This window comes from Streptomyces sp. NPDC089915 (genome assembly GCF_040684675.1).
Taxonomy (GTDB): domain Bacteria; phylum Actinomycetota; class Actinomycetes; order Streptomycetales; family Streptomycetaceae; genus Streptomyces.
On record NZ_JBFBGN010000009.1, the window covers coordinates 57,672 to 99,023 of the forward strand.

General features: G+C 73.1%; 32 protein-coding genes, 1 tRNA gene and 1 riboswitch (1 of these 34 cut by a window edge). Of the genes, 12 read left to right on the forward strand and 21 right to left on the reverse strand.

Annotation, left to right across the window (positions count from 1 at the left end; translation table 11 throughout):
• Positions 1-79, forward strand: the end of a protein-coding gene (locus AB0O29_RS04945) for a diaminopimelate decarboxylase (RefSeq protein ID WP_365146190.1). Its footprint begins 1,259 nt before the window's first position; the window shows 79 of its 1,338 coding nt (coding positions 1,260-1,338); its start codon lies off the left edge, out of view; its stop codon occupies positions 77-79.
• Between the two features lie 16 nt (positions 80-95).
• Here AB0O29_RS04945 and AB0O29_RS04950 read toward each other — a convergent pair whose 3' ends face one another.
• A complete protein-coding gene (locus AB0O29_RS04950; RefSeq protein WP_365146193.1) occupies positions 96-938 on the reverse strand; it encodes a MurR/RpiR family transcriptional regulator in 843 nt (280 codons plus the stop codon).
• A gap of 447 nt (positions 939-1,385) precedes the next feature.
• The gene (locus AB0O29_RS04955) at positions 1,386-2,768 is read right to left on the reverse strand and encodes a cystathionine beta-synthase (protein WP_365146280.1); all 1,383 of its coding nucleotides are present in this window, start codon (positions 2,766-2,768) and stop codon (positions 1,386-1,388) included.
• A 125-nt stretch (positions 2,769-2,893) separates the two neighbouring features.
• Here AB0O29_RS04955 and AB0O29_RS04960 point away from each other — a divergent pair, with 125 nt between their 5' ends.
• The 3 genes from AB0O29_RS04960 to AB0O29_RS04970 all read left to right on the forward strand — a co-directional run bounded on the left by AB0O29_RS04960 (position 2,894) and on the right by AB0O29_RS04970 (position 6,411).
• A complete protein-coding gene (locus AB0O29_RS04960) occupies positions 2,894-3,907 on the forward strand; it encodes an SGNH/GDSL hydrolase family protein (protein ID WP_365146196.1) in 1,014 nt (337 codons plus the stop codon).
• A 142-nt stretch (positions 3,908-4,049) separates the two neighbouring features.
• Positions 4,050-5,270, forward strand: a complete 1,221-nt coding sequence (locus tag AB0O29_RS04965) for an acetyl-CoA C-acetyltransferase (protein ID WP_365146199.1) — start codon at positions 4,050-4,052, stop codon at positions 5,268-5,270.
• 328 nt (positions 5,271-5,598) lie between these two features.
• Positions 5,599-6,411 carry a hypothetical protein gene (locus AB0O29_RS04970; protein WP_365146283.1) on the forward strand — a complete coding sequence of 271 codons (813 nt, stop codon included), beginning with the start codon at positions 5,599-5,601 and terminating at the stop codon, positions 6,409-6,411.
• Here the strand turns inward: AB0O29_RS04970 and AB0O29_RS04975 are convergent.
• Positions 6,395-6,745 carry a hypothetical protein gene (locus AB0O29_RS04975; RefSeq protein ID WP_365146202.1) on the reverse strand — a complete coding sequence of 117 codons (351 nt, stop codon included), beginning with the start codon at positions 6,743-6,745 and terminating at the stop codon, positions 6,395-6,397. The two genes, AB0O29_RS04970 and AB0O29_RS04975, sit on opposite strands and share 17 nt — an antisense overlap.
• A 112-nt stretch (positions 6,746-6,857) precedes the next feature.
• Between AB0O29_RS04975 and AB0O29_RS04980 the strand changes: the two genes are divergently transcribed.
• Positions 6,858-7,088 (forward strand): DUF4287 domain-containing protein, encoded by a 231-nt coding sequence (locus AB0O29_RS04980; protein ID WP_365146204.1) that lies wholly within the window; start codon positions 6,858-6,860, stop codon positions 7,086-7,088.
• Between the two features lie 100 nt (positions 7,089-7,188).
• Here the strand turns inward: AB0O29_RS04980 and AB0O29_RS04985 are convergent, their stop codons facing one another.
• Both AB0O29_RS04985 and AB0O29_RS04990 read right to left on the reverse strand, forming a co-directional pair.
• On the reverse strand, positions 7,189-8,043 hold the full coding sequence (locus AB0O29_RS04985; protein WP_365146207.1) for a Bax inhibitor-1/YccA family protein: 855 nt from the start codon (positions 8,041-8,043) through the stop codon (positions 7,189-7,191).
• 170 nt (positions 8,044-8,213) lie between these two features.
• Positions 8,214-8,295, reverse strand: a tRNA-Leu gene (locus tag AB0O29_RS04990).
• A gap of 442 nt (positions 8,296-8,737) precedes the next feature.
• On the opposite strand from AB0O29_RS04990, the gene AB0O29_RS04995 reads away from it, so the two are divergent.
• Positions 8,738-9,505, forward strand: a complete 768-nt coding sequence (locus AB0O29_RS04995; protein WP_079431756.1) for an ABC transporter ATP-binding protein — start codon at positions 8,738-8,740, stop codon at positions 9,503-9,505.
• Between the two features lie 56 nt (positions 9,506-9,561).
• Positions 9,562-12,111 (forward strand): FtsX-like permease family protein, encoded by a 2,550-nt coding sequence (locus AB0O29_RS05000; protein ID WP_365146210.1) that lies wholly within the window; start codon positions 9,562-9,564, stop codon positions 12,109-12,111.
• Positions 12,112-12,198: 87 nt separating this feature from the next.
• On the opposite strand, the gene AB0O29_RS05005 is transcribed toward AB0O29_RS05000, so the two are convergent.
• The 9 genes from AB0O29_RS05005 to AB0O29_RS05045 form a co-directional block, all read right to left on the reverse strand.
• Positions 12,199-13,581 (reverse strand): cyclopropane-fatty-acyl-phospholipid synthase family protein, encoded by a 1,383-nt coding sequence (locus tag AB0O29_RS05005; RefSeq protein ID WP_365146213.1) that lies wholly within the window; start codon positions 13,579-13,581, stop codon positions 12,199-12,201.
• A 187-nt stretch (positions 13,582-13,768) separates the two neighbouring features.
• Positions 13,769-15,154: an NAD(P)/FAD-dependent oxidoreductase gene (locus AB0O29_RS05010; protein ID WP_365146216.1), complete on the reverse strand. Its 1,386-nt coding sequence runs from the start codon at positions 15,152-15,154 to the stop codon at positions 13,769-13,771.
• 569 nt (positions 15,155-15,723) lie between these two features.
• A complete protein-coding gene (locus AB0O29_RS05015) occupies positions 15,724-16,665 on the reverse strand; it encodes a Ppx/GppA phosphatase family protein (RefSeq protein ID WP_365146219.1) in 942 nt (313 codons plus the stop codon).
• Positions 16,662-17,207, reverse strand: a complete 546-nt coding sequence (locus tag AB0O29_RS05020; RefSeq protein ID WP_365146222.1) for a DUF501 domain-containing protein — start codon at positions 17,205-17,207, stop codon at positions 16,662-16,664. Before AB0O29_RS05020 ends, AB0O29_RS05015 begins: the two co-directional genes overlap by 4 nt.
• 61 nt (positions 17,208-17,268) lie before the next feature.
• Complete coding sequence (locus tag AB0O29_RS05025) at positions 17,269-17,757, reverse strand: septum formation initiator family protein (protein ID WP_344168591.1); 489 nt, start codon at positions 17,755-17,757, stop codon at positions 17,269-17,271.
• A 90-nt stretch (positions 17,758-17,847) separates the two neighbouring features.
• Positions 17,848-19,134 (reverse strand): phosphopyruvate hydratase, encoded by a 1,287-nt coding sequence (eno, locus tag AB0O29_RS05030; RefSeq protein WP_365146224.1) that lies wholly within the window; start codon positions 19,132-19,134, stop codon positions 17,848-17,850.
• 284 nt (positions 19,135-19,418) lie between these two features.
• Positions 19,419-20,156: a transglycosylase family protein gene (locus AB0O29_RS05035; protein ID WP_365146227.1), complete on the reverse strand. Its 738-nt coding sequence runs from the start codon at positions 20,154-20,156 to the stop codon at positions 19,419-19,421.
• A gap of 2 nt (positions 20,157-20,158) precedes the next feature.
• A riboswitch (cyclic di-AMP (ydaO/yuaA leader) is annotated at positions 20,159-20,327 on the reverse strand.
• Between the two features lie 274 nt (positions 20,328-20,601).
• Positions 20,602-21,690: a transglycosylase family protein gene (locus tag AB0O29_RS05040; RefSeq protein WP_365146230.1), complete on the reverse strand. Its 1,089-nt coding sequence runs from the start codon at positions 21,688-21,690 to the stop codon at positions 20,602-20,604.
• Positions 21,691-21,818: 128 nt separating this feature from the next.
• Complete coding sequence (locus tag AB0O29_RS05045) at positions 21,819-23,120, reverse strand: cytochrome P450 (protein WP_365146233.1); 1,302 nt, start codon at positions 23,118-23,120, stop codon at positions 21,819-21,821.
• 121 nt (positions 23,121-23,241) lie between these two features.
• Here AB0O29_RS05045 and AB0O29_RS05050 point away from each other — a divergent pair, with 121 nt between their 5' ends.
• Positions 23,242-24,444 carry a globin domain-containing protein gene (locus AB0O29_RS05050; RefSeq protein WP_365146236.1) on the forward strand — a complete coding sequence of 401 codons (1,203 nt, stop codon included), beginning with the start codon at positions 23,242-23,244 and terminating at the stop codon, positions 24,442-24,444.
• Between the two features lie 299 nt (positions 24,445-24,743).
• Here the strand turns inward: AB0O29_RS05050 and AB0O29_RS05055 are convergent, their stop codons facing one another.
• Both AB0O29_RS05055 and AB0O29_RS05060 read right to left on the reverse strand, forming a co-directional pair.
• The gene (locus AB0O29_RS05055; RefSeq protein WP_365146239.1) at positions 24,744-25,814 is read right to left on the reverse strand and encodes a nucleoside triphosphate pyrophosphohydrolase; all 1,071 of its coding nucleotides are present in this window, start codon (positions 25,812-25,814) and stop codon (positions 24,744-24,746) included.
• Positions 25,815-25,842: 28 nt separating this feature from the next.
• A complete protein-coding gene (locus tag AB0O29_RS05060; RefSeq protein WP_365146242.1) occupies positions 25,843-26,469 on the reverse strand; it encodes a SurA N-terminal domain-containing protein in 627 nt (208 codons plus the stop codon).
• A 176-nt stretch (positions 26,470-26,645) separates the two neighbouring features.
• Here AB0O29_RS05060 and AB0O29_RS05065 point away from each other — a divergent pair, with 176 nt between their 5' ends.
• A complete protein-coding gene (locus AB0O29_RS05065) occupies positions 26,646-29,072 on the forward strand; it encodes a YfhO family protein (RefSeq protein ID WP_365146245.1) in 2,427 nt (808 codons plus the stop codon).
• 69 nt (positions 29,073-29,141) lie between these two features.
• On the opposite strand, the gene AB0O29_RS05070 is transcribed toward AB0O29_RS05065, so the two are convergent.
• The 3 genes from AB0O29_RS05070 to AB0O29_RS05080 all read right to left on the reverse strand — a co-directional run bounded on the left by AB0O29_RS05070 (position 29,142) and on the right by AB0O29_RS05080 (position 33,511).
• On the reverse strand, positions 29,142-30,659 hold the full coding sequence (locus tag AB0O29_RS05070; protein ID WP_365146248.1) for a serine/threonine-protein kinase: 1,518 nt from the start codon (positions 30,657-30,659) through the stop codon (positions 29,142-29,144).
• On the reverse strand, positions 30,656-31,336 hold the full coding sequence (locus tag AB0O29_RS05075) for a hypothetical protein (protein WP_365146251.1): 681 nt from the start codon (positions 31,334-31,336) through the stop codon (positions 30,656-30,658). Before AB0O29_RS05075 ends, AB0O29_RS05070 begins: the two co-directional genes overlap by 4 nt.
• Before the next feature lie 129 nt (positions 31,337-31,465).
• The gene (locus tag AB0O29_RS05080) at positions 31,466-33,511 is read right to left on the reverse strand and encodes an N-6 DNA methylase (RefSeq protein ID WP_365146254.1); all 2,046 of its coding nucleotides are present in this window, start codon (positions 33,509-33,511) and stop codon (positions 31,466-31,468) included.
• A 175-nt stretch (positions 33,512-33,686) separates the two neighbouring features.
• Here AB0O29_RS05080 and AB0O29_RS05085 point away from each other — a divergent pair, with 175 nt between their 5' ends.
• Together AB0O29_RS05085 and AB0O29_RS05090 are read left to right on the forward strand one after the other, a co-directional pair.
• A complete protein-coding gene (locus AB0O29_RS05085; protein WP_365146257.1) occupies positions 33,687-34,388 on the forward strand; it encodes a hypothetical protein in 702 nt (233 codons plus the stop codon).
• A gap of 106 nt (positions 34,389-34,494) precedes the next feature.
• The gene (locus AB0O29_RS05090) at positions 34,495-35,196 is read left to right on the forward strand and encodes a hypothetical protein (RefSeq protein WP_365146260.1); all 702 of its coding nucleotides are present in this window, start codon (positions 34,495-34,497) and stop codon (positions 35,194-35,196) included.
• A gap of 33 nt (positions 35,197-35,229) precedes the next feature.
• On the opposite strand, the gene AB0O29_RS05095 is transcribed toward AB0O29_RS05090, so the two are convergent.
• Together AB0O29_RS05095 and mfd are read right to left on the reverse strand one after the other, a co-directional pair.
• Complete coding sequence (locus tag AB0O29_RS05095) at positions 35,230-35,799, reverse strand: GNAT family N-acetyltransferase (RefSeq protein ID WP_365146262.1); 570 nt, start codon at positions 35,797-35,799, stop codon at positions 35,230-35,232.
• A gap of 83 nt (positions 35,800-35,882) precedes the next feature.
• Positions 35,883-39,428 carry a transcription-repair coupling factor gene (gene mfd / locus AB0O29_RS05100; RefSeq protein ID WP_365146265.1) on the reverse strand — a complete coding sequence of 1,182 codons (3,546 nt, stop codon included), beginning with the start codon at positions 39,426-39,428 and terminating at the stop codon, positions 35,883-35,885.
• Between the two features lie 254 nt (positions 39,429-39,682).
• On the opposite strand from mfd, the gene AB0O29_RS05105 reads away from it, so the two are divergent.
• Positions 39,683-41,230: a DUF2079 domain-containing protein gene (locus tag AB0O29_RS05105; protein WP_365146268.1), complete on the forward strand. Its 1,548-nt coding sequence runs from the start codon at positions 39,683-39,685 to the stop codon at positions 41,228-41,230.
• Positions 41,231-41,352: the final 122 nt, after the last annotated feature.

Consider the following 41,352-nt stretch of genomic DNA (forward strand, 5'->3'; position numbering starts at 1 on the left):
CACCCCGGTCCGCCCGGCCCAGACGACGGAGGAACTGGTCGCGGAGGCGGGCGGCGCTTTCCGGGACGCCCTCCTCTAGCCACCGGCCCCTGGGGTCACTCGACGAACAGCCCGCGCGCCGCGGCCCGGGCGTCGAAGGACTCCAGGCGGGCCTGCGCGTCCGGCAGCGCGTCCGCCATGGCCTCCAGCAGGACCCGGCCCAGCAGCATCGGCGCGCAGGCCGTGTCGAAGGCCAGCCCGGTGCCGACCGGGGCCGGGATCAGCAGGTCCGAGTACCGGGCGACGGGCGCGAACGCCGAGTCGGCCACCGTCACCGTCGTCAGCCCGGCGCCCCGCGCGTGCTCCAGGGCCTCCACCACCTCGCGCGGGTGCCGGGGCAGGGCGAAGCACAGCAGCGCCGACGCCCCGGCGGCGGCCGCCGCGTCGATCCGGTCGGCGAGCATCGAGCCGCCCTCGTCGAGGAGGCGTACGTCCGGGTGGACCTTGGCGGCGAAGTACGCGAACCCGCGCGCCTGCGAGGACGCCGCCCGCAGCCCGAGCACGGGCAGCGGGGACGACCCGGCGAGCAGCCGGCCCGCCTCCTCCACCGGCGCGGGGTCCGCGAGCATCACCGCCAGCCGCCGCAGGTTCTCGATCTCGCCCTCGACGGCCTGCTGGTACTCGTTGTACGACTCCTCGCGCGCGGCCCGCGGCCGCTCGGCCGGGGCCACCTCGCGCAGGTGGCGGCGGAGCGCGGGGTAGCCGTCGAAGCCGAGGGCCACCGCGAACCGGGTCACCGAGGGCTGGCTCACCCCGGCCAGTTCGGCGAGTTCCACGCTCGACAGGAAGGGCACCTCCGCGGCGCCCCGCACCATGCAGTGCGCGATCCGCCGCTGGGTCGGGGTCAGCCGGTGCCCCTCGAAGAGCTTCTGCAGCCGCGCGGCCGGGCTGTCGCTCATCGCCCTGCCCTCCGTCCGAGTGAGATATTCAGTCAGACTGCACTCTGCATGTGGTTATGCAGCACGGCAAGCCGGTGCCCGCGATGCGGGAGGGGGGCCGCGCCCGGGCGGGGCGCGCGCCGCCGCGCGGCAAGAGAAGCGGCGGGACCGCCGGCCCCCCGGGCGGGCCCGGGGGACGGGACGTCGGCGGCCCCGCCGGGGACACGGGCCGGGTCAGGGCCGTCCGCGTCCTGGGGCGCCGGCACGCTCCGGGAGCCGCTCCGGAGCAGCGCTGACGCCGCACATGGCGCCGGCCCCCGGACCCGGTCCCCCGGGCCGTCCGGCCGACAGGACAACTGTGCCGGTGCCGTGTTAAGCGGGTGCTGCCGCCACATGTCGGGACCGTACCGTTTGCGCCAAGGGCCGGGAACAGACCCCGCCGCCCCGGCCCCGCCCCGCGCGACGGACCTACTTCGAGGTCTTCGCCAGGAAGGCCAGCAGGTCCTGACGGCTCACCACACCGGTCGGCTTGCCCTCGACCAGCACGATGGCCGCGTCCGCCTCACCGAGCACGGACATCAGTTCGGAGACCGGCTCGCCGGAGCCGACCTGCGGCAGCGGCGCACTCATGTGCTTCTCCAGCGGGTCGCTCAGCGAGGCGCGCTGCGCGAACAGCGCCGCGAGGAGCTCCTTCTCCACGACCGAGCCGATGACCTCGGCGGCCATCACGTCGGGGTGGCCGGCGCCCGGCTTGACGATCGGCATCTGCGAGACGCCGTACTCCCGCAGCACCTCGATGGCCTGACCGACCGTCTCCTCCGGGTGCATGTGGACGAGCGACGGGATGCCGCCCTCCTTGTCCGCGAGGACGGCGCCGATGCGCGCGGCCGGACCGGCCTCCTCGAGGAAGCCGTGGCCGGCCATCCACTCGTCCGAGAAGATCTTGCTCAGGTAGCCGCGGCCGCTGTCCGGCAGCAGCACGACGACCACGTCGTCCGGCCCCAGCCCCTCGGCGGCGCGCAGCGCGGCGACGACCGCCATGCCGCAGGAGCCGCCGACCAGCAGGCCCTCCTCCTTCGCGAGGCGGCGGGTCATCTGGAAGGAGTCCTTGTCGGACACCGCGATGATCTCGTCGGTCACGTCCGGGTCGTAGGCGGTCGGCCAGAAGTCCTCGCCGACGCCCTCGACGAGGTACGGGCGGCCGCTGCCGCCGGAGTAGACGGAGCCCTCCGGGTCGGCGCCGATGACCTTGACCTTCCCACCGGACACCTCCTTGAGGTAGTTGCCGGTACCGGAGATGGTGCCGCCGGTGCCGACGCCCGCCACGAAGTGGGTGATCTTCCCCTCCGTCTGCTCCCACAGCTCGGGACCGGTGGTCTCGTAGTGCGAACGGGGGTTGTTCGGGTTGCTGTACTGGTCCGGCTTCCAGGCGCCCGGCTCGCGCGCGAGGCGGTCGGACACGTTGTAGTACGAGTCCGGGTGCTCCGGGTCGACGGCGGTCGGGCAGACCACGACCTCCGCGCCGTACGCGCGCATCACGTTGATCTTGTCCATGGACACCTTGTCAGGGCAGACGAAGATGCACTTGTAGCCCTTCTGCTGGGCCACGATGGCGAGTCCGACGCCCGTGTTGCCGCTGGTCGGCTCCACGATGGTGCCACCCGGCTTGAGGGCACCGCTCTGCTCGGCGGCCTCGATCATCCGAACGGCGATCCGGTCCTTGACGGAACCGCCGGGGTTGAAGTACTCGACCTTGGCAAGCACGGTGGCCTGCAGGCCTTCGGTCACGCGGTTGAGCTTCACCAGCGGGGTGTTGCCGACGAGGCTGATCATCGAGTCGTGGAATTGCACCATGTTCTCCAAGAAGGGGACTCCACGGGTTCTCCGGGAGGTCCGGCCAGAGTATGCGGAAAGGGATTGGCCGACCGGCAGTACGGGGCAGGAAGGTCAACACGACCGAGGAGGTGGCCTGAGAGGTGTCCAGAGCGAGAACGGCCCGCCGGATCGCGGCGGGGGCGGCCTACGGCGGGGGCGGACTCGGGCTGGTCGGAGTGGCCGCGGTGGGGCTGGTGCTGGCGGAGGTCCAGTTCGCCAAGCGGACGGTGGGGACGGGCCTGTCGGACCCCCCGCGCGCGGACGGTCTGTACGGCGGGGAGTTCGGCGGGCCGGAGCTGAGCCCGGGGCCGCTGCGGATGGCGATGCTGGGCGACTCGACGGCGGCCGGCCTGGGCGTGCGCCGGGCCCGCCAGACGCCGGGGGCGCTGCTGGCGTCGGGGCTGGCGGCGGTCGCGGAGCGGCCGGTGGAGCTGCGCAACGTGGCGCTGTCGGGTGCCATGTCGGACGACCTGGACCGCCAGGTGTCGCTGCTGCTGGACGGGGACGGGCCGCCGCCGGACGTGTCCGTGGTCATCATCGGGGCGAACGACGTGACCCGCCGGATGCCGCTGACCCAGTCGGTCCGGCTGCTGACGGCCGCCGTGCGGCGGCTGCGGCTGGCGGGGTCGGAGGTGGTGGTCGGCACCTGTCCCGACCTGGGCACGATCGAGCCGGTGTACCAGCCGCTGCGGTGGATGGCCCGGCGGGTCTCCCGGCAGCTGGCGGCGGCGCAGACCATCGGGGTGGTCGCGCTGGGAGCGCGGACGGTCTCGATGGGGGACATGCTGGGCCCCGAGTTCGCGGCGAACCCCCGGGAGATGTTCGGCCCGGACTCGTACCACCCGTCGGCCGAGGGCTACGCGACGGCGGCGATGGCCGTCCTGCCGACGCTGTGCGCGGCGCTGGGCGTGTGGCCCGAGTCGGACCGGCTGGACGTCTCCCGCAACGAGGACATGCTCCCGGTGGCCAAGGCCGCCTCGGCGGCGGCGGACGAGCCGGGCACGGAGGTCACGGCGGGCCGCGGCCCGTGGGCCCTGCTGAAACACCGCCGGCGCAGGCGCCTCCCGGCGGAGCCGGCGCGCGAGGCGGCGGAGCCGTCGGCGACGGCGTCGTGAGGCGGGCCCGCCGTCGCCCCCGCGGAGGGGCGGCGGCCCGGCCGGAGCGACGGGCATCACACGTCCGCCCGGGTGACCTCGACCGTACGGGGCGGTAACTTCGCTTGCGGTCCCGCAACGACGCACACCCCTTGGAGTCCCGATGCCCGAAGCCGTCATCGTTTCCACCGCCCGCTCCCCCATCGGGCGCGCCGGCAAGGGGTCCCTCAAGGACGTGCGGCCGGACGACCTGACCGCCACGATCATCCAGGCCGCCCTCGCGAAGGTCCCCGAGCTGGACCCGCGCCAGATCGACGACCTGATGCTCGGCTGCGGCCTGCCCGGCGGGGAGCAGGGCCACAACCTGGCCCGCATCGTCGCGGTGCAGATGGGCATGGACTACCTGCCCGGCACCACGATCACCCGTTACTGCTCCTCCTCCCTCCAGACCTCCCGCATGGCGCTGCACGCCATCAAGGCGGGCGAGGGCGACGTCTTCATCTCCGCCGGCGTCGAGACGGTGTCGCGGTTCGTCAACGGCTCCTCCGACGGGCTGCCCGGCACCCACAACCCGCTCTTCGCCGACGCCGAGGGCCGTACGGCCGCCGTCGCGCAGAGCGAGGGCAGCGACTGGCACGACCCGCGCCAGGACGGCCTCGTCCCCGACGCCTACATCGCGATGGGGCAGACCGCCGAGAACCTGGCCCGTCTCAAGGGCGTGACCCGCCGGGACATGGACGAGTTCGGCGTGCGCTCGCAGAACCTCGCGGAGGAGGCCATCAAGAACGGCTTCTGGGCCCGCGAGATCACCCCCGTCACCACCCCGGACGGCACGGTCGTCAGCAAGGACGACGGCCCGCGCGCCGGCGTCACCCTGGAGGGCGTGGAGGGCCTCAAGCCCGTCTTCCGCCCCGACGGCCTGGTCACGGCCGCCAACTGCTGCCCGCTGAACGACGGCGCCGCCGCCCTCGTCATCATGAGCGACACCAAGGCGCGGGAGCTGGGCCTGACCCCGCTGGCCCGGATCGTGTCCACCGGTGTGACCGCCCTGTCCCCCGAGATCATGGGCCTGGGCCCGGTCGAGGCCTCGAAGCAGGCGCTGAAGCGGGCCGGGCTGACGGTCGGCGACATCGACCTGTTCGAGATCAACGAGGCGTTCGCCGCCCAGGTCATCCCGTCCTACCGGGATCTGGAGATCCCCCTCGACAAGCTGAACGTCAACGGCGGGGCCATCGCCGTCGGTCACCCGTTCGGGATGACCGGTGCCCGGATCACCGGCACGCTGATCAACAGCCTCCAGTTCCACGACAAGCAGTTCGGTCTGGAGACCATGTGCGTCGGCGGCGGCCAGGGCATGGCCATGGTCATCGAGCGGCTCAGCTGAGACCCGGAACACAGCGCGCAGAGTGAGGGGTTCGGTACCGCTCCAGCCGGGCCCCCAGCCGCCGCAAGGGATCCTCTAGATCCATACGGTGTACTGACATCAGGTCTAATCCCGTCGCGGCCGACCTGTGACCGAATCTCCCCCAGGATGTGACCTTTGTCCTGGGGGATCGGCATTTGCCCAGGTCAGACGTCATCCCCCGGAGGCCTCGGGGACGAAAGACCTGTCCAATTCATGACGTAATGCACTGCACGCCATTCCCAGCACAGGACAAGCTGATGTAGGAAGTCGGGGGATCGAATCAATCAGGAGTTAGTCAGTGAGCGCCATGTCTCTTGCCCTGCTGCTGACCACGGCCGCTGCCACGGCCGTGGGCGCTGCTGCGCTGCACGCCGTACACGGACTGCGCAAGCAGGTGTCGGCCCTGCGCGATGAGCTCGCCCTGCCGGCCCACGCCCGCGGCGCGAGCGTTCCGCACGCCCGCAGCGCCGTCGAGTCCCCCGCCGCCGAGATACGAGCCGCCGTGGCCGCCGCCCTCGCCGAGGAGCGCGAGCGCGAGCTGGCCGAGGCGCGGGCCTTCTGGGCCGCGCAGGAGGCCCGTGACGCCGCCGACGCCCCCAGCCTGCTGGGCGGGCTGGCGGGGCTGGGCGAGGACGGCCCCGTCTTCCTGCCCCGGCAGGCGGACCTGGTCGGCCTGGAGCCCGTCCTGGGCGACGACCTCGCCGACGAGTACCCGGAGTACGCCGAGGATTCGGCCGAGCTGGCCGCGGCCCGCCGGCGCCACCCGTCGCACCCCGACTTCGTCCCGGTCCAGCCGCACCCCGGCGCCGACCACGAGCGCACCGTCAGCCGCCTGGAGGAGCTCGCGGAGGCCCGTACGGCCCTCGCGGACGTCCGCCCCGGCCCGCTGGGCACCCTCGACGTGTACGTCTTCGCGGACGGCACCACGCTGTGCATGACCCCGGGCCACCGGGAGACGGCGGAGCGCCTCGCCGAGGCCCTGCGCTCGGGCACGGCACCGGTCCTGCTGGGCGGCTCGGGCATCTCCGGCGCCTACGCCCTGACCTTCTCCTGCGGGGACGCCGAGGACCCGGACAACAACGTCTACATCCTCGCGGACCGCGTCATCGCATCGCTCTGACTTCCGCCCGCTCCACCAGCGCCACGGCCTCGTCCAGCACCTCGGACGGGGCCTTCGCGCTCGCCGGGCCCGTCCCGGCCGCGCGCAGCGCCTCGGCCAGGTCCAGGCCGGCCACGGCCACCTGGTCGCCGACGACGAAGACCCCCTCGTCCGGCATCACGCGCGCCGGAGCCGCCCCCGAGGGGTCCTCCAGCCGCTGCGCCGCCGCGGCCAGCCCACGGGCCAGTTCCAGGGCCTCCGCGGCCGCTCCGCGCTGGAGCCGGCTCTGCGGGGCGGCCCGCAGCCGGTCGGCGAAGCGTTCCACGGCGGCGGTCAGGGGCGAGGTATCGAGCACCCGGCCGACCTTACGCGCCGCCGCCGCACCATTGCCAACGGGCGAACTCTCCGGCACGGTGCAGTGAAGAGAAGTGAAGGGAACAGCACGGCGACACCCCCCGGAGGCGCCCATGTCCGTTGAGTTCTCCGAGCAGACCCACCGCAACATGATCGACAGAATCCCCCAGACCACCGGTCGTGAGATCTCCGACTGGCTCCGCACCGTCGACGAGGGCCCCTCCCTCCTCCGGTTCGAGGAGAAGGTCAGCTGGCTGCTCGGCGCGCACGAGCTGTCGCACGGCCAGGCGAAGGCGATCGTCCACGAGTACGGGCTGCGCAGAGCCGCCCGCCGGTTCGGCTGAACCCAGGCCCCCTTGCCCCAGGAAGCCCCCGAGATGCGGGAAGGCCCCGCGAGCATCGCTCGCGGGGCCTTCCCCGTGCTTGTTGCGCCTACCGGTACGACTAGTCGTCGCCCGAGAGGATCTGGAACAGGCGCAGCAGCTCCAGGTAGATCCACACCAGGGTCATGGTGAGGCCGAAGGCGGCCAGCCAGGCCTCCTCGCGCGGGGCGCCGTAGGTCACGCCGTCCTCGACCTGCTTGAAGTCCAGGGCGAGGAAGAACGCGCCGAGGACCACGCCGACGATGCCGAAGACGATGCCGAGCGGGCCGCTGCGGAAGCCGAGGCCGTCGCCGCCGCCGAAGACCATGAACAGCGAGTTCGCGAGCATCAGCAGGACGAAGCCGAGGGCCGCGGCCATCACGAAGCCGGTGAACCGGCGCGTGACGCGGATCCAGCGCATCTTGTACGCCACGAGCACGGCGGCGAAGACGCACATGGTGCCCAGCACGGCCTGGATGACCACGCCCGGGCTGAGGTAGTGGCTGGTGGCCGCGGAGATGACGCCGAGGAAGAAGCCCTCGAAGGCCGCGTAGGCCAGGATGATCGCCGGCGAGGGCTTGCGCTTGAAGCTCTGGACCATCGCGAGGACGAAGGCGACGAGCGCCGCGCCACCGGCGATGACGTACGACTTGTTGAGGTTCGCCGGGTCGACGGGCATGGCCAGCCAGGCGACGGCCGCGGTGACGATCAGGGTGCCGAGCGTCATGGCCGTACGGCTCACGACGTCGTCGATGGTCATCGCGCTGCCGCGGGCCGGCGCGGCCGGCATGCCCGTGTTCGGGTCCACGGCGTAAGGATTCGTCGCGTACGGGTTGGTCGCGGTCCCGGCCTGCGCGTACTGCGCGTCGAAGCCCGCGTAGCCGCCGTTGTCGCGGCTGAACCCCCGTCGCGAGAAGACCGGGTTACTGCTCCTCATCTCACTCCTCCATGGCCACCGTGCGCGGCCTTAGCGTCAAGGGTAATGCGTTCGCAAAAAAAGCACCCTACTGCTGGAGGAGGATCTTAGGAGAAGGCGCGGCGGACCGCCGGGGATAAACCGGAGGGGGTCCCGGGGGCGGCGCGGGGGCCGCGGCTGAGCGGCGGAAGTGCCCGGAGCCGGACTTGAACCGGCACGGCCCGAGGGCCAGCGAGGTTTAAGCTCGCCGTGTCTGCATTCCACCATCCGGGCAGGGCAGCGGGCCCCGTGGTAAAAGCCTTGAACGCTGCGGTGAGCCTATCCGGAAGACCCCGCCCGGCACGGGCCCGTCTATCCGATGTTGTCTGATTTTATTGGCGATTGAGTGGGCGTCAGGACCGATAAGTCACGGTCGGCAGCGCTGAGGGTGACCCTCGCCCCCGCCTGCGGAATGACGTGATTTCGCTGCCCCGCGCCACCCCGGGCCACCCCCGCCCACCGGCCCCCGCGCCGGCCACTCCGACGGCCCCTCCTCCGGCTCTCCTCGGGGCTCCCGTCATACCAGAGGAGGAGACGACCGGGGCCCCGGTCAGACTCCAGTGGGCCGTCGAACGGGCACCTCGGCTGATCCCCCGGGGGTAGGGCCGAGGTGAGGATGGAAGGGTCCCGCCACCGCGCAGCAGCACCGCCCGACAGGAGTCCCCCCGTGACCGCCATGAACTACGCCCCGCAGCACACCGCCCAGGCCGTGGCCGCCCGCGCCACGCAGCTCTCGAAGGTGTACGGCCAGGGCGAGACCCAGGTGGTCGCGCTGGACAACGTCTCCGTGGACTTCGGCCGCGGCCAGTTCACCGCGATCATGGGCCCCTCCGGCTCCGGCAAGTCCACCCTGATGCACTGCGTCGCCGGCCTGGACACCTTCTCCGGCGGCTCGGTCCGCATCGGCGACACCGAGCTCGGCACCCTCAAGGACAAGCAGCTGACCCAGCTGCGCCGCGACAAGATCGGCTTCATCTTCCAGGCGTTCAACCTGCTGCCGACCCTGACCGCCCTGGAGAACATCACGCTCCCGATGGACATCGCCGGCCGCAAGGCGGACAAGCAGTGGCTGGACACCGTGGTGGACATGGTCGGCCTTTCCGGCCGCCTCTCCCACCGCCCCACCCAGCTCTCCGGCGGCCAGCAGCAGCGCGTGGCCGTGGCCCGCGCCCTCGCCGCCCGCCCCGAGATCATCTTCGGCGACGAGCCCACCGGAAACCTCGACTCCCGCTCCGGCGCCGAGGTCCTCGGCTTCCTGCGCAACTCGGTGCGCGAGCTCGGCCAGACCGTCGTGATGGTCACCCACGACGCGGTCGCCGCCTCCTACGCGGACCGCGTCATCTTCCTCGCCGACGGCCGCATCGTCGACGAGATGTACGCGCCCACCGCCGACGGCGTGTTCGACCGGATGAAGGCCTTCGACGCCAAGGGCCGCACCAGCTGATCGGTCACTGATCACCGAAGCCACGAACAGACTTCCAGCCCAGGACTGATATCCCCATGTTCCGTACCGCCCTGCGCAACGTCCTCGCGCACAAGGCCAGGCTGCTGATGACGGTCCTCGCCGTCACCCTCGGCGTCGCCTTCGTCTCCGGCACCCTCGTCTTCACCGACACCCTCGGCAAGGCCCTCTCCGGCCAGTCCGCCAAGAGCTACGACGGCATAGCCGTCTCCGTCACCTCGTGGGGCCCCTCCCGCACCGAGGACGGCACCAAGGAGGGCGAGCCCGGCATCAGCCAGCAGACCCTGGAGAAGGTCAAGGCCGTCAAGGGCGTCGACACCGTCTCCGGCCGGGTCTCCGGCTTCGCCGGCGTCGGCGACGAGAACGGCAAGCTGATCGGCTCCGGCTGGGCCAACAAGGGCTCCAACTTCGTCCCCGTCAAGGACGGCAAGGACCCCCGCTACACCTTCACCGACGGCGCCGGCCCGGCCAAGGACGACCAGATCGCCCTCGACAAGGAGTCCGCGGCCAAGGGCGGCTACAAGGTCGGCGACAAGGTCCGCGTCGCCACCAACGGCCCGGTCAAGGAGTTCACCCTCACCGGCGTCTTCACCACCGAGGACGGCGCCGTCAACGCCGGCGGCAGCCTGGTCCTCTTCGACACCAAGGTCGCCCAGGAGCTCTACCTCCAGCCCGGCTTCTACGACGAGCTCGCCGTCGGCGCCAAGGCCGGCACCTCCGCCGACCAGCTGCTGGCCGACGTCAAGCCGCTGCTCGACGCCAAGCACACCAAGGCCCAGACCGGCAAGGAACTCGCCGCCCAGCAGGCCAAGGACATCGAGAAGCAGATGAGCAGCTTCAGCACCATGCTGCTCGCCTTCGCCGGCATCTCCCTCTTCGTCGGCGTCTTCCTCATCTACAACACCTTCACCATGCTGGTCGCCCAGCGCACCAAGGAGCTGGCCCTGCTGCGCGCCGTCGGCGCCAAGCGCGGCCAGGTCATGCGCTCGGTGCTCGCCGAGGCCCTGGTCATCGGCGCCACCTCCGCCGCGATCGGCCTGGCCGCCGGTATCGGCCTGGCGGTCGGCATGCGCTCCCTGATGGACTCCATCGGCGCCAAGATCCCGGGCGGGGACCTCGTCATCGCCCCGGGCACGGTCATCGCCGCCCTGCTCATCGGCGTCGTCGTCACCACCCTCGCCGCCCTGCTGCCGGCCTGGCGCACCGGGCGGATCGCCCCGGTCGCCGCCATGGGCAGCGCCCACCTGCCGGCCACCGCGAAGTCCCTGGTCGTGCGCAACGTCCTCGGCTCGCTCATCAGCCTCGCGGGCATCGGCACCGTCTTCCTCGGCGTGTCCATGGGCGGCGACGGCCGGATGGTCATCGGCGCCGGCGCGGCCCTGATGCTCATCGGCATGATCGTGCTGCTGCCGCTGCTGTCCCGGCCGGTCATCGGCGCCGTCCGCCCGCTCCTGCAGAAGGTCTTCGGCGTCCCCGGCAAGCTGGCCGCGCAGAACGCCGTGCGCAACCCGCGCCGCACCGCCGTCACCGCCGCCTCCCTGGCCATCGGCCTCACCCTGGTCACCACCCTGTCGGTGCTCGGCATCACCATGGGCACCGCCGTCGACCGGATGAGCACCGACAAGCTGAGGGCCGACTACAAGGTCTCCATGGCCGGCGGCATGGGCGGCCTGGACAAGTCCGTGGCCGAGACCCTCGCCAAGGCCCCCGGCATCAAGGCCGTCTCCCCGCAGGCCGACGGCTACTTCAAGGTCGGCGACAGCTTCCGCTCCGCCTCCGGCGTCAACCCGGCCACCATCGGCGACCTCCTCAACATCGAGGTCACCTCCGGCTCCCTGGCCGCCCTCGGCAAGGGCGAGGCCGCCGTCGCCGAGAGCACCGCGAAGAAGCAGAACCTCACCGTCGGCTCCACCCTCCAGGTGCAGTTCGAGGACGGCCAGAAGGGCGCCCTCCGGATCGGCGCCGTCTACAAGGACCTCGAGGGCCTGCTCTCCCCGTACGTCCTCGACAACAAGGTCCTGAGCGCGCACACGGACCAGCAGAACGTCCGCGAGGTCTACGTCAACGCCACCGCCGGCGACTCCAAGGCCGGCCAGCAGGCCGTCATCGACGCCCTCGGCAAGAACCCGGCGATGACCGTCGCCACCCAGCAGGACATGCGCAACGAGATGGGCGGCATCATCAACACGATGCTGAACGTCATGTACGGCCTGCTCGGCATGGCGCTGATCATCTCGGTGCTCGGCGTGGTCAACACCCTGGCGATGTCCGTCTTCGAGCGGACCCAGGAGATCGGCATGCTGCGGGCGATCGGCCTCGACCGCGCCCGGGTCAAGAACATGATCCGCCTGGAGTCCGTGGTGATCTCGCTCTTCGGCGCGGTCCTCGGCATGGGCATCGGCCTCTTCCTGGCCTGGGCCGTGGGCAGCACCGTCGCCAAGTCGGTGCCGGGCTACGAGCTGATCCTCCCCTACGGCCGCCTCGGCGTGTTCCTCCTGCTGGCCGCCGTCGTGGGCGTCCTGGCCGCCATGTGGCCGGCCCGCAGCGCCGCCCGGCTGAACATGCTGACCGCCATCAAGACCGAGTAACCCGGCGGCGGACGGGACGCGGAAGGGCCCCGGGGCACATCGCCCCGGGGCCCTTCCGCGTTCCCGCGCCCGGAGGGGCGTACGGGTCTACGCGCCGCCCCAGACCCGGGCGCGCAGCGGCATCCCCGAGGTCCCGCCGCCGCCCGGCCTGACCGCCAGGATCTGGTTGACGCCCAGGCGGGCGTGCTCGAAGCCCAGCGCGGACGCCGCCATGTACAGCAGCCACACCCGGGCCCGGCCGGGCGAGGTGAGCCGTACGGCCTCGTCCCAGTGCTCCTCCAGCCGCGCCACCCACGCCCGCAGCGTCAGCGCGTAGTGCTCGCGCAGCGCCTCCACGTCGCGGACCTCGAAGCCGGCCTTCTCCAGCTCGCCGACGGTGGAGCCGACCGGGGAGAGCTCACCGTCGGGGAAGACGTAGGCGTCTATGAACTCGTCGATCTCGTACGCCGCCTCGTCGGGCTCCGGCGGGCGGCCGATCTGGTGGTTGAGCAGGCGTCCGCCGGGGGCCAGCAGCGCGTGCAGGATGCCCGCGTACTCGCGGTAGCGCTCGGAGCCGACGTGCTCGGCCATGCCGATCGAGGAGATCGCGTCGTACGGGCCGTCCTTGACGTCCCGGTAGTCCTGGACGCGGATCTCGATCCGGTCGGTCAGGCCCTCCTCCGCGATCCGCTTGCGCGCGAAGGCCGCCTGCTCGGTGGAGAGGGTGATGCCGGTGACCCGGACCCCGTACTCGCGGGCCGCGTGCAGGGCCATGGATCCCCAGCCGCAGCCCACGTCGAGGAGCCGCTGACCGGGCTTGAGGGCGAGCTTGCGGCAGACCAGGTCGAGCTTGTCCCGCTGCGCGTCCTCCAGGGTGGCGCCCTCGGTCCAGTAGGCGCACGAGTAGACCATCGAGGGGCCGAGGACCCGCTCGTAGAACTCGTTGCCCACGTCGTAGTGGTGGCTGATGGCGTGCCGGTCGCGGCTCTTGGAGTGGATGATGCCGCCCTGGCGGACGGCCTCCTCCGGCGGGGGCGCGGGCCGGGTCCACGGGCGGGACAGGGCCAGGAGCTCGCGTACGGCGGCCCGGGTCGCCGGGTCGCGCAGCAGCGCGGCCGTGCCGGCGGCGCCGGAGGCGCGCGCGGGCAGGTGCGGGCGCAGCGCGGCGAGCTTGGCGAGGCCGCTGCGGGGGCGGCGGACGGGGACGGGCGCGGCGGGGTGCTCGCGCTCCCAGACCAGGCCGGCCACCTTGTCCAGCAGGTCGAAGAGGTCGCCTTCGACGGTCAGGTCCCCGGTCACCCAGGCGCGGGCGAGCCCCAGCTCGCCCGGCTTCCACAGCATGTGGCGCAGGGCGCGGCGGTTGTTCAGCACCAGGACGGGGCCGGCGGCGGGGCCGGACTCACTGCCGTCCCAGGCCCGTATGCGGACGGGCAGGGGGGCGCCCAGCAGGGTCTCTGCAAGGGCGGCCAGCCGCGGCGCGGCGTCGGTCATCGAGGCACCTCCAAGGTGTTCCGACCAACCGGCTACCCACAACCGTTCGGGGGCATTCTCCGCCGAATCACACCTGGACCGCACCTTGAGCACACCTTGACCCGGCGGTACGCCGAAGGGGCCGCCCGCACCACGGATGGCGGGCGGCCCCTTCGGGGTCGTGCTCGGTGAACCGGAGTGCTCCGGGTCAGGAGGCCTTGGCCTTCTCGGCCGGAGCCGCGGCGGCGGCCGGGGCCGGCGCCGGCTTGGCGGCCTCGTAGAACTCCTCGCGCGGGGTCTCCAGGGCGCCGAGGGCGACGACCTCGCGCTTGAGGAACATGCCGAGGGTCCAGTCCGCGAAGACGCGGATCTTGCGGTTCCAGGTCGGCATGGCCATGCCGTGGTAGCCACGGTGCATGTACCAGGCGAGACGGCCCTTGAGCTTGATCTTCATCTTGCCCATGACGATCATCGCCACGCCCTTGTGGAGGCCGAGGCCCGCCACCGCACCCTTGTTGGAGTGCGCGTACTCCTTCTGCGGGAAGCCCCGCATGCCGGAGACCACGTTGTCGCCGAGGACCTTGGCCTGGCGCAGCGCGTGCTGGGCGTTCGGCGGGCACCAGGCGTTCTCGACGCCGGCCTTGCGGGCGGCGACGTCCGGGACCTGGGCGTTGTCGCCGGCGGCCCAGATGTAGTCGCTGCCCTGGACCTGGAGGGTCGGGGCGGTGTCCACGTGGCCGCGCGGGCCGAGCGGCAGGCCGTAGCGGGCCAGCGCCGGGTTCGGCTTGACGCCCGCGGTCCACACGATGGTGTTGGAGTCGACCTCGAGGCCGTTCTTCAGCACCACGTGGCCGTCCACGCAGGAGTCCATGGAGGTGCCGAGGTAGATCTCGATGCCGCGCGACTCGAGGTGCTCCTTGCCCCAGGTGCCGAGCTTGGGCCCGACCTCGGGAAGGATCTTGTCGGCCGCGTCGACCAGGATGAAGCGCATGTCCTCGCGCTTGATCGTGGAGTAGTACTTCGCGGCGTCGCGGGCCATGTCCTCGACCTCGCCGATCGTCTCGGCACCGGCGAAGCCGCCGCCGACGAAGACGAAGGTGAGGGCCCTGCGGCGGACGTTCTCGTCCGTCGTGGACTCGGCCTTGTCGAGCTGCTCGAGGACGTGGTTGCGCAGGCCGATGCCCTCTTCGACGCCCTTCATGCCGATGCCCTGTTCGGCCAGGCCGGGGATCGGGAAGGTGCGCGAGACGGCGCCGAGCGCGATCACCAGGTAGTCGAAGGGCAGCTCGTACGCCTCGCCGACCAGCGGCGTGACGACGGCGACCTTGCGGTCCTGGTCGATGGTGGTGACCCGGCCGGTGAGAACCTCAGCCTTGGGCAGCACGCGTCGCAGCGGGACGACGACGTGCCGAGGCGAGATGCTGCCTGCGGCCACTTCGGGGAGGAAGGGCTGGTAGGTCATGTACGAGCGCGGGTCGACGACCGTGACGGTCGCCTCGCCGTAGCGCATCTTCTTCATGATGCGCTTGGCTGCGTACAGGCCTACGTACCCACCTCCTACAACGAGGATCCTGGGACGCTCCGTGGTGCTCATGAGATGAGTATCCAGCACCCCAAGGGGTGATGCTCGTGAGCCCCTTCACAAGGAGCTGGGAGACCTCTGCTACACTGCGCGCCCCGCGTGACCCAGATCATGGCACGCAACGGGAACCACGGTGTAACGGGATTCGTTGTTCACCCGCCCTGAACTGGCCTCCAAGGCCTCAACCGGACTGGACCACTGGCGTTCGTCCTTACCTCTGATACGAAACCCGTAGCGTCCGCGCATCGCACAAACAGGTGCTGAAACGGCCCTGCGACCCCCAAGAACCCCTCGAACGACCCTCTTGTTGACCCTGAGGGCCCTTTTTCCTTGTGAAGAACTTCACGAACTTGGTTCGCGGGAGCGCCTTTTCGGCCTCACAGGAGCCCCGCACTGCCCTCGCACTGCCCCCGCCCCGGGCGTGCTCCCCCGCCCCACCAGCCACTCATCGGGTGGAACGCGATATTCGGCCACAGCCCCGCACGACGGCCGCCGCAGGAACGCCCTCGGAACGCCTTCGGAACGCTCGAGGGGGCGTCCGGACCCGGACGCCCCCTCGTACACCCCTGATGGCGGACCGGTCAGGCCACGGACCAGGCGATGCCGTCCAGGATGTCGTGCTCCGAGACCACGACCTCGGCGGCGCCGGTGCGCTCCATGATCGCGAGGAGGACGAGGGCGCCCGCGCCGATCACGTCGACCCGGCCCGGGTGCATCACCGGGATCGCCGAGCGCTCGGCGTGGGTGGCCGTCAGCATCCGCCCGCTGATCTCGCGGACCTGCTCGTAGGAGATCCGCGAGTGGTGGATCCGCTCGGACTCGTACGCCTCCAGGCCCAGGGCGATCGCGGCGACCGTGGTCACCGAGCCGGCCAGGCCCACCAGGGTGCGGGCCTCGGCCAGCGGCACCGCCTCGGCCGCCAGGTCCAGGGCCGCCTCGATGTCGGCGCGCATGGCGGCGATCTGCCCGGCGGTCGGCGGGTCGGTGACCTCGCCGTCCACCACCAGGTGGCGCTCGGTCATCCGGACGCAGCCCACGTCGACCGAGCGGGCCGCCCGCACGTGCCGCTCGCCGACGACGAACTCGGTCGAGCCGCCGCCGATGTCCACGACCAGGAAGGGCCGCTCCAGGTCGGTGCGGCCGGTCAGCTCCCTGGTGGCACCGGTGAAGGAGAACTCGGCCTCCTGCTCCCCGGAGATCACCTCGGGCTCCACGCCCAGGATGTCCAGGACGCCCCGGACGAAGTCCGCCCGGTTCTCGGCGTCGCGCGAGGCCGAGGTGGCCACGAAACGGACCCGCTCGGCGCCCAGCTCCTTGATCACGGCGGCGTACTCGCGGCAGGCCGCGAAGGTGCGCTCCAGGGCCTCCGGGGCCAGCCGGCCGGTCTTGTCCACGCCCTGGCCGAGCCGGACGATCGTCATCCGGCGGTCGAGCTCGACCAGCTCGCCGGTGGCCGGGTCGCAGTCGGCGACCAGGAGGCGGATGGAGTTGGTACCGCAGTCGATGCCGGCGACCCGGGTCACTCGGACTCCTCTTCCTTCGCCCCGCCGGAGCAGGGGGTGACGCAGGCGCCCTTGGCCCACCACTCGGGCAGCATCGCCAGGGCCTCGTCGCCGAACGGGTTCACCCCGGGGCCGGCGGCCAGCGAGTGCCCGACGAGCACGTGCAGGCACTTGACCCGGTCCGGCATGCCGCCGGCGCTCGGGAAGCCCTGGAGCACCTCGATGGCGTCACGGCGCTCGATGTAGTCCTCGTGGGCCCTGCGGTACGCGGCCGCGAGCTCCGGGTCCTCGGCCAGGCGGGCCTGCATCTCCTTCATCACGCCGTTGGCCTCCAGCGTGCCGATCGCGGAGGCCGCGCGCGGGCAGGTGAGGTAGTACAGCGTGGGGAAGGGGGTGCCGTCGGGGAGGCGCGGGGCCGTCTCGACGACGTCCGGCTGGCCGCAGGGGCAGCGGTGCGCGATGGCGCGCAGCCCGCGCGGCGGGCGGCCGAGCTGCTGCTGGAACGCCTCGATGTCGGCGTCGGTCGGCTCGGTCCGGTCGGTCTGGGGCGGGGGCGTCTGCATGCCTGGAGGAAGTCTCTTCGTTCGGTCGTACGTGACGGTCGTGACGGTCGTGTCGGGTGGTTCAGTCGCCGGGGCGGTCGGCCTTGTCGACCCCGTCCCAGACGTTGGAGTACCAGGGGCGGTCGGAGCCGCTCTGGCCGCCGCGGCGGTGCTCCGCGGCCGCGGCGCCGGGGTCGGTCATGATGTAGCCGATCTCCCCCGGGCGCAGGAAGTGCAGGTGCCGGCGCGCCTGCTGCTCCGCGTAGGCGGGGTCCTGCCAGCGCGCCTTCTCGTCGCGGAGCTGCTCCAGGCGCTTGCGCGCGGTGGCGGCGGCCCGCTGCTGGTCCGCGATCTCCGAGCGCTGGGACACGTACTGGCGCATCGGATACGCGAGGGCGACGACCAGCGTACAGAGGACGAGCACCAGCAGTGCCGCCCGGCCGGTGAGCCGGCTGCGGCGCACCTGCCGGCGGGACTGCGAGCGGTAGACGTGGGCCGCGGTCCGCTCGCCGAGCTGCCGGAGCCTGGTCGCCGTGGAGAAGGTGGAGAACCGATCCCGGTTCCCGGCCATTGGTCCGCCTCCCCTGGTGCGCGCTACGCAATACGTCCCCGCACACGGTACGGGACCGAGTGCGGGGACGTAGGGAGGCTAGGCGAGGACTCAGCCCTTGAAGCGCGGGAAGGCGCTGCGCCCGGCGTACACCGCGGCGTCGTCGAGGATCTCCTCGATGCGCAGCAGCTGGTTGTACTTGGCGACGCGGTCCGAGCGGGCCGGGGCGCCGGTCTTGATCTGACCGCAGTTCACGGCGACGGCGAGGTCGGCGATGGTGACGTCCTCGGTCTCGCCGGAGCGGTGGGACATCATGCACTTGAAGCCGTTGCGCTGGGCCATCTCGACGGCGTCGAGGGTCTCGGTCAGCGAACCGATCTGGTTCACCTTGACGAGCAGGGCGTTCGCGGAGCCCTCCTCGATACCGCGGGCCAGGCGCTCCGGGTTGGTGACGAAGAGGTCGTCGCCGACGATCTGGACCTTGGCGCCCAGGCGGTCGGTGATGGTCTTCCAGCCGGCCCAGTCGTCCTCGAAGAGCGGGTCCTCGATGGAGACGAGCGGGTACGCCTCGACGAGCTCGGCGTAGTAGTCCGTCATCTCGGCGGCCGAGCGGGACTGGCCCTCGAACTCGTACTTGCCGTCCTTGTAGAACTCGGACGCGGCGACGTCGAGCGCGAGCGCGATGTCCTTGCCCGGGGTGTAGCCGGCCTGCTTGATGGCCTCGATGATGAGGTCGAGCGCGGCGCGGTTGGACTCCAGGTTCGGGGCGAAGCCGCCCTCGTCGCCCAGGCCGGTGGACAGGCCCTTGGTGTGCAGGACCTTCTTGAGGGTGTGGTAGACCTCGGCACCCCAGCGCAGCGCCTCGGAGAAGGACTCCGCGCCGATCGGGGCGATCATGAACTCCTGGATGTCCACGTTGGAGTCGGCGTGCGACCCACCGTTGAGGATGTTCATCATCGGAACGGGCAGCAGGTGCGCGTTCGGGCCGCCGAGGTAGCGGAAGAGCGGGAGGTCCGAGGCCTCCGACGCGGCGTGCGCGACGGCGAGGGAGACGCCGAGGATGGCGTTGGCGCCGAGGGAGCCCTTGTTGTCGGTGGCGTCGAGGTCGAACATGGCCTGGTCGATCAGGCGCTGCTCGGTGGCGTCGTAGCCGACGAGCTCCGGGCCGATCTGCTCGATGACCGCGAGGACGGCCTTCTCGACACCCTTGCCCATGTAGCGGCTGGGGTCGCCGTCACGGAGCTCGATGGCCTCGAAGGCACCGGTGGAGGCGCCGGACGGAACGGCAGCACGGCCGGTGCTGCCGTCGTCGAGGCCCACCTCGACCTCGACCGTGGGGTTGCCTCGGGAGTCCAGGATTTCCCGGGCTACGACGACGTCGATGGACGGCACGAGCATCTCCTTCTGGGATGTGACGCTGGGTGTGCGGTGGCGTGTGGCCTGGGACGGCCTCGCCGACTAGAGCCTAACCGGCTCCGGGCGGTCGGCCAGCCGACCGCCCGGGTCCTGGGACGAAAAAGGGGCTGAATACCCGCCTTCCAGGACATAGGACCCTGGAAAATCGGGGGCCCGGCCCCGGACATGACGACGCCCGGCGCGCGGGGGGATGCGCGCCGGGCGTCGATGCCACGGGCCGTACCGGGGTACTGCTCGGTGTTACCGCTCAGGTGTTACGCGGGAATTCAGCTGAGCTTCAGCTTCTGACCCGGGAAGATCAGGTCGGCGTCCTGGACGGTGTCCTTGTTCAGGTCGAACAGCTTCTGCCAGCCGCCCTTGACGCCGTTGGCGTCGGCGATGGTGCCGAGGGTGTCACCCTCCTTGACCGTGTACGAGCCGTTGCCGGTGGCCGGGGTCTCGGTCTTCGGCGCCGACGGCTTCGACGGGGCCGGCTTGGACGGGGTCCAGTTGCCGGAGCCCGAGCCGGTGCTCTTGGTCTCGGTGTCGGCCTTCGGGGTGGAGGGCTTCGCCGGGGCGGGCTTGGCCGGGGCCGGCTTGGTCTCCGGCTTCGGCTTGGCCGGGGTGGTGGTCGAGCCGCCGCCGTTGTAGGCGGAGTTCGACAGGCCGACGCCGCAGGACGGCCAGGCGCCCTTGCCCTGGCCCTTGAGGACCTTCTCGGCGATGGCTATCTGCTGCGACTTGCTGGCCTGGTTGGCCTGCGAGGCGTACGCCTTGCCGCCGTACGCGGCCCACGTGGAGGCGGAGAACTGGAGGCCGCCGTAGTAACCGTTGCCGGTGTTGATGGACCAGTTGCCGCCGGACTCGCACGCGGCGACCTTGTCCCACTCCGAGACGGTGGCGGCGCTGGCGGAGCCGGCGGCCATCAGCGGAGCGGCGACGGCCACACCGGCGACACCGGCGAGCGTGACGATGCGGACGGCCTTGGAGCCGCGGCGGTGCTTGCCCTTGCCGGAAAGCAGCATGGAGTTCTCCTCACCGACGCCTTCGAGGTGAGCTGTCGGGTTCGGGCGGATGAGTTGCCCGGCCGCGCTGCTGCGCGTCTTCACCCCTAGCCGGTACGCGGACCGTCTCTCAACGGCCTTTCCCGGCAACTACCTTGGTTCCCCCGCTCCTGCCAACGGCGCTTGCGCGACGACTGTTCCCTCCGGCCGCCGGCAGGATTCGGCGATGCGGTCGAAGGAGCCCGCGGTGGCGGGCGACTCAGAAGGTAGGCAGGTCTCTCCCCGATGTTCAACGTGTGATTTTGGGGAGAAACCGGCCTACTTGCGTTGCTCGGGACTACGTTTGCGCAGGTCGGAGCGGGGTTTGCGGAAGTTCCGGAATGAGACACGCCAGTTGTCCGGAAGAGATGCATGTCTCACTTGCCGATAACGGACATTCAGCCCGTAACGACTGCCCGAACTACCCCTATTTCTTGGTTAGATCCAGGTTCTGGCCGGGCTTGATGAGGTCCGCGTCCGTGCCGATGACCTGCTCGTTGGCCTTGTAGAGGGCGCTCCATCCGCCCTTGAGGCCGTTGGCGTCCGCGATGGCCGCCAGGTTGTCGCCCGGCTTCACGGTGTACGTGGGCTCCGCGGCGGCGGCTGACGCCGTGCCAGGGGCCGCCGGCACCTCGATGGCGGCCGGGCCGCGGTGCTTGCCGTTGCCCTCGGAGGCCCCTGTGGCGGGAGTGGTCGAGGGGGAGGGGGTGGCGCCCGGGGTGGCGGGGGCCGTGGGGTCGACCGGGGCGGTGGGGGTGCCCGGGGTGGTCGGAGTGGCCGGGTTGCCCTGGTTGTTGGAGTTGCCCGGGTTGCCCTGGTTTCCCTGGCCGTTGCCCTGGTCGCCCGGGTTCGCGGGGGTGGTGGGGGTGGCGGGGGTGGTGGGCGGGACGGTGGGGCCGGTCGTGGTGGGCGGGACGCTGTAGTCCGGCTCCGGCATGACGGGCAGTCCGCTGTTGGCGCCCAGCGGGTAGTCCGGCAGCACGCTCGGGGAGGGCGTGCCGGGCGCCGGGGTGGGGGCCCCGAAGTCCGTGGAGGGATCGCTCTTGCCGGTGGAGGGCACCGAGAAGTCGGGGCGGACCGGGGTGGCGCCGACCGGTCCGGGGGTCTTGGAGGTCCCGGTGTCCACGTCGGGCTTGGGCCCGTTCTTGGCCAGCCCCGCCGAGGCGGAGCACAGCGGCCACGCCTGGGGGCCCTGGGAGTCCAGCACCCGCTCGGCGACGGCTATCTGCTGGGAGCGGCTCGCGAGGTCGGGGCGCTCCGCGAACTCCAGTCCGCCCGCGTTCTTCCACTGCTCCAGGGTGAACTGGAGTCCGCCGTAGGCCCCGCTGCCGGAGTTGGCGCTCCAGGTGCCACCGCTCTCGCAGTCGGCGACCTTGTCCCACGTCGCGGTGTCGGCCGCGTTCGCGCCGGTCGCGGCGAGCAGCGGCAGGGCCAGCGCTGAGCCGGTGACACCGGCGGTGACGACGATGGCGGGGACCTGACGGGGGCGTCTGTGGCGGCCGTTCCCGGGAAGCATGAGGCTGCACCTTTCGCATAACGGCGGGGTAACGGCAGAACCTAGCCCCCTTCGAACGGATGTCACAAGTTCGGTCGAGGCCTGAATTCCGGTCAGTTCCGCCGCCCCGCCGGGCTTCGCGCGCCCCCTCAGGCGTTCGGGACTGTGAAGCGGACGGGCAGGGTGCGCAGCCCCCGCATGATGAGTCCGCCCCGCCAGCGCAGGTCCGTAGGGGGAACCGCAAGTTCCAGATCCGGCAGACGCTTCAGCAAACTCGCGAGCGCCGTCTGGCCCTCCAGACGGGCGAGCGGGGCGCCGAGGCAGTAGTGGATCCCGTGGCCGTACCCGAGGTGCTGATTGTCACTCCGGGAGAGGTCGAGGGTGTCCGGATCGGCGAAGCGGGCCGGGTCGCGGTCGGCCGCCGCGAGGACCACCAGCACGGGGTCGCCGACGGCGATGTCCTGCCCGCCGAGGGACAGCGGCCGGGTGGCGAACCGCCAGGTGGCCAGCTCCACCGGGCCGTCGTAGCGCAGCAGCTCCTCGATCCCGGTCTCCAGCAGGGCGGTCTCGCCCGCCGCGAGGGAGTCCTGGAGGCGGACGCGCTGGTCCGGGTTCATGAAGAGGGAGTGGACGCCGTTGCCGATGAGGTTCACGGTCGTCTCGAAGCCGGCGAAGAGGAGGATGAAGGCCATCGCGGTGGCCTCGGCCTCCGTCAGGTGGTCTCCGTGGTCGCTCGCCCGGATCAGGTCGGAGATGAGGTCATCGCCCGGATCGTCCCGCTTGCGGTGGATCAGTTCCCCGAGATAGGTGCGCATCCGCTTCACCGACCGGGCGACCCCGCCGCGCGGTCCGCCGCCGTGGCGGATCATCATCCCGGCCCAGTCGCGGAAGTCGTCCTGGTCCTCGCGCGGTACGCCGAGCATCTCGCAAATGGCGTAGATGGGGAGCGGGAACGCGAACTCGTGGATGAGGTCGGCCTCCCCCTTCCCTTCCGCCCCGGCCTTCTCGACGATCCGGTCGAGGAGGTGGTCGGTCAGCTCCTGCACGCGCGGGGTGAACTCCGCGACGCGGCGCGGGGTGAAGGCCTTCGACACCAGCCGGCGCAGCCGGGTGTGGTCCGGCGGGTCGATGTTGAGCAGGTGGGTCATCAGCTCCGCCTTGCGCTCCCCGGGGATCCCGGTCTTGCCCTTGGCGTGCGCCGGCTCCGCGTGGTGCGCCGGGTTCTTGCTCAGCCGCTGGTCGGCGAGGGCCTGGCGGGCGTCCGCGTACCGGGTCACCAGCCAGGCCTCGACCCCGCTGGGCAGCGTGGCGCGGTGCACCGGGGAGTGCTCGCGCATCCAGGCGTAGGCCGGGTAGGGGTCGGTGGCGAACTCCCAGTCGAAGAGGGTCGGCGCCTCGGGGACGGGAGGGGCGGGCGGGGTGGGCGGGGTGTCGGGGGTCTGCTCGTGCACCCGTCGACGGTATCCCGGCTCGCTACCGGCCATCCCTTATATACGGTTCGTCGCGGCTGTCCGCAGATCGGCCATCACTTGACGGCGGCTTGTCGGACATTCCTACTTCGGTCCTGTGGACGTGAGGATCTTGAAGAGCAGTTTCGCGGTGGTGGAGAGACGGGCCGAGCACGCGGTCAAGTTCTTCTACTCCCACCTCTTCTGGCACAACCCCGGGATCCGCCGGCTGTTCCCGGAATCCGCCGGGGACCTGGAGCGCCAGCGCGACCGGCTCTTCGCCGCGCTCACCCACGTCGTCTCCCACCTGGAGAACGACACCCTCCTCCCCTATCTCCGCGACCTCGGCCGCGACCACCGCAAGTTCCTCGTCGGCCCCGAGCACTACGCCGCCGTCGGCGCCAGCCTGCTCGCCGCCCTCGCCGCCACCTCCGGCGCCGCCTGGACCCCCGAGGTCGAGAAGGCGTGGGCCGAGGCCTACCAGGTGATGGCCGACGCCATGACGGCCGGCGCCGCCGCGAGCGAGGACCCGCCCTGGTGGGACGCGGAGGTCGTGCGGCACCTCCAGTACGGGGAGGACATCGGCGTGCTGACGCTGGCCCCCCGCACCCCGCTCCCGTACCGGCCCGGCCAGTACGTCAGCGTGAGCAGCGAACGGGTCCCGGCCGTCTGGCGCACCTACTCCCTCGCCAACGCCCCCCGCCCCGACCACACGGTCGACCTGCACGTCAGCCGGATCGAGGGCGGCCGGCTCAGCACCGCCCTGGTCCGCGAGATCCAGCTCGGCGAGACCCTGCGGCTCAGCGCCCCCGCCGGCCGGCTGACCCTGCGCCGCGCGGACCGGCCCCTCACCTTCATAGCCGCCGGCACGGGGTGGGCGCCCGTGCGGGCCATGCTGGAGGAGCTCGCGGAACACCCTCCCGACCGGGACGTACGGCTCTTCCTGGCCGCCCGGGACTCCGCGCACCTCTACGACCGGCCGTGGATCGACGCGCACGCCGCCGCCTTCCGCCGGCTCGGCGTCACCTACATCACCCCCGCGCCCGGACGGCACCGCAACCAGGCCACCGCCCGGCTGGCCACCGCCCTCGGCAACCGGGCGCTCTGGCCCGAGCAGGACGTCTACCTGAGCGGGCCGCCGGTGTTCATGGAGGAGACCGCCCTCCTGCTGGAGGAACTCGGGGCCCGCCCAGACCGGCTCTTCCACGACACGGTCCCCGTCCCCGGCGCCGCCCGCGGCGGGCGCCCGCTGGGCTTCGGCGAGTGGTTCCTGCACCGCCCGTCCCCGCACTGGCACAACCCGTCGGACCGCGCGCCGCGCGGCTAATGCCTCTTCTCTGTTGGGAGGCATGTGGCGCGGACGGGCAGGTGCGCATCACGGAAGCCAATGCTTCAGCGTCACCGGCACGCATGTGCCGCGGGCGGCCGGCCGCGCAACGCGCGGCTAATGGTTCCGCCCCTCCGGAGAGCATGTGGCGCGGCCAGCCGACCCCGCCCCGCGCGGCTAATGCCTCCGCACCGTCGGAAGGCATGTGGCGCGGGGGCCGGGTGCGCAACCGGCCCGCTAATGCTCCAGCGGAAACAGAAAGCATTAGCCGCCCACGGGAGGGAACCCCGCCTCCGGGGCTACTCCCCCACGCCCTCCGCCGCGCGGATCGCGTCCCGGTAGACGCGGGCCGCCGCGCGCAGTGCCGTCTCGGGGTCCGTGCCCGCCGCCTCCGCTCGGGCCGCCAGCTCCAGCAGCTCGTAGCCGATGCCCTCGCCGCGGGGCAGCTCCACCGGGACCCCGCCCGCGCGGGCCCGGCCGGCCAGCTTCGCCGCGAGCGCGAGCCCGGGCTGGCCCAGCGGGATCCCGTCGGTCACCGACTCCCGCCGCTTCTCCACCGCCTTGGTGGCCTGCCAGTGGGCGCTGACGTCCTCCGGGGACTCGGCCGTGGCGTCCCCGAAGACGTGCGGGTGTCGTCGGATCAGCTTGTCGACCAGGTCGCCGGCGACGTCGTCGACGGAGAAGGCCTCCGCCTCCTCGCCCTCCTCCCCCTCCAGGCCCTCCTCGGCGATCCGCGCGTGGAAGACCACCTGGAGCAGCACGTCGCCGAGCTCTTCGCGCAGCGCGTCCCGGTCGCCGTCCTCGATCGCCTCGACCAGCTCGTACGCCTCCTCGATGGCGTACTTCACCAGCCCCTCGTGGGTCTGCCGGGAGGTCCACGGGCATTCGCGGCGGACCCGGTCCATCACCTGCACCAGGTCCAGCAGCCGCGCGCCCGGCAGGTCGTACGAGCCCGGCAGCAGCTCCAGGTCCGGCATGGCCACCCGGCCCGAGCCGGCCAGCCGGGCCAGCCCGTCGGTCAGCCGCTGGTCCCCCTCGCCGCCCGGGATCACCACGACGGTGCGGCCCCCGGCGCAGGCGTCGACGAGGGCGTGGGCGTCGGGGGCCTCGTGCGCCACGTCCACCCCGGCTTCCCGCAGGTACGGAAGCTGCGGGTGGCCCGGGTCCGCGCACAGCACCCGGTCGGCAGCGTGCAGGGCCTGCCAGGCCGGCCAGGACAGCAGCCCGGGGGCGACCCGGTGGCTGGCGGTCAGCAGGACGATCCGCCCCGCGTCCTCAGCGGAGGCGGAGGCAGAGGCAGAGCCTGAGACGAAGGCAGAGCCGGAGGCGGCGTCGGGCGCGGGGGCGGGTTCGGCGGTGTGGTCGGTCACCCTCCGAACCTACCTCCGCCCGCGGGCGTCAGGCTCCGGCGGGGGCCGCCTGCTCGGGCACCGTCTTCTGGATGATCCACGGGGTCTGCTGGTCGCCGAGCAGGATCTGCTTCTCGTCCCAGCGGCCGTAGCGCGGGTTCACCTCGACGTGCAGCTCCTTCGCCGCCTCCCCGAGCTTCACCAGCGCCTTGTCCTGGCTGCCGTAGTGCGCAAAGAGCTTGTCGCGCAGCAGCTTGAAGCGGGTGTCGGCGTCGATCTGGTCCGGGGCCAGCTGCGCCTGCTCCAGGGCCGCCGCGGCGAGCGCCTTCTCCCCGCCGACCTGCTGGAGCTGCGCCTTGCGGACGTCCTCGATCTCCTTGGTGCTCACGCTCAGCCCGGCGTCGTCCGCCGCCCGCTCCAGGACCGCGGTCTGGATCATCTTGTTGAGTTTGAGCCGCTCCAGGCCGGCGGTGGCCCCGATCAGGCGCGCCCCGTCCTCGGAGCGGTTCTGCGCGGCGCGCACGTCGTTGACCTGCGCCTGGAGCGCGGAGGTGGTGATGCGCTCGCCGCCGACGACGGCCGCGGTGCCGGGACGGGTCCCGCCCGAACAGGCGGCCAGCAAGGGGGCCGCCGCGAGCAGGGCGACGGATACGGAGAGCGCTGTGCGACGGTGCAAAGGAGCCTCCAGGGCCGGGGGATTGTGCGTCGGTGCACAAGGCCGTGCGGTGATCGATGGTATGCAGTCAGAGTGGCCCGAGCCACCGGTTCGACCAACGATTCCAAGGGTGTTGGGGTGCGAATTCACCCCCCGGCTACCGCGGAGCCGGACGTTCCTGCGAAGGTCGGCTCACCATGTCGACTTCGCAGCTCGCTCCGCACCCCACTCCGGAGCGCCCCGCTCCGGCCCCCGTCCGCCGGTCCGGGCGCCGGCCCGGGGTCCTCGGCTCGGCGTTCGCCGCCCTGGTCACGGTGGTGGCCGTGTGTTCCGGGGACGCCGTCGCGCGGGTCTTCCCGTACGGGCACCGCCACCGCAGCGTCAACGACCTCGGCAACCAGTTCGTGCCCTTCCACGCGCACCTGTGGGACCTGCTGCACGGGCGGGCGCGGGGCGGACTGCTGTTCAACTGGCAGTCCGGGTACGGCACCTCCTTCCTGCCCGACCTGGGCACGTACCTGTCGAGCCCCTTCGCCCTCCTGGTGGGGCTCTTCCCGCGCCATGACATCGACCTCGCCGTGTACGTGGTCACCGTCCTGAAGATGGCGGCCGCGGCCGCCGCGATGGCCTGGCTGCTGCGGACCCAGCGGCCGGGGCCGTGGTGGGCGGCGGGGCTGCTGGGCGCCTCGTACGCGCTGTGCGGCTGGTCGGTGATCGAGGCCTCGTACAACCCGATGTGGCTGGACGGGCTGATCGCCTTCCCGATGCTGTGCCTGACCGGCGAGTGGGCGCTGCGCGGGCGGCGGCCGCTGCTGGGGGTGCTGGTGGTGGCCGTCTCCTGGACGGCGAACTTCTACACCGCCTACATGGCCACGCTGGGCGCGGCGCTGGTGCTGCTGGTGCGGGTGGTGCTGACCCGGGAGGGGGTGCGCGAGCGGGCCCGGGTGATCGGGCGGGCGGCGGTGACGACCGTGCTGGGGATGGCGCTGACCGCGCCGCTGCTGGTGCCGCTGTTCCTGAGCTCGAAGCAGGCCTACCCGGGGTGGTTCAAGGAGTTCTCCCCGGTGCCCTGGTCGGACCTGTTCGCCCGGCTGATGCCGGCGACGTACTCCTTCGGCTCCCCGGCCGTGTTCGTCGGCACCGGGACCCTGCTGCTGGTGGCGGCGCTGCCCTTCCACGGGGCGCTGCCGGCGCGCACCCGGCTGTGGTGGGCGGGGCTGGTGGCGGCGGTGCTGCTGTCCCTGCAGTGGGCGCCGACCCATCTGGCCTGGCACGTCTTCGCGACCCCGAACGGCAGCCCGTACCGGCAGACCTTCGTACTGGCCGGGATCGTGGTCATCGCCGCCTGGACGGGGCTGTCGGCCGGGCTGCCCGCGGTAGGGGCCCTGGCGGGCGGGGCCGGGGTCCTGGCGGCGGCCGCCGCCTGGGCGGCGGGCAGCGCGCTGGCCACCGGCTGGGGGTACGCCCTGTTCTGCGGCGGGCTGGCTCTGACGGCGGCGGCCTGGTGGGCGCTCGGCCGGCGACGGCTGCTGCTGCCGGCGGCCGCCGTGCTGGCGGCGGCGCTGGTGGCGCAGGCCGCCGCGACCACCGCGTACGGGCACAAGGCCACGCTGGCCGGGCTGGACGACTACCCCTCCTGGGGCCGCTCCCACACCTCCCGCGAGCGGGCCCTGACGCGGGCCGACGGCTGGCCGGCGTACCGCACCGACGCGGGCCGGCCGGCGCTGTCGGGCAACGATCCGCTGCTGCTGGGCGGCGAGGGCGGCTCGTACTACAGCAGCCACACCCCCGACGTGCTGACCCGCACGATGGCGGCGCTGGGCGCGGGCTGGACCTCGCGCGGGCGCAGCGTGCAGAGCCTGGACAACCCGGTGACGGACGCCCTGTTCTCGGTCGGGGCGCGGCTTAAGGCGGACGGGAAGGTGGTCCGCGCGGAGGCGCTGCCGCTGGTCACCGTGCGGCCGGCCGGGCCGCCGCAGCGGTTCGGCGACTCCCCGTTCGCCAACCAGGAGCTGCTGCTGGGCGCGAAGGTGTACGAGGAGCCGGTCGCGCCCGGGGTGTGCCGGTCGGGCACCGACCCGTTCCTGTGGGCGCCGGAGTACAGCGGCTCGGCCAGCCTCGCGGACGGCCGCCCCTCCCGGCTGAACGGGACCCAGCCGAAGAACCGGGCGGCGCTCCAGCCGCTGGGCCGCTCGCACGGGGCGTCCTCGCAGCTCGTCTTCGACCGCCCGGCCCCCGCCCGGTGGACGCTGGGCTGTCTGGACCGCTCGAAGCTCACGGCGGCGGTGGCCGCCCTACGCGCCCCGGCCGCCACCTCGGTGCGGGTGTCCGACGCGGGCCTGACCGCCACCCTGCCCGCCGGGAGCACCGGTACGGCGGTCGTCGCGGTCCCGGCCGTCGCCGGCTGGAGCTGCCAGGGCCGTCCGGCCGGGTCGCGGCTGGGGCTGCTGGCCGTGCCCCTGGACGGCCGCACCACCACCCTGCACTGCGCGTTCACCCCGCCCGGGCTGCTCCCGGGCGCGGGGCTGGCGGGGCTCTCCGCACTGGTGGTGGCCGCGCTGGCGGTGCACCGGCGCCGCCCCTCGTACCTGACGGCGCTGACGCGGCGGGGGCGGCGGGGCTGACGACGGCGCGGGCGGCGGGTCTGACGGCGGCGGGGCAGCGGGGCCGGAGCGGTGCGGGCGGCCGGACCGTCAGCGCACCTGGCCCAGCCACTGCAGGGTCCGGCGGACCTCCACCGGGAGGGGGTGCGCCGGGCCGTGCACCCGGTCCGCGTCGTACAGGAGGCGGACCAGGGTGTCGTGGGCGGCCGCGCGGTCGCCGAGGGAGAGCAGCAGGTGCGCTATCCGGCGGCGGACCTCCAGCGGCAGGCCCGGGTCCGGGTTGGCGTAGTGGTTCTCGAACAGCGGCAGCAGCGACCGGTACTCGGCGAGGGCCGCGGCCGGTTCGCCGAGGTTCTCCAGGCACTGGGCGGCGTCGTAGCGGAAGCGCAGCGCCTGCGGGTCACCGGCCGGGAACTCGTCGGCGAGGCGGCGCAGTTCGGGCAGGGCGCGGCGGTACTGGCCGTCGTCCATCAGGGTGGCGGCGTACTGCTTGCGCAGGCTGCGCACCACCGGTGAGCGCTCCCCGTGCTCGGCGGCGGCCGCCGGCAGGATCCCGCCGAGGATGTCCACGGCCTGGGTGAGCCGCCCCTCGTCCAGCAGCTTGCGGGCCTCGTCCACCGCCCCGGGGATGTCCGGGCGGGCCGGGGCGGGTGCCGTGGCCGGCATCGGCGGTACGACGGCGGCCGGCCGGTCCGGCCAGGGGGCCTGGGGGCGCAGGAAGGGCCGGGTCGGGTCGAGCGGGCCGGCGACGGGGCGGCTGCCGGGGGCCGGGAGCAGCGGCGCGAGGGCCTCGTAGACCTCCTGCGCGGAGCCGGGCCGGTCCTGCGGGTCCTTGGCGAGGAGGCGCATCAGCACCGCCTCCAGCTCCTGCGGGATCTCCGGCCGCCGGGCGCGCACGGGGGCGGGCGGCTCGTACAGGTGCCGGTGCAGGACGCCGAGGGCGGTGGTGCCGGCGAAGGGCACGGTGCCGCTGAGGAGTTCGTACAGCAGCACGCCGAGCGCGTACAGGTCGGTGTACGGGCCGACCGCGCCGCCCATGGCCTGTTCGGGCGCCATGTAGGCGGGGCTGCCGATGGGGGAGCCGGTGCTGGTGAGGCGGGTGGTGTCGGTGTCCATCACGGAGGCGACGCCGAGGTCCAGGACGAGGACGGTCCCGTCCGGGCGGACCATCACGTTGCGGGGCTTGAGGTCCCGGTGGACGATCGGCACGGCGTGCACGGCGGACAGCACCGCGCACAGCTGCGCCACCACCGCGACCGCCCAGGGCCAGGGGTAGGGGTCGTGCTCGGCGAGGTGGTCGGCGAGGTCGGAGCCCTCGACGTAGCCCATGACCAGGTACAGCTCGTCGCCGTCGCTGCCGGCGTCGTGCACCGTGACCAGGCCGGGGTGGTCGACCTGCGCGGTGACCCGGCACTCGCGCACGAAGCGGCGGCGCAGTTCCTCGGCGACGGTGCCGGGGCCGGCCACCTTGTCGGGGCGCAGCAGTTTGACGGCGACGCGGCGGTCCAGGCGCCGGTCGTAGGCCGTCCACACCTGGCCCATGCCGCCCTGGCCGAGGATGGTGGCGAGCTGGTAGCGCTCGCCGATGAGCCGTTCGCCCTGGGTCACTGCTGCGGGTCCTGGATCGCCGTGCTGTTCGGGTCCTGGTAGGGGCCGCCGGGCCGCGGGGGCCCGGGCGGGGTGTGCGGTGGCTGCTTGCGCAGGAGTTCGCTCAGCTCGTCGAGTTCGGCGCGGACCTGTCCGATGCGCGGGGGCTGGACGGGGGCCGGGTTCTGCTGCGGCGGGACGGGCGGGTAGCCGTAGGAGGGGCGGGTCTGCTGCGGGGGCTGCGGCTGGTGCATCGGCTGGGGCTGGTGCTGCGCCTGGGGCTGGGCGTACGGGGACTGCTGCGCCGGGTACCAGGGCGCGGCGCCCACCGCCGGGGCGGCGGCGGACTTCGCCTCGTGGTGCTTGATGTCGGCGACGATGTAGTACACGCAGACGGCGAAGCCGGTGAAGATCGAGCCACCGGCGCCGAGGTTGCCCTGCCAGCCGTTGGTCTCGGCCGTGGGGTCCATCTCGATGAAGACGATCCAGACGACGGAGAGCACCCCGCCGAGGACCAGCAGCACCCAGTCGCGGCTCCTGCGGGTGAGCAGCGCGATCCGCAGCAGCGAACCCCAGGCGAAGAAGCCGCAGGTGAGGAGGGGCAGCGCGGTGAACAGCACGCGCAGCGTCATCGCCGCCCCGGACAGGGGCCGGTGGCCGTGGGGGCCTTGCTGCGGCGGGATGCCGGGGCCGTGCATCGCTGCTCCTGACGGGCCGTGCGGAAAGGGTGACGGCTGGAAGCGTATACAGCGTTTCCGGCCGTCCGTGAGGGTATGCGCGCAACCGTTGCAGGGTCGCAGCACGGACGGGCCGGGGGCGGGCCGGCGTCAGCCGGGGGTGACGGTGCCGTCCGACAGTCCGTCGTACAGGCCCTGTACGAGCTGCTCCCCCAGGCGTCCCGCCAGCCTCAGCGCGTCCTCGAACTCCGCGAGCTCGCGGAACCGGGCCCCGTAGCGCCGCTGTTCGGCGAGGGGCAGCCTCGGGAGGCGGAGTTTGCGCACGTCGAGGCGGGTGGCGGTGGAGGCGTGGCTGCTGGCGCGGCGGGTGTTGGCGGTGCCGCGCAGGAATCCGGCGAGGAACCAGGGGTCGAGGGCGGCCGGGTCGGGGCGCAGCAGCTGGAGGTTGCGGCCGAGGAGGGCCCCGGCGCCGGTGGCGGGGTCCTCGGTGACGACGCGGGCGGCGGCGAGGGCGCCGACGACGGGGACGACCACGTCGCCGGGTTCGGCGACGAGGCCCTCGCCGGTGTCGGACGTGGTGGCGGCGGTGCCGGAGGGGACGGTGCCGGCGTAGACGTCGTACTCGGTGAGGACGGGCAGCTCGGGGTCGCCGCCGCCGGAGCCGGCGCGCAGCAGCAGGGCTCCGGCGCGGGCGAGTTCGCCGATGGTGGTCTGCGGCGGCGGGGCGGCGGCCGGCCCGGCGGGGGTGGCGGGGGGCGGGGTGAGGCGGGCCGCGCGGCTGAGGGTGGTGTCGAGGCGGGTGCGTACGGCGGCGAGTTCGGCCAGGCCGCCGCCGGCGGCGGGCGGGGGGAGGTGGCGGGCGGGGGTGAGGTCGACGTCGTCGTCGAGCAGGTCGACGACGGGGACGACGCGGCTGACGCCGGGGAGGTCGGGGTTGACGCCGGTGCGGTCGTACGCGTTCCAGGTGGCGAGCACGGCCTCGTGGACGCCGGGCCAGGGGGCGCGGGCCTGGGAGGGCCCGTCGGGGTCGAGGCCGGCGGTGTCGACGAGCAGCAGTCCGGCCGGGGCGGGGACGCCGGGGGCGGGGCGGCGCAGCAGCCACAGTTGGAGGGGGATGCCGTACGGGGGTGCGGCGCCGGCGGGCAGGGAGACGACGGCGCGCAGGGCGCCCCGGCGCAGCAGGTCGGCACGGATGCGGCGGCCGGAGCGGCGGGAGGAGGCGGCGGGCGGCATGAGGAGCACGGCGGTGCCGCCCTCGCGCAGCCGGGCGAGGGCGTGCTGGACCCAGGCGAGTTCGGATTCGGTGCGGGCCGGAAAGCCGTACTCCCAGCGCGGGTCGTAGGCCAGTTCGTCGTGGCCCCAGTTGCGCTCGTTGAACGGGGGGTGGCACAGGACGGCGTCGGCGGCGGTGCCGGCATGGGCGTCGGCCCGCAGGCTGTCGGCGGCTGCCGCGCGGACGCGGGCGGGGCCGTGGAGGGCGAGGCGCAGGGCGGTGAGCGCGGCCAGTTCGGGGTGGGCGTCCTGGGCGTGGAGGGCGGTGGCGCCGGGGACGGCGCGCAGCAGGGCTCCGGTGCCGCAGGCGGGGTCGAGGACGGTGCGGGCGGCCGGTCCGGCGAGGGCGGCCATCAGCTCGGCGACGCCGTCCGGGGTGAGGGTGTACTGGCGGGGGTTGGCCTCGAGGTGGCGGGCGAGGAGGAACTCGAAGGCCTGGCGGGCGCCGTGGCCGGCGGCGAGTTCGGCGACGGACCTCAGCAGGGCCACGGGTACGGGGCCGGGCGGCGGGATCACCGGGTGTCCCGGTCCCAGCCGGGCCGCGAGGGCCTCCTCCCGTACGGGGGGCAGGAGGGCGGCCATCCGTTCGTCCGGTCCGGCGGCGAGCTCCAGCCAGCGGGCGGGCCGGTCGCGTACGAGGAGCAGGGCGGCTCCGGCTTCGAGGAGCGCGGCGACGGGCCCACCGGGGTGGGAGGCGATCTGCCGGCGGACGCGTTCGGGGAGGGGGACCTCGGCGAGCTTGCCCTGGGCCCGGAGCCAGGCCTCGACCTCGGCGAGGGCGAAGGAGGGGCTGGTCTCGGTGCCGCCGACGGGCTTGGGGAAGTCGGGGTGGCGGCGGCGCCAGTTGCTCACGGCGGCGCGGCCGACTCCGGCCAGGCGGGCGATCTCGGCGGCGGTGACCTCGGCGGTGTTCTCCTCCAGCATGCCGGGAGCATACCCGTACACACGCGCGCCACCACTTCACAGCGTGAACCGGTCCGACGGGCGAAACAGTGTTGACTCGGTTCACACGCTCTGCTGTGATGATCCTGTGAACAGGCGGCGCCTGCCGCGCAGTTGACCCATGACGCACCACCCGGCACACGACAGGAGCACACCCATGTCCCAGTCCCACGCCCCGCAGACGCGCTGGATCGCCCGCCACCGGCTGCTCACGGGCAGCGGTGCCCTCCTCGCCCTGGTCGCGCTCACGGCGTGCACCGGAGGCGAGGCGGGCGGCGGCGCGAACTCCCCCAAGCCGCAGAAGTCGGCGGCCGCCGGCGCGCCCGCGCCCGCCTCGCCCTCGCAGGGCGGTAAGACGGCGGCGATCCGCGGGAACGGCACCGTCCAGGTGGGTTCGGACGTCAAGCCCGGCACCTACCGCAGCACCGGCAACAAGAGCGGCTGCTACTGGGAGCGGGCCAAGGACGCCTCGGGCGACACCGACTCGATCACCGCCAACGACAACGTGGAGGGCACCGCCTACGTGACCCTCACCGCCTCCGACAAGGTCTTCAAGTCCACCGGCTGCAAGGACTGGGAGGCCGTCGACCCCAAGGCCTCCGGCGGCTCCCCGAAGGCGGAGGCCCCCGGCAACGGCGGCATGTTCAAGGTGGGCACCGACATCGCCCCCGGCACCTACAAGTCCGCCGGCCCCGCCAAGGGCGGCTTCGGCTGCTACTGGGAGCGCGCCAAGGACGCCGAGCACCAGAGCGAGTCCATCGAGGCCAACGACAACCCGACGGGCCCGGCGGTCGTGACCGTCTCCGCCGACGACGCCTACTTCAAGACCACGGGCTGCGCGGACTGGAAGAAGTCGTAACGACACCCCCTCCCCCTCCCCCGCGCTTCCACCGCCCCTCCTGGCCCCTGCGGCTACCCTCTGACCTCTTGATCGATCCCAGGGGGGAACCGTCATGCGCACCCGCATGCCCAGAACCACGACCACGGCCGCGCTCACCTGCGCGGCCCTGCTGACCGCCGCGGCCACCGCCTGCGGCCCCGACTCCACCGACGCGGCGCCGAAGCCCTCGTCCTCCGCCCCGGCGCACGACCCGCTCGCGGGCCGGGACCCGGCCGCCGTCCTGCGCGCCGCGTACGAGGAGACGGGGCGGGCGGCCTCCAAGACCGCGGTCATCTCGCGCCGGATCGGCGCACGCGAGATCACGGCGAAACTGACCTTCGAGGGCGACGGCGGCAGCTGCTACGGGGAGGTCAAGGTCAACCGCCACGGCACGGGGGAGATCCTCGTGGACGACTCCAAGGTCTCGCTGCGGGGTGACTACGACTTCCTCCAGGACCAGTTCAGGGACCTGCCCGCCAAGTCCCCGGACACGGAGGACGGCTGGATCGACCTGAGGCCGGGCGACCCCTCGGTCGCCCACCTCCTGGCCCTGTGCAAGGACGGCGCCCCCGCCAGCGCCTTCCCGCCGGACCTCACCGGCCTCCGCCGGGGCCAGGACACCTACCTGAACGCCAGGCCGGTCCTCGTGCTCCTGTCGAAGGCCCCCGACGGCACGGAGATCACCGACCACGTCTACCTGGACGGCACGCCGTACCTCCTCGCCCACTGGGAGAACGGCCAGACCCCGAGGAGCGTCGAGTACAAGAACGTCCAGCAGGCCGGCTGACGGCTTCGCCCGGGCGGTTCAGGAACGGGCGGTTCAGGAACGGGCGGCCCGCCGGACGTGGACGTGGCCCGGGTCGGGGTGGTGGGGCGGGGAGGCCGGGAGGGTGGTGTGGAGGGGGTAGCCGGACTTCTCGGCCACCCGGCAGGAGGCCTCGTTGCCCCTCTGGTGCAGGAGGTCCAGGCGTTCCAGGCCCGCGTCGGCGAAGGTGTCGAACGCCCAGGCCGTGAGGGCCTCCAGGGCCCGGGGGGCCACTCCGCGGCCGCGGGCGTGGGCGGTGGTCCAGTAGCCGACCTCGGCCGACGGGGCGTCCGGCCGGGGCCGCTTGAGGACCGCGTTGCCGACCAGCCGCCGGGACGCGGGGGCCTCCTCCTCCAGTACCGCGAAGGCGAAGCGCACGCCCGAGGCCCAGCCCCGCCGCTGCTCCTCCAGCCACCGCAGGCCCTCGTCCGCGTCGTCGGCGCGCTGGTGGATCCACCGCCGCATGGCGGGGTCCCGGCACGCCTCCACCAGCGCCGGCACGTCCTCCTCCCGCCAGGGCCGCAGGAGCAGCGCGGGGAGGCCCGCCGGGGACGGGACGCGGAGGGTGAGGCCGGGAACGGTCATCCGGCGATGTTAGGCACCGCCGAGGGCCCCGCCCGCGCCGGGTGCGCGGGCGGGGCCTTGGGCGGCGTCGGGCCGGTCAGGGGTTACGAGCCGAGGACCGTGGTCAGGAACTCGCCCGTCCAGGCCAGGAGTTCCCGGCCGACCAGCGGCTTGCCGCCGACGCGGGCCGTCTTCGGGCGCGGGACCAGGACCTGGGAGGTGGCCGGCTTGAGGACCGTCCCCGGGTAGAGGCGCTTGAGGCGCAGCTCCTGCGATTCGCGCAGTTCCACCGGGCCGAAGCGGATGTTGGGGCCCTGGAGGGTGATGTCCCCGACCCCGCAGGCCCGGGCCAGCATCCGCAGGCCCGCCACCAGCAGCAGGTTCTCCACCGGCTCCGGCAGCTTGCCGTAGCGGTCGGTGAGTTCCTCGCGGACCGCCTTGATGTCGGCCTCCGAGGTCGCCGAGGCGATCGCCCGGTAGGCCTGCAGGCGCAGCCGCTCGCCGGGCGCGTAGTCGTGCGGGACGTGCGCGTCGACCGGCAGCTCGATCTTCACCTCCAGCGGCGGCTCCTCCTCCGCCCCGCCCTCGACCGCGGCCCGGTAGTCCGCGACCGCCTCGCCGACCATCCGGATGTACAGGTCGAAGCCGACGCCCGCGATGTGGCCGGACTGCTCGCCGCCGAGCAGGTTGCCCGCGCCGCGGATCTCCAGGTCCTTCATGGCCACGTACATGCCGGCGCCCATCTCGGTGTGCTGGGCGATGGTGGCCAGCCGCTCGTGCGCGGTCTCCGTGAGCGGCTTCTCCGGCGGGTAGAGGAAGTACGCGTACCCGCGTTCGCGGCCGCGGCCGACGCGGCCGCGCAGCTGGTGCAGCTGGGAGAGGCCGAAGTTGTCGCCGCGCTCCACGATCAGGGTGTTGGCGTTGGAGATGTCGATGCCCGACTCGACGATCGTCGTGGAGACGAGGACGTCGAACTTCTTCTCCCAGAAGTCCACGACCACCTGTTCCAGGGCCTGTTCGGACATCTGCCCGTGGGCGGTGGCGATCCGCGCCTCCGGGACGATCTCGCGCAGCTTCGCGGCCGCCCGGTCGATGGACTCGACCCGGTTGTGGATGTAGAAGCACTGGCCCTCGCGCAGCAGCTCGCGCCGGATGGCCGCGCCGATCTGCTTCTCCTCGTACGGGCCGACGAAGGTGAGCACCGGGTGGCGCTCCTCCGGCGGGGTGGTGATCGTCGACATCTCGCGGATGCCGGTCACCGCCATCTCCAGGGTGCGCGGGATCGGCGTCGCCGACATGGTCAGGACGTCGACGTTGGCGCGGAGCTTCTTCAGCTGCTCCTTGTGCTCGACGCCGAACCGCTGCTCCTCGTCGACGATGACCAGGCCCAGGTCCTTGAACTTCGTCTCCTGCGAGAAGAGGCGGTGGGTGCCGATGACCACGTCGACCGAGCCCTCCTTGAGGCCCTCCAGGGTGGCCTTGGACTCGGTGTCGGACTGGAAGCGCGACAGCGCCTTCACGTTGACGGGGAACTGGCCGTAGCGCTCGGAGAAGGTGCCGAAGTGCTGCTGGACGAGGAGGGTCGTCGGGACGAGGACCGCGACCTGCTTGCCGTCCTGGACCGCCTTGAACGCGGCCCGCACCGCGATCTCGGTCTTGCCGTAGCCGACGTCGCCGCAGATCAGACGGTCCATGGGGACCGACTTCTCCATGTCCTCCTTGACCTCGGCGATGGTGGTGAGCTGGTCGGGGGTCTCCGCGTACGGGAAGGCGTCCTCCAGCTCGCGCTGCCAGGGGGTGTCGGGGCCGAAGGTGTGGCCGGGGGCCGCCATGCGCGCGCTGTACAGCTTGATCAGGTCGGCGGCGATCTCCTTGACGGCCTTCTTGGCCTTCGCCTTGGTCTTCGTCCAGTCGGCGCCGCCGAGCCGGTGCAGGGTCGGGGCCTCGCCGCCGACGTACTTGGTGACCTGCTCCAGCTGGTCGGTGGGGATGTACAGCCGGTCGCCGGGCTGGCCGCGCTTGGCGGGCGCGTACTCGACGAGGAGGTACTCGCGGGTGGCGCCCTGCACGGTGCGCTGCACCATCTCGATGTAGCGGCCCACGCCGTGCTGCTCGTGCACGATGTAGTCGCCGACCTCCAGGGTGAGGGGGTCGATGGACTTGCGGCGCCGGGTGGGCATCCGGCCGAGGTCCTTGGTGGCGGTGCGCTGGCCGGTCAGGTCGGTCTCGGTGAGGACGGCCAGCTTCAGCGCCGGGTCGACGAAGCCGGTGTCGAGGGAGCCGCAGGAGACGTGGACGATCGAGGGCTCCAGGGCGCCCAGGTCGGCCTCCAGGCGGGCGGCGATGCCCTCGCCGCCGAGCACCTCGACGGTCCGGGCGGCCGGGCCGTGGCCCTCGGTGAGGTAGACGGTGTGCCAGCCGTCGGCGATCCAGCCCTTGGTGTCGGCGAGCGCGCGGGCGGTGTCGCCCCGGTAGGCCTCGGGGGCGTGCATGCCGAGCTTGAGTACGTCGCCGCCCGCCAGGTCGGAGTCGTCGGCGGCGAACGGGGACACCGACCACCACATCATGCCCAGCTCACGGGCGTGGTCGCGGACGTCCGCGATACCGCGCAGCGAGGCCGCGCCGACGTCGATGGGGGCCTGGCCGCCGCCGGCGGTGGCCGCCCAGGAGGCCATCAGGAACTCCTGGCTGGTCGCCACCAGGTCGGCGGCCCGGGTGCGGACCCGCTCGGGGTCGCAGACCACGGCCATGGAACCCGCCGGCATGACGTCGAGGAGCAGCTCCATGTCGTCGACGAGGACCGGTGCGAGGGACTCCATGCCCTCGACCGCGATCCCCTCGGCGATCTTGTGCAGCAGTTCGCCGAGCTCGGGGTGGGCCTCGGCGAGGGCGGCGGCACGCTCGCGCACCTCGTCGGTCAGCAGCAGCTCACGGCAGGGCGGGGCCCACAGGCCGTGCTCGGCGACCTCCAGGGAGCGCTGGTCGGCGACCTTGAAGTAGCGGATCTCCTCGACGTCGTCGCCCCAGAACTCCACGCGCAGCGGGTGCTCCTCGGTGGGCGGGAACACGTCGAGGATGCCGCCGCGCACGGCGAACTCGCCGCGCTTCTCCACCAGCTCGACGCGCGCGTACGCGGCCGCCGCCAGGGCCTCGGTGACGGCGCCCAGGTCGGCCGTCTGCCCCTGGCGCAGGCTCACCGGCACCAGGTCGCCGAGCCCCTTGACCTGCGGCTGGAGCACGGAGCGGACGGGGGCCACGACCACCGAGACGGGTCCGGCGGCCGGGTCGTCCGCGCTGGGGTGCGCGAGCCGGCGCAGCACGGCGATGCGGCGGCCGACGGTGTCGCTGCGCGGGCTGAGGCGCTCGTGCGGCAGGGTCTCCCAGGACGGGTAGTCCACCACCGTGTCCTGGCGGCCCGGCGGCATCATCGAGCGCAGCGCGGCGGCGAGGTCCTCCGCCTCCCGGCCGGTGGCGGTCACCGCGAGGACGGTCCGCCCGGTGCGGCGGGCCAGCGCGGCGATCGCGAAGGGGCGGGCGGCGGGCGGGCCGACGAGGTCCACGTGCATGCGGTTGCCGTCCACGGCCGCGGTGACCGCCTCGGCCAGGGCGGGGTCCCGGGTGACGGCGTCGAGCAGTCCGGTCAGGCTCATGAAGGCGGCTTTCCATCCGGTGGAGGGGCGGGCGGGGCAACGCGAAGCACCCGACACGTGAACGGGCCGGGGGTTCCCACCCTATGCCGCGGGTGTGTCACCCGCGCGCGGGATTCGGGCCGCGTACGGGCCGCGGCGGGCCGGGTACGGGTGCGCCGCGGGTCCGGCGGCGGCTGGGGGCGGCCCGGGGGCGGCCCGGGCGGCGGCCTGGGGGTGGAAGCAGCGCTTCCGGACCGGGATGACAATCTGTCCGGATGTCCCCCTCCGGAAGCCCGCCCGACGGCACGGCCGCGCCCCGCACGGCGCCGGCCGGACCCGCCGCGCCCGCGCCCGTGCCCGCACCCGCGTCCCCGGCGGAGCCCGCCGCACCCACCGTGCCCACCGTTCCCGCCGCACCCACCGTGCCCGCCGCCGCCGAGGCGCGCGCGGGCCGGCGGGCCCGGGCCGCCGCGTGGGCCCGGCCCCGGGCCCCGTACGCGCTGACCGCCGTGCTGTTCGCCGTGTACGCCGCCGTCTCGGTGACCCGTCACCTGCGGATGGAGGACGCCTCCTACGACCTGGGGATCTTCGAGCAGGCCGTCCGCGCCTACGCCCACCTGCGGGTACCCGTCGTGGACCTGAAGGGCCCGGGCTACAACGTCCTCGGCGACCACTTCAGCCCCGTCATCGCCCTGATCGCCCCGCTCTACCGGATCTTCCCGGGCCCGGTCACCCTCCTGGTGGTGCAGGCGGCGCTGTTCGCGCTGTCGGCCCTGCCCGTCACCCGGGCCTCGGTGCGGCTCCTCGGCCAGGCGCGGGGGCTCGCGCTCGGGGCGGCGTACGGGCTGTCCTGGGGGATCCAGCGGGCCGTCGAGTTCGACTTCCACGAGATCTGCTTCGCCGTACCGCTGATCGCCTTCGCCCTGGAGGCCCTGCTGGCGCGCCGCTGGCGGGCGGCGCTGGCCTGGGGGCTGCCGCTGCTCCTGGTCAAGGAGGACCAGGGGCTCACGCTGGCGGCGCTGGCGCTCGTCGTCGCCTGGCGGGCCCGGCGCACCGACCGGCGGGCGGCGCGGCTGGCCCTCGGCGTGGCCGTGGCCGGGGCGGCGGTGGCCGCACTCGTGTTCACGGTGGTGATCCCCGCCTTCGCCACCGACGGCTACACCTACTGGCAGAAGGCCGGCGGCCCCGGCGACGCCCTGCACGGCCTCGGCACCAAGCTCACCACCCTGGCCTGGGTGCTCGTCCCCACCAGCGGACTGCTGGCCCTGCGCTCCCCGCTGCTGTGGGTGGCCCTGCCGACGCTGGGCTGGCGGTTCACCGCCGCCGACCCGAACTACTGGTCCACGGACTTCCACTACAGCGCCGTCCTGATGCCGGTCGCCGCGCTCGCGCTGGCCGACTCCCTCGACACCGTCCGGCGCGGCCCCCGGCCGTGGCTGCGCTCGTACGCCCACCAGCTGCCCGGCGCCGTGCTCGCCGCCGCGCTCGCGCTGAGCGCGACCGTCCTGCCGGTGGCCCGGCTCGGGGAGCGGTCCGCGTACGAGGTGCCCGCGCGGGTCACCGCCGTGGAGCGGCTGCTGGCGCGGATCCCGGACGGGGTGTCGGTGGAGGCCGACTACCCGGCGCTGACCCGGCTGACCTCGCGCTGCCGGGTGTTCTGGATCGGCGGCGCGGGGCGGGAGCGCCCGGCCTACCTGGTCTTCGACAACGCCTCCGGCTGGGCCGGGGACCCCCTCCGGTACGCGGGGCGGCTGCATCCGGGGTCGCGGTTCGCCGTGGTGGGCGAGGCGTACGGGACGGTCCTGCTGGAGCGGCGGCTGTAGCGGGCACCCCCGGCCCGTCCCGCACCCGGGTACGGCACCCCCGGGCCGGGCCCACTGCGCACCCGCCGCGCCCCCGCCACGACGCGACGCGACGCCGCCGGCCCCGGGCCGTCCTTCCGGAC

What these genes read in the sequence shown, in the direction of transcription:
- AB0O29_RS04950 (WP_365146193.1), bottom strand. Translation starts at nt 938, where the DNA reads ATGAGCGACAGCCCGGCCGCGCGGCTGCAGAAGCTCTTCGAGGGGCAC.
- AB0O29_RS04965 (WP_365146199.1), top strand. Translation starts at nt 4,050, where the DNA reads ATGCCCGAAGCCGTCATCGTTTCCACCGCCCGCTCCCCCATCGGGCGC.
- AB0O29_RS04970 (WP_365146283.1), top strand. Translation starts at nt 5,599, where the DNA reads ATGTCTCTTGCCCTGCTGCTGACCACGGCCGCTGCCACGGCCGTGGGC.
- AB0O29_RS04980 (WP_365146204.1), top strand. Translation starts at nt 6,858, where the DNA reads ATGTCCGTTGAGTTCTCCGAGCAGACCCACCGCAACATGATCGACAGA.
- AB0O29_RS04985 (WP_365146207.1), bottom strand. Translation starts at nt 8,043, where the DNA reads ATGAGGAGCAGTAACCCGGTCTTCTCGCGACGGGGGTTCAGCCGCGAC.
- AB0O29_RS04995 (WP_079431756.1), top strand. Translation starts at nt 8,738, where the DNA reads ATGAACTACGCCCCGCAGCACACCGCCCAGGCCGTGGCCGCCCGCGCC.
- AB0O29_RS05000 (WP_365146210.1), top strand. Translation starts at nt 9,562, where the DNA reads ATGTTCCGTACCGCCCTGCGCAACGTCCTCGCGCACAAGGCCAGGCTG.
- AB0O29_RS05005 (WP_365146213.1), bottom strand. Translation starts at nt 13,581, where the DNA reads ATGACCGACGCCGCGCCGCGGCTGGCCGCCCTTGCAGAGACCCTGCTG.
- AB0O29_RS05010 (WP_365146216.1), bottom strand. Translation starts at nt 15,154, where the DNA reads ATGAGCACCACGGAGCGTCCCAGGATCCTCGTTGTAGGAGGTGGGTAC.
- AB0O29_RS05020 (WP_365146222.1), bottom strand. Translation starts at nt 17,207, where the DNA reads ATGCAGACGCCCCCGCCCCAGACCGACCGGACCGAGCCGACCGACGCC.
- AB0O29_RS05025 (WP_344168591.1), bottom strand. Translation starts at nt 17,757, where the DNA reads ATGGCCGGGAACCGGGATCGGTTCTCCACCTTCTCCACGGCGACCAGG.
- eno (WP_365146224.1), bottom strand. Translation starts at nt 19,134, where the DNA reads ATGCTCGTGCCGTCCATCGACGTCGTCGTAGCCCGGGAAATCCTGGAC.
- AB0O29_RS05035 (WP_365146227.1), bottom strand. Translation starts at nt 20,156, where the DNA reads ATGCTGCTTTCCGGCAAGGGCAAGCACCGCCGCGGCTCCAAGGCCGTC.
- AB0O29_RS05040 (WP_365146230.1), bottom strand. Translation starts at nt 21,690, where the DNA reads ATGCTTCCCGGGAACGGCCGCCACAGACGCCCCCGTCAGGTCCCCGCC.
- AB0O29_RS05065 (WP_365146245.1), top strand. Translation starts at nt 26,646, where the DNA reads ATGTCGACTTCGCAGCTCGCTCCGCACCCCACTCCGGAGCGCCCCGCT.
- AB0O29_RS05075 (WP_365146251.1), bottom strand. Translation starts at nt 31,336, where the DNA reads ATGCACGGCCCCGGCATCCCGCCGCAGCAAGGCCCCCACGGCCACCGG.
- AB0O29_RS05080 (WP_365146254.1), bottom strand. Translation starts at nt 33,511, where the DNA reads ATGCTGGAGGAGAACACCGCCGAGGTCACCGCCGCCGAGATCGCCCGC.
- AB0O29_RS05085 (WP_365146257.1), top strand. Translation starts at nt 33,687, where the DNA reads ATGTCCCAGTCCCACGCCCCGCAGACGCGCTGGATCGCCCGCCACCGG.
- AB0O29_RS05090 (WP_365146260.1), top strand. Translation starts at nt 34,495, where the DNA reads ATGCCCAGAACCACGACCACGGCCGCGCTCACCTGCGCGGCCCTGCTG.
- AB0O29_RS05095 (WP_365146262.1), bottom strand. Translation starts at nt 35,799, where the DNA reads ATGACCGTTCCCGGCCTCACCCTCCGCGTCCCGTCCCCGGCGGGCCTC.
- mfd (WP_365146265.1), bottom strand. Translation starts at nt 39,428, where the DNA reads ATGAGCCTGACCGGACTGCTCGACGCCGTCACCCGGGACCCCGCCCTG.
- AB0O29_RS05105 (WP_365146268.1), top strand. Translation starts at nt 39,683, where the DNA reads ATGTCCCCCTCCGGAAGCCCGCCCGACGGCACGGCCGCGCCCCGCACG.